Here is a 54590-nt window from a genome sequence, read left to right on the forward strand (position 1 = left end):
GACATTCTCGGCGGTGAATACAGGAACGAGCTTCGCAGGGATCTGCAAATCAGCTGTTGCTCCCATCAGGCGAAACTCCAACTAAACGAATGGTGGTCGGCTTTGTAGCCATTGAGCCGTCAGAAGAGATGTTGTCCGTTACCTTCGGAGCTTCCCAACCTTCCATCTCCCCTAGTTGCTTAATAGCGCCTCGAGCGTCGTGCAGCTTCAGCTTTATGCCGTCTTTGCCTGCGGTTAGTTCGGCAATAGCGTCTAGCAGTTCGGGTGACTGCTTAACGGAGTTCTTAAACTTCCAGGTGGCTTGAATGACGTCACGGCCGTCCTCATCCTCGCCGACTACATGCTCACCAAATTCAACGAGGTCGGTGATGCGAGCGCGGCCCATCGACGTCAATCGCTTGAGCGCTTCTTCGCGGGTCATGATGGCATCGCTCACTGCTGATACCTGGACGGATGCAAGGAACGCTAAAACGTCGCAATTTGTCGCAATTGCGTGAGCAGCCTTACGCAGGTTATCGCCCTTGGCTTTCCCTTTGGCGGCCTTGTATGCGTCGGTCTGGTTCTTACCCTTGATGATGGCCAGTGAGAACTTTTTCTGTAGCGGAGTCAGCGCATCGAAAAGTTGCTGCTGCTCTGCCGTGAGCTTTTTCGATGCCATGGGAACTCCGGTTATTCGTCGAATACTGGTGTTATAGCGATGCTTACAACATTTGCCCGGGTGATGCTCTTCTCGGTCATGCCGTCATCGCCCACATAGATTGTGTAATAGGGGTGATCGTGAGAAATCTGATGATGCGACTTCGCGGCTTCATATGTGCCGTCAAGGTGCTTTATGACGACCTTAAAATGATTTATGACCCTAACCATAACCAACTCCGGTGTTTGTTACGCCATTATCAAGCCCACCCGCAGATGAGCTTTGGAATGGCTTAATCTACAGGCTGGATATCGATGTAATACTCTTTGCCCTGCACAAACTGTTCGAACGCAGCCGGATTCGAGACAACCATCTGCAACTGGCCACCAGGTGTGTACTTTGACCACGTCTTGTTTTCTTCGGTGTCCGCAGTAACGGGGCTCATGTGGATTGTACGGTGTGAATCGTCTTCGGCTTTCTGGATGAAGTGACAACGAAATTTTGCGCGAACGGCCATTTTGATACCTCAATTAGCTAAAAGCCCCGCTATTGCGAGGCTACGGGATTGTTATTTGACTCTCTCACCGAGTCGTAAATGCGTTCACACGTCACTCCGGCGGCATAGCGTTCGTCAGCGATTCCAGCATATCGCTGAGCTTCTGCTGCAATATTTCCGAGCATGTTGGCGAGCATTCCGGCGGTGGTGTCGGTTGTTTTGCTTCTGACGGCAGCGGCAAGATCTGCGGTGTGCTTTGCGGCGTCCAGGCGGGTGGCGAGTTTTTTGGCTTGTTGCTGCAACTGACTAACAGTGACAGACAGACCAGCAGCAGTGGCAGCAGATTTAGCGGCTTTCGCTTGTGCATCTTTAACAGCCTCATCACGGGCAATAATGCGCCCTTGTTCAATTATGCGGGCTGCGGTCTGTGCGTTCGCTGTTTGCGATGATTCCACGCTATCGCGATCAGCCCATTTTGTTTCCCAGCTGCGGTTCGTCCACTCACTACCAGCAAGAAACGCGCAGACCACCATCAGCAACACAACAACAATCTGGTAATGGAATTTCATTTCTGACCCCACTCGCAGACTTCACGCTCAATCTGACGCCGGGTCATTAGCCCTTTCCATTGTTTGCCATCGGCATAGACCCAACGCTCCAGCTCAGCACATGCACCAAATGCGTCACCAGTGTTTAGCTTCTTCAATAGTGTGGATTTGCTGAATGCGCCGGCTCCGACGTTATAGGTGAACGAGTACAGCGCCGCCCTGGTTGGCTCAGGAATTTGGACTTTGATCAGTGGGTCGATGGCCGCTGCCACCTTGCGCAGGTCTGACTGCAGCAGAGCGTCACACTCTTTGTCGGTATAGCGGTGACCGCGGCGAATATCGCTGCCAGTGTGGCCGTCGCATACTGTCCAGACGCCGACAACATCCTGATAAGCGTAATAACGTCGCCCTTCCAGACCATCTGCATTCCCCAGCATTACAGCTGCAATCGTGATTGCGCCCGAACCACCAGCAATTGCAGCAACCAGTTTATTCCTCAGCGTCGAGTTCATTCTGGCTCCTGTTGCGGCGGTTATCTTCGCGGATTTTGAAATACAGATTTGTCAGGTACGTAAGAACAGCAACTACTATGCCCACCAGCACGCCGATGGCGTTCCACTGCTCAGGGCTGTATGCGTTAAGAATGCCGTTCAACACGCTCCCCGCAGAGGCGCCATAAGCCGCGCCGGTGGTTATTTTGTCCATTCGTGACATCTCTCACCTCGCTATGTGCGGGTGCTATGTGTTTTAAATGAGGGTCAGGCTTCACGGGCTGGATTTATCAACAAAGCACGTAGCGGATGATTCCCGTGAGCCTGAAATGAAAAAGCCCCGGCGTGTGCCAGGGCAAAATGAAGGGCCAGATCATGTGTCTGGCGGTATAACCTCGCGTTTGATATCGTTAAATCGCCAAAAGTAACAACTCAAACGAAGAGGTTTTTATGTCTGAACAAAAGCAGCCACAAAACGAAAATAAATCACAATCGACTGAAGCTCCCAAGCCCGCGCCTCAACCACAGCCAGCAAAAGAATTTGCCACGAGACGTGTATTTGTCGGCGATTCTGCTGACTTTGTCAGAGATAACAAAAAGCAATAGCTGATGCCAGTATAGACACAACCGGAGCAAGGATTGTCATGATCCTTGCTCTATCAAGATGCGTTCTAATCCTTTTGTTTAATACCAGCATCTCTTTTGACGTCTTACACAGATCAGCCAAGCGGTAACGTCTGATAATGGGAAGAGTCTTCTCAGTCCCGGTGTAGCCATTTCCTCGAAACCACTGGTGATCGTCGCTATCGATACTTTTAAAGCTCTTAGTGTAAAGACTATCTGGCGGTGCAGAAATCAACGCCCTGACATTAACCGACAACCCTGAGTGGACAAGATATATTGCGCACCATGTCCACAAGAAAGTAAATGCAGCGATACCAACAGCAAGGTAGTCCCAGTTCGTTTTTTGAGTAAGGAGTAAAAACGAAGAGCCAATACCGACGATCTGAATATTGAGCAGCTTATAGCCATTCTCAATATTGACAGTGTTCGAGTGGTAAGCCTCTTTGATGCATTCTTCACCCTGCTTTTCAAGGTAATCGACAAGCTCGTCGTCAGCATCCAAAAAGTATTCGCCAGTAATATTTTCCATAATGCTATTACCTTCTGCATCCTACTTATTGAATGAATACTACCTGATTACCACTCTTCTTGGCATATCAGTATCCAGAAACGCAAAAGCCCAAGGCGCTAACCTCGGGCTCGAAAACTCATTTACTGCCAGTGCATACAACAATGGCACAATATCAGATTTACACGAAATGTATGCTATTTAATTGACTTTTGCAATACCCTGCTGCGAATAAGTCGCCTTTTGTTGTGATCGTGTTCTCACAGTACAAAGCAGAGATTCGGTATCGAGCCCCTTAAAGATGCTGAACATAACTCGCCAGTAGTCCGCGTAATTGTGGCTCCAGTTGTCCGGTTTGACACCACACATAGCAGCTAAGTCCTGTTGCTGATAAACATCACGACCAGCCAGTTCCGCTTTCACATCCTGCGCCGCCAGCCATATCAACTGATGCAACCGGTCGATGGTCTTCTTCGCCACCCTCTTCCCGGCCAGTTGCTGGCTGAACTGTTGCCAACCCCACTGAGTGATTTCCACCTGATAGCACCAGCGCACGTTCTCGCTGTAGTTCCATAGCAGCCAGGCCTTTTGGTGTTCTTCGAGTGACATCAGCGCGCGGCGCCACGATGCCGTTGAATATTCGACCGGTTTCACCAAGGGAATATGCGAACCCTTGGCATGCGACTGCTTGCCGGGTATTGGTGGGTTATCCAGAGTTATCATTTTCTCGGTTACTTCATCAAACACACGGAGCTTCTTACGTTTAAACGTTCCCGTATCAAACTGTGCGTTCTCCAGCCAGGCCATTAACTGCCCTTTAGTCGCCCCACTCAAATCGGCGGTTGCCATAATCAGCTGCTGGCGGACATATTCCAAATATTGTGCTGTCATGCAGCCTCCTGCTTTTTCAGTACGCGTAAGTCGGCCAGGGCGGTGAGCCTGATTACCTTCAGTTCTTCGACCGTCCACCGATGCGGGGTGTTATTGTTCTCGAGCGACAGCACAACTTCTTCGCCATACAGAACCACCAGCGCGGCGCGGTATGCTTCGATGTTTCCAGATTTGTAGACGTTGCAGACGTCGCACTGGAGATGGATGTTGATGCGGGTGAAGCGCAGATGCCCAGCGGCTGCCGTGGTCCGGTAATGGCCAGCATGCCAGGCGAACGCCGTTTTCGTTCCGCAGGAAATGCAGCCCAGCCCTTCTGCCAGTTCGGTCTCGCGACAGATGTCGTTTACTGCGCGCTGCGTCAGGTCCACCCAGTGCTTCAGCGGCTTAACTGCAGCTTTACGCTGGCGCCAGGCGGCACGCTCTTTCTTCTCAGTAGCACGCTGTCTGGCGGACTCTTTGCGCTGTGCATCTTCACGGGCTTTTCTGGTCTGCTCTTTGCCAACAGCGCTGGCGCACTCATAACCGCAAACCGTCTGCGTATCGCGTACCGGGTGGAACCACTGGCGGCATTCTTTATTGGCGCACTTGCGGCGCGGTAGCTTAGCCATCCTCACCCCCACGCCCTGTTTTGCCAGACCTTACTCGGGCGCGGCGCTTTCTCGCTTTCCGGCAACTGCACACTGATAGTCCAGGTGATGTTGTCGCGATTCAGGCTGCGTTCTACCGTGGCGCCACGACGGCGGTAACTGGCCACCAGCTCGTCGGCCTGCTCGGTTGTGCATTCGTGATGATGAAACCATGAGTATTTCATCGCCATCACCCCGCGAAGCTCATGAGCTGCGAGGCGGCGTTTTCCGCTTCACGCTGGTCCTTGAATGCCCGGGACAATACCCAGCGCCACAGAACATCGAGCGCAGCTTTGTACAGCTGCTGGAACTCGGTTTCATCCATGTTGGCAAAGGCAATACTGCGAGGATGTTTGCGAAGGGTGCCGTCAGGAAGCTGGATAGCGTCGTAGTGGCCAGATTCGACAATTACCCAGGAACGGTACGCATCATAGGATTTGCAGAGACTGATGCTACCGGTGCGCTTATCAGCGATACGATCGAGATACTGCTCAGCCGCATCCAGCAGTGCGGTTTCACTACCACCAAATGAGGCAAGGAACTTCGCATAGCCGGTTACCAGCTTGCGCTCATTGGAAGAGATCGCCCCGCCGGTTGGTTCCCAGTATTCGAAACCGAGATTGAGTAACGCAAAGAATCGACGATGGAATGCCGGGTTACGTACCTGCCGGAACTCAGCCACCAGTACGGCGCCGAGCTTGATTTTTGATTGCAGAATATCACTGGTCTCGGGCGTAGCCGGGATCAGGATTCCTGAGGACTGCTTGATTAGTTGTAGCTGCGCCATGGTGTTCTCCGTGGCGCATCGTGGTCAGGTTATCGGGTGTTCAGTCCGATATAAACATTATGCTATTCAGGTACTAAAAAGGTCAAATACTGGCTGATAGCTCCTTGATCATCTCTATCAGTGTGTCGCGTGACGCGATGCGCTCATCCGTCTGAAGGCGCTTGTGCCCAATGTCAAAACCATCAACATTTAACAGCACTCGATCTCCTGACTTGAGCCTAAACGAGCCTGCTACCGATCCATCGGAACGCCTAACGAGATCGTAAATATCACCTCCATCAGAACAAACCTCGGCCACATCAACCCCCTTCTTTGCTATCAACAAATTTCACTCTTCCAGCTGGGAAAAATTCACTTCACAAGTCCACCATATCAAATGGCGCAAATTTCCTAATAGGTTGGCCGAAAGAAAAATAAAACTTTTTACTGCAACACCTTAACTATACCTTAAAACAACTGTATGTATAAACAGTATTTATCTGTTTAGACTAAGTCTGCACAAAAAATCACGGTTACGCAATAGTCTTTATCTCACTGATTTTAAATAAAGTTTATCGCTACCTTTATGCAAACAATGATGCTTGCGTTTAACAATAACTCATGGCAAAAATGACGCCGCTAAATGCCTGAGTGCATTGCTTCGACACTGCTCGTCATGGAGTGACGCCAGAATCCGTCAGATTTAAACGTGGTTTTGAATGAAGTGTATTGCCAGGTGGGTTATCTTTTTGTGCTGTGGTTGTTAACAGCAATCAATCAATTTATTGGATTAATGTTCGTGATATCGATCGATTTTTTCGATCAATACAAAACTAAAAAACCCGCCGAAGCGGGTCTGTATTATTTCTTCTCATCGCTGTAACGACGCGCGTTATCGTAAAGGTTCGTGCACATAGAAACACCCCAGTCTGTTTGGAGTACAACTAATATCATTTGAGTGAAGAATGTACAACCGCCTGTTTAGGGGCTTCCTTCTCAACTTTTGCGGTTATTTCTTCTCGTTCTGAGAAGCCATATCCAGATAACGTGGATCGGATGCTTTTGGCAGTGTCAGGCTCAGTTCACGATAATGGCGCACTCGTTCCATGAAGTATTCACGCAGATGCTCCGGCTGTTCTCTCGCTACCTGTTCGGCAACCACTGGCTGATTGAGTCGCTCTTTGTACGCAACGCCGGATGCAGCAAGGTCAACACTTACCTTGTCCTGCTCTTCTTTCGATTTTGCTGCGATGTTGAAATCAGACATTAGTCTGCAGTTCTCCCACGCCATCGTTTATTGCTGTCAGATATCCGATTGGTATCTATGGATTCGACAATCCCTTCCCCAAAACGAAGTGCGTTAGCTCTATCTAAAGCTTTTTTTGCGCCAACCTTACCACCTTTAAACCCCTTCCTCCCCTTATTCTTGCGCTTACTAATGCGTAACTTCGCAGCCAACTGCGCCTTAGCCTCTGTTCTCGATTCTGGTTTGGTATTTATTAATTCAACATCCAATTGATGCTGCTGCTTAGGAGAAAGCTTCACTTTTTTCATTGATACCATCCGAAAATTAGGTACGTTCTTATCATAGAATAAAAGGCCCCTAAGGGCCTTGATTTATATCTATGCTAAATCTCGTCCGCTTGACGCCCATCACTTCAGCACCTGCTGGGGTGCTGCTGCGAGCATGGCCTTCCATACGCTCTGGAATGATTCATTCTTCATGTTCTGCTTAGCCCCCTCCTTCAACATGTCCATGGTTGCATCAATCGGCACCATAACCCAACCATCCGGAGTTACCGGATAGTTGCCAGCCTGAAGCATGACGGCGCAGTGGTTCCACCAGGCAGCTCTAATGATGGCATCACCAATGCTCATGTCGGGATTCTGACGACACAGTTCCTCCCAGTGCTGTACTGGAAGCTGAAGCGGAGCTGGCTCAGTACCAAACGATGCAATAGCCCCATCAATCACCTTCACAGCATCAGCCATTGCGTAGCCGAGATTACCGCCGTCGCTTTGTGCGGATGCTTTGCTGAGTATTTCGCGTATCTGGTGCAGGCGATCGAGTGATACAGGACCGTGCGCCGGGTGGTTGTTAGTTGTCATGGGTTAGTCCTCAGCCAGCCGTGCTTTCTACTTGATTCGGGAAAGTCAGCACATCATCAAAAAGTGCACCTATGCGCCCAGCACTGGGAATAAACTCACCCCCGCGTGACTCTACTTCGTTGAAAATATCGTCATAAAGCGTCACATCAAACAGGCTCACATCACAATCGCCAGTAGTGGCAAATGCAATGCGGTCGCTCGGACATTGAGCCAACAGCTTATTGAGTTTCTTTACCCAGGCTTTTTCTGCTGGTGTCAGTTTTGCCTTTGCCATCTCACTCCCCCTTCACGCCAATGCCAGCGGCGGTGCGTTCAGCTTCACTTTGTTCCCAAAACCACTTGTGAAGCGCCATCAACTCTTCGTCAATCGGTGCATATTTGCGGTCAAAGTAGGCCTGAGCATCTTTCTCAGATTCGTCAGGCAATTCACCAGGCCCAAACAGCGTGTTATAAATCCATGACAGCCCGTTCTTAGCGTCACCAGTTGCCTGCCATTCGATAATCGCTGCCTGCATGACCAGAATGTTCTTCCCGATTAACAGGTCCAGTTCTTTGTGCCGGTTGCGGATGTATGCATTCTCCGCCGCCAGCTCCCTGCACTTGCTCTCGGCGTTAGCGAGCTGTACTGCAAGGTCTGCGTTTTGTGATTGCAGCTCTTCGATACCAGCTTTTGCAATATCACTGGCCTTTTCAACTACACCCATTAGCTCGTTAATCGCAGTCAGTTTTGATTGCTGCAATGCACATTTTTGCTCTAATTCTTCGTATGTTGGTTTCATGCTGATGCTCTCCCGTAAAACGCCAGTACTCGCTGCATCGCCGGACTTGTGCGGCAAACTGATGTGACCATGTTTTTGCTCATGTTCGATTTGATCTGCTTGATGTTCAGCTCCCCGCCGGGCTGAAGTGAATAGACCGGGCGATGCGGCTCGCCAGTGCGGATTACTACCGCTCTGCGTACCAGGTGAAGCAGCAGGTTGTGTGCCTTCTTGCAGTCACATCCCAGCAGGTTCTGAACCTGACGTGGCGTGATAGTCCGGTTAACCCGAAGGAAATCGACGATTGCCCAAAGTGATTTACTTGCCATAGTGATTTCCCCCATTAGACCAGACCGGCGTTTTTGCGTTGTTTGTACTGAGCCATCAGCATTTCTGCAGGCGTTGGGCCAGTAGCTGCTTTCGGCGCTGAAAGTGCGCGACGGATTGGCGGTACCGGCTTCCCGGACAGTGCTCGCTTTTCCCAGTCATGCAGGATGTCGCCAGCGGATCGGATAAGTTCCTTCTCACTGAACTGTCCCTCTGTTCCACGACGACGAAGCTCCAGGCAGACGTGGTAATACAGCGGGTTTTTATCCTTCCATGGGAACTGCTCACTAGTCGGATAGCGAAAAACAAGTTTCCGCCAGCGCCAGTATTCGCTCATGATGTCGTCCACACTGACACCCAGCGCACCACTCCCCTCACGGCACCATGAAATAAACTGACCCGGAGACGGCCAGAACGGTGACTGGCTGGATCGGGCTTTCTGCATCCCGGCGGAAAGTTGCTCACGAGAGGTGATGCCTGACTCAGCAAAAGCCGCGATCCATTGCTGCTTTGCAACGCGAATATCAGCGTCAGTACGTAGGTTCGTCTGAGTGGATGCCGGGAATACCTGCATGAGGTTTTCAAAAAGCATATCCACCAGCTTTTCAGCGTCAGCGTTAACAACCTTGCGTCCGTCGTAAGAATCTCCAGCCATGCGCGATAGCATTTCGCTGTCGCGATTCTGAATTGCACGATAAAGATCCGGGGTCATAAAAATTTCTCCCATGCTTCAGGACTGTTCCAGTGCGGGCCAGTTTCGGATTTGTTTGCGCTGACATCTGTGCGTGGCTTACGGGTAGTGTCTTCGCTGTGAAGGGTTAACGTGTCCCACTTGGCGCGGAGCTTTGCGGGGGAGAGAATGTTTTTGTACCAGAACGAGTCTTTGCAGGCCCATCGGAACAGCTCACAAATCTCTTTGTGGGTGCGTCCGTCCAGTTGGCGCATCAGGCGTATATCATTCGCCCAGCCAGCCATATTCGGTTTTTTCAGGGATGGTTTGGTGATGTCGCGCAGCGCCAGCATCCACTCTGCACAACGGAGATCGTCAGATGTCCCCCACTTGTCACCTTTCGGAGTCTGGACAGCTGCATCAGGAACAATTTTTGAAATTCTCTGACGTACATTAAATACGTTAGTATTTAATATTACTTCTTGTTCATGATTCTCGGGCTTAAGCGCGCCCTTATGCTCGGGGTTATGCTCGGCACCCACTCCCGAAGCCTCGCCATTGTTGGGTTCGTTATGCGCGGTGCTATGCTCGCTGTTATGCGCGGCGTTATGCGCGGGTAAATCGTCCGTTTTTTGAGCGTAATGCACGAAATTTGTGATGGTAATTACAGTGCCTTTTCTCTTCTCGCCAGCGGTTGAAATCATCCCTTCTTTCACGAAAAGAGACAGCATTCGATCCACTGCATGACGGCTTGTTGGCTCCCCATTTCGGTCGCATAATTTCATCCCGAGATCTGCCGACGTGGTCACCAGTTGTCCGGTTTGTAATGGCCACTGCCGGCCTTTAAAGTTTGCCGTGTAGGGCTGGCGGGCGGCGCCCAACAGAAGGTTCTCCCATAGCGTGCGCAGGAAGACATCTTTAGCCCAGGGCTTCTTCAGTACACCCCGGTACAACGGGATGAATCCGGTCTTCTGGTTCTCCATCCGGTTGCTCCTGACGGCGGTACGCGCCGCAAAATCGGCGTAGGCGACATTCGACATAGCTATGCCTCCCTTGCCTGGTATTTTGAAAAACTCTTTGTCATAATGACCTCGCAATGAGTACGCAACGAATTGCACCTGAAAGCCGTTGGTGTTCGCGCACCGCGGCTTTCGCCATTTTTGAACCCGTCATACAACCCCCAGCATCATCTGCACCATCTCCATCAATGGACCGGTTAAACCAGGGTCAACGCGGTACATCTCCACAATCCCTTCGCTCAGTTCTTTCAGCTTTTGATGGCGTGGCGCATCCATCGCGACAGCTATCTTTGCTTCGCTGGTTTCTTTCTCCATACGCGCCAGGCGAGCCATGATGTTGTCTTCTGGCAGCAGACGGTTGCGGTATTCAATCGGCAGAACGGCGAGTATTGCTGGAGTCAGCTGGCGAACGTTCTCGCGATACCGCTCGCTGTTGAAATGGTTGTCAAGGAAGCGGAAAAGCTTCTGGCGCTTTCGGCAGAGGTCGTCAGGGAAAGTGATCTCATCACCACCCTGCGCCTGGTACTCTTCGATGATCAGAGCAGTGACTACGTCCTGACCATCGGTGCCAGCCCAGGAGCGAACCGCATCACGAATATCTTCATGGCTTGGCCTCCTGCGCGCTTGAGCGCGATTTATCATTACCCCTTGAGTAATGTCGCTATCATTCTGATAAGTAAGTGTCTGCATGGTTAAGCCTCCTAACGTGGCAAACCATCTGTTGGGTTAGGGTAAATATCACTACGGACCTCATGCGGAGTGATTTTCCAATCGAGTAAACGGCAAATTGGAAGCACGCGGTGCGCAGGAACCTCGTGGTTTAACCAAAGGCTGACCGCTTGAGACGTAGTGCCAAGATTTTTCGCTATTTCTGTTTGCGTCATAACCGCACATACACGTTGTTTAATGGAATTTGTCATATGCAATCCTCGGATATTGAAATTCAAGATTACAACATGAAAAAAATATTTTCAATCCTGAATGAAAATAATCTTTGCAATGCGGAATGAAAGGCTACCTTGTAGAATGGAAGACATGAAAAAAGCACCCAACGAAGCGTTTGCCTACCGACTTCAGCTCGTCAGAGATGAGTTCGGTTGGAACATGTCAGATATAGCCCGGAGAGCGATGGTTACTCCCCAGGCAGTGCAGCAATGGGCCAAAGGAGAGTCAGCTCCAAGAGGTGAGCGCTTAAAGCGTCTCGCTGCAGCTGCTGGAAAGCCCGAACATTGGTTTTTCATGCCACCAAATACCGAAGGTGAAGATGCTGGGGTGCATGAGCCACCGCGGCAACTGGATGAAAAAGAAATCGCACTGCTTACGTTGTTCAATCAAATGCCAGAAGCTGAAAAGCTACGTTTGATAGTGCATGCCAAAGCTACCCTGAGAGAGCTTGATCTCCTCAAAGATGATGTATCTAGCATCATTCAAAGTATTCAGAAGTAAAATCCTACTCCCTTCTTTTTAATGCAATCAGTCAGTTGATTGCATTTTCACGCCATCAATTGAAATTATTATTTTCATTTCGCTTGCATATTGCAATTTTCATTTGTATTGTTACTGGCATCGACAACAAGCGCATCGTTGTCAGGTTCAAGAAACGTTCCGCCAGCCCGGCGACAAGGGCAAATAGGGGATTGAGATGAAAGGTAATACGAAGAAAACAGGCATGTACGGATTTGGGGCGTGCTGGGCACGCGGGATCGAATCACGCCAGAAACTGATGCAACTGCCAAGTTCACGGCAGGATGGTGGTAAGGGTATTAACGCCCCGGAATATAAGCACACACGTCGGGCGCAAGAGCGATTTAACAAAACAGGCGGAATTCCTCGCGGCAGAGCCTACGCGAAAATGTACCGCCTGGGATATCGAAGCGAGTGCCGAAAAGATTTTACTCGAGGGATTCAATAAGTTTCAGAGGCGTAACCGACTCCAAAGGCACGAGGTTTTCAGGGAAGTAATTATCGGAAACGGTCTTGTTCAATCTGGAAATGATATCTGGTGCTGGATTGTTAGTTACAAGCGCGTTTACAGACTCTGAAAGCTTATACCAGCCGTCCTTTTCGCAGGTGTAGATATAACACGGAACCGAAGTTCCGAGCGTAGGGGAAAGAGTCTGATGTTTAGAAACAATGGCATCACTCTCGCAAATGGGACACTTAATTTTTTTCCCGGTCATCGGTATTTCCTTGCTGGCTGTGTGAGAACTACCAGCATAACACCACCGAGCCTGAAGTGGATAAAAGACAGGCATAACAAGGAGATCAATATGATTGATTTTGCCAGAAGACCAACCCGGCAGCAGGCCGTAAAGCTGAACCGGGTAGAAGTGATTATTCGTCGTTTCTGTTATCTGCTTGCGCAGAAGGGAAATCCTGATGTGTAACTCAACCAAATGCGGTTACTGCGGAAAACCGATTAAACCGGAAGAATTAGTCAAAAGTACCCTTCTCTATCTCAACGGCTCACAGCTGGCGCGCAAAGAGAAAGTGTACTGTTCCAGACGTTGCGCTTCGCACGACCAGATGGCTCACGAAGGCTAACGTAAAACCCGCGCAAGGCGGGATCTACGTCCGGTGGTACCGACCAAAGTTACACCGGAATTTATACCAAACCAAAAACACACCCAATGGGCGCTATCAATGGTCCGGGGATTCTAACACCCAAAAAAGAGGATCTCACATGGAATTCTTTTATGTAGCCAAGGCTACTCAGAAATCCGGCAAGCAAGACGCAGTGGTCTGGTTCACTGCGAAAACCGAGGCTCGCGCCAACCTGATGCTGGATGTTGCACTGGAAGATGCTGGCATCGAAACGGGTCGCGGCAAGGACTATGCCAAACCGATTCGCACTGATTTCCCGGTTGTTGATGGCCTGCCGGAAGAAGGTAAAGTTGATTTCACATGGTGTGAGCGTTACGAACTTCAGGATGATGGTCGCACCTGGCTGCCAAAAGCCGCTGGTAAATCTACTGGCTCCGTTGAAGCCACTACCCCTGCCACTGTGGAAACCACCAATGAAGTAGCGACTGCTGACGAGATTGTATCGTTAGAAAACCGCACTCCAGCAGTCCGTTTTGCCTTCCACCTGATGAGCGGTAAATACCAGACTCACGTCACCAAAGAGCAACAGCTGGTTGCCAGCGAAATGTCACTGGACGAAGGCAATATCTATCTCCAGAACCTGCTGCTGGCTAAAAATGATGTACCTGAAGTTGGCGAACTCAGCCTGAATGCTGAGTGGAAAATGATTCAGGCGATTAAAGACATATTCGAACATGGTGAAGAGCACGAACTTGAAGTGATCGCTGCTTTCATGTCTGACTGGGTGAACGCAGAAGCAGGTGATCGCAATCAACTGGTTGAAGACTGGCGCAGTGGAAAGTTTCCTCTGCTCAAAACTGAAACCACCAGCGTTGGTGATGAAGTCGGTCCCGAAGAACAATCTCAGCAGCCAGATCAGCCGAACCTGATCGTCGTAGCCACCCTGCCATTCCGTCAGCGTGTACTGGCTCAGTTCATCGGTGATGGTGAATATCTCTATCACATCGACGCTGGGCAGAAAAACGAGATTGTCCGCCTTGAGATGGATACTGATGACACGTACATCCAGAACCTGTTGCTGGCTGCAGAGAATGTGGAAGCATTCAAAAAAGCCATTGAGCACGATATTCATAAGGTCGTGAATGCCGTTAAGAAAGTCTTCTCTGTCGACGGTAAAAAACCGGAGCTGGCAACAGTTATCCAGTTCCTGACGGTGTGGTTCAAAACTGAATACATCGATCGCGGCCTGCTGGTCAAGGAATGGCAGAAAGGCAACCGTGTTGCGCAGATTCAACGCACTGACGTCAAAACCAATGCTGGCGGTGGAAATAAGACCGATCGCAATACCGACTACGTCCACACACTGGACACTCTGGATGTTGAAATTGCGCTGGCCACCTTGCCAATGGATTTCAATATCTACGACATTCCTGGTGGGGTCTACCGTCGCGCTAAAGAGATTGTCAGCAAGAAAGAAAGTCCGTTTAGCGAATGGTCTGAGGCGCTGCGCAAAACCGCTGGCATCCTGGACTATTCACGCGCCGCCATCTTTGCACTCATCCGCGGCACATCATCCGAATTGGTTAACTTTCCTGGGCGGTTGCGGGCATATATCAATGCCAATCTAACCGAAAATGACCACTCAAACCCCTCAGAAGAAACGCTAGCTGATGCTGGTCATGCGCCGGACGTCAGTTGGGAAAATGAGGTTAATGAGCAGGTCGCTGCGGAGCAGAAAACAGCAGCGAAACAGCCACAAATCGCCAACATGGGCAACGGCGTATTCTCCATTGATGGCCTGATGGGTGATCAACAAACACATACAGATGACCGTTCACCAGTTAATGAGGACACCACCAGCAATGTGCAGATGGAAGAAGCTGTCAGTGATGAAGAACAGGCTGGTAATGAAGTGCAGTCAGGCGAAAGCAATCTGGAAACTGGTGAAGAGTCACATACCGGCCAGCAAGCCGATGTGAACCAGAATACGGATTCTGTCGCCCATAATAGCGATTCTGTAAACCAAACCGAACCGGTTTCGGCACAAACCGAGCCAGAAACGCAATCAGACGAACCGGCTGTTGTGTACCCTGCTTACTTCGAACCTGGCCGTTATGAAGGTCTGCCGAACGAGGTTTACCACGGCGCCAACGGCATCAGCTCCACGCAGGTGAAAGACGCGCGCGTGTCCCTGATGTACTTCAATGCCCGCCACGTAGAGAAGACCATCGTCAAAGAGCGCTCTCCGGTGCTGGACATGGGCAACCTGGTGCATGCGCTGGCGCTGCAACCAGAACAACTGGACGCCGAATTCAGCGTTGAACCTGTAATCCCGGAAGGTGCGTTCACCACGACGGCAACGATCCGCGCGTTTATCGATGAGCACAACGCTAGCCTGCCGGCGCTGCTGTCTGCCGACGACATCAAAGCGCTGCTGGAAGAATACAACGCCACCCTGCCGCCGCAGGTGCCGCTCGGCGCTTCGCTTGAAGAAACCGGACAGAGTTACATGGCGCTGCCCGCGGAGTTCCAGCGAATTGAAGATGGCCAGAAACAAACCGCAGCGGCGATGAAAGCCTGCATCAAAGAATACAACGCCACCCTGCCGCCGCAGGTGAAAACCAGCGGTAGCCGTGACGCGCTGCTCGAGCAACTGGCAATCATCAATCCTGACTTGGTTGCACAGGAGGCGCAGAAGCCCCAACCACTGAAAGTGTCCGGTACCAAATCAGACCTGATACAGGCCGTGAAGTCTGTTAATCCGGACGCGGTCTTCGCCGACGAATTGCTGGATGCTTGGCGCGAGAATCCGCAAGGAAAAGTGCTGGTCACCCGTCAGCAACTGAGCACCGCGCTGGCCATTCAGAAAGCCCTGTTCCAACACCCAACTGCAGGCATGTTGCTTCAGCATCCGAGCCGCGCTGTTGAGGTGAGCTACTTTGGCTTTGACGACGAAACCGGTCTGGAAGTCCGCGTTCGTCCTGATCTGGAGATCGACCTGGACGGCGTTCGCATCGGTGCCGACCTGAAAACCATCAGCATGTGGAACATTAAACAGGAAGGTTTGCGCGCCAAACTGCACCGGGAAATCATCGACCGTGACTACCACCTGAGCGCCGCCATGTATTGCGAGACCGCGGCACTGGACCAGTTCTTCTGGATTTTCGTCAACAAAGACGAGAACTACCACTGGATCGCCATCATCGAGGCATCCGCCGAACTGCTGGAGCTAGGCATGCTCGAATACCGCAAGGCGATGCGCGCTATCGCTACCGGCTTTGACACTGGCGAATGGCCAGCGCCGATCACCGCTGATTACACCGACGAACTGAACGACTTCGACCTGCGCCGCCTTGAAGCGCTGCGTCTGGCTTAAGGGAGGATTTGACCATGCAAAATACCAACATCATTACGACTGAGCAGGCTCCTAACACCATTTCCGCCAGCAACGCTGTATTCAACGTGCAGGCGCTCGGCCAGCTTACCTCTTTCGCTGAATTGATGGCGCAGTCTGCCGTCACCGTCCCCAAACACCTGGCGGGGAAGCCCGCCGACTGTATGGCGATCGTCATGCAGGCTATGCAGTGGGGAATGAACCCATACGCAGTTGCCCAGAAAACGCACCTGGTCAACGGCGTTCTGGGTTACGAAGCGCAACTGGTTAACGCAGTGATTTCCAGTTCCAGCGCCATTATTGGCCGCTTCCATTACGAGTACGGCGGTGACTGGGAGAAGATCGCCGGGAAAAAAGACGGTCGTGATGAATTAGGTCTGTTTATCCGGGTTGGCGCCGTATTGCGCGGAGAAGAAGAAATCACCTGGGGCGAGCCAATCTACCTGGCAGATATCACCACACGTAACTCGCCACTGTGGAAAACAGCGCCGAAGCAGCAGATCGCTTATCTGGCAGTGAAGTACTGGGCTCGCCTGTACTGCCCAGAAGTCATCCTCGGCGTCTACAGTCCAGATGAAGTTGAGCCACGCACTGAGAAAGAGATTAACCCAGCACCGAAGCACGTTAACCTGGCTGATATCTCAGGTGACACCGTCACAACCACGCAAAGCGCACAGGAATCGTCGGTAAATATCGACTCACTGGCTGATGATTTCCGCGAACGCATCGATGCTGCTCAGGATGTTGATAGTGCAAAAGCACTGCGCGCTGATATCGAAAGCGCGAAGGCCACGCTCGGGTCTGCCCTGTTCACCGAGCTGAAGAATAAGGCAGTGAAACGCTATTACCTGGTTGATTCACGTAACAAGGTTGAAGCCGCGATCAACTCTCTGCCGTCTCCGGACGAACCGGATGCAGCTGAACGGTTTGGGGAAGTTGAGCGAGTTCTTGCAACGGCGAAACGTCATCTTGGCGACGAGCTGCACGATCAGTTCAGCATCACCCTGGCGGATATGAAACCGGAATACGTTGGCTAACTGGGTTGGGAGGGTTCGCCCTCCCACTGAGGAGATGTAATGCGACTAATTAACCGTGCAAATCAGCAATCCCCGTTAGCGCGTCAGGCATGCGATATCGCACTGGCCACTCATCACGAACGCTACGGCGACTATGGCCGCAGCAAGATGAAGGAGACGTACACGGTGAGAGTTGAAGGTGTGAAGGTCTGGGTGGAAGTGGTGAACCGTAAGGCGAGCTACGTGGCCACGGCGATGACAGGTATGCGCCGGTTGCGCGCCCTGCCAGGTCAGGTGAGTTGATAACGATTTTTCATTAACAGTTTTCCGGCGGCTCTATAATAAGTTGCCGGAAGCCGGAGGTAGTATGGCCAAGCTTCTTAATCTGCAGGAATGGGCGAATTCAACTTATTCAACCCCACCGTCTCTTTCAACACTTCGCCGCTGGGCGCGGGAGGGACGTATTTACCCTGCTCCGGAACTTCATGGCAAAGAATATAAGGTTCAGCCAGATGCCATCTATGTGGATCCGAGCAAAAAGAACCTTCGTCACAAAGCAAAACGCATATCGCTGCCAACTGGCGGCACTCTACTGGAGAGACTGACTCATGGCGAAAAGGCCTGTTCGTTACGACGCTAACCTGCCCCGTAACCTGACCTATCGTAAAAGAGACAGGCTTTATAGCTGGCGAAACCCGATTACCGGTCAAGAGCTATCTCTTGGCCGGATCGACAGAAAGGACGCCATTTCTCAGGCCATCGAAGTCAATAACTACATCGAACAGAATTACCTTCCGTCAGCGCTGCTGGACCGCATAAAGGAAACACCAACATTTACGGTGAAAGCGTGGCTTGAGCGCTACGAAGTAATTCTTGAGCGAAGAGAATTGAAGCCAAACACGATGAAGGTCAGGCGCAACCAGATCGCCACTATCAGTGATGAATTCGGACGTATGCCGCTATCGGCGGTCAGCACTAAGGATATATCTACTTTCCTTGAGAGTTACATACTCTGCGACAAGAAGAGCATGGCTTCCGGACTACGTTCGGTGTTGTTGGATATTTTCAGGGAAGCAATTGTCGAGGGGCATATTGAAAGGAATCCGGCTGAGCCGACAAGAACACCGACACCAAAAGTTAAGCGCGAGCGTCTTCTACTTGAACAGTTCGAGATAATAAGGGATGCCGCAACCGCCCATTCCGAATGGGCTGCAAACGCATGTGATCTGGCACTTGTCACCGGGCAAAGAAGAGAGGACGTATCGTTGTTCAGATTCAGCGATATCAGGGATGGAAGGTTGTTTGTCACGCAGGAAAAGACAGGTCACAAATTGGCGTTGCCACTTGATTTGCGACTGGACTCTGCTGATTTGGTGCTGCAGGATGTTATCGACCGTTGTCGTAAAAACAACCCGTCAGACTTCATGCTGTATTCAGCGGTGAGGCGTGGAGGCAGGAAGCCTGGTCCGTTAACTCCGGACGGAATTACCCAGGCATTTTCTGACATCCGGGATTCTACAGAGTTAAAGTTTGGCCCCAACCCTCCTCCTTTCCATGAGATCAGGAGCTTGGCGAGCAGGCTGTATGAAAGGGAGCGCGGAGAGGATTTCGCACAGAGACTGCTGGGGCATAAAAATTTAACAATGACCAAAAAATACCTGGACGCACGCGGTGCAGAATATGTTATGGTTTAGACAGGATATGGAAATTTCGAGTAATTTTCGTGGGATTTCGTGATGGCACCGAAAAAACACAACGAAAACAAGCACATAAAAAGAGACCGAATACGATTCCTGTATTCGGTCCAGGGAAATGGCTCTTGGGAGAGAGCCGTGCGCTAAAAGTTGGCATTAATGCAGGCTAAGTTACCCTGCCATTTAAGAATAGATGACAGCGCCAGGTTTTCCAGTCCGCGACTAAAGTGGCCGGAAAAAAAGGACGTCTGTTACGCATCCAAACGCGAAAACCGCAAGTTCTCCTGCGAGATCCTTGCGGTTTTTTATTGGAAATCAGAGCGCTACATCTGGCAATTAGCAGAGCTTTTCTGCACGCTCTACAAACGGTGCCAGGCTCATTTTTTCGCCCGGTTTCGCAGGATCATCGATCTGGATAATCTCGATCGGCTTTGCCGTGACTTTTCCGCTCTCCACCTGCTGTCTGGCGACATCATTCAACGGGTATTGCACCAGCGTACTGGGATTGATGACATACAGCGCGTTACCTGGACGGCAGGTCAGCATCACCTCTTCCCGATTAAACGCCCACTTATCTTTGCCAACCTCAAAACGGCTGACGGTAATGACCTGCGGCGCAGCCAGCGCGGCTCCGGAGCTTGCCAGGAGTAATAAAGAGATAATGATTTTTTTCATGCGTTTCGCCAGTCCATTAATCAGAAAGGTTCAAGGGTTGCAAACAGGCTGACAATCGCCAGCACAACGGCTCCTATACCCCATTCCAGCTTGGTCATCCAAATAAAATAGAGAGTCATGCCGCGGTTATCCTGCCGCATGCGTGGTACCAGAACATACCGATTCACCAGCGCAATCGCCACCATTAACATGACCAGGGCACCTTTTAACAAAAGCAGTCGCCCGTAAGCCATGTGCCAGGGAACAGAAAAACCGACAATAAACAGCGCATTCATAATACCGGTTAGTAAAACACCGATAACGAAAAGATGCCCATAGCGTGAGAAGCGCATCATGGTACTGATGGCCTGTTCCCGCCAGCGACCTTGCGCCATTCGCATACAGTAAAGTACGGGCAGCAAACCGCCGAACCAGGCGGCAGCGCATACCAAATGTAAGGCGTGGTTAACCTGCTGGATTGCGCCAGGGATACCGCTGTGCAGCGTCGCATGTCCGACGCCAGCCAGCAAAATAAACTGCGCAATTGTCAGCATTAACAGCAGTCGCGGCATACTGCGCGGCACCATGATGGTCACCACCAGCGTGACCAACGCGAGGATAATCTGCCATAACCAGACGCCGCCAAATTGCGTTTGCAACACGGCGAGCCAAACATCTGGAGAGACAACATCCCTCCAGCCTGAGCCCATTAACCCACCCTGAATCGCCAGCATCAGCGTCGCGCTGATAAAGCTCCACGTTGCAGCATGCCGTTGCAGACGTAAAAAACGACGCATCATTAAACGACGAACCGAAACGGGGGCCAGCCATGCGCCGTAAAGCGCACAGCCAAACACCAGCATCAAAGCGGTAAAATGGATAAACCGTAGTGCAACCCAGGTAAATGCCAGCATTGGTTATTTCACGCTAAAGGTATATTGCCCCTTCGTCTTGTGACCATCCACGGAGACAACGTGCCAGTCGACCGTATATTTTCCTGCTTCAAGCGTTTGATCAAGCGGAACAATCAGCTGCGTTTTGTCCTGCTCACTGCGCGATGCCTTGCCCGTTTTGATCTGTTCTTTGTTAGGACCGGTCAGCGTTGCACCGCTGAATCCCGGCTCTACGCCTTCAGAAAAATTCAGCGTCAACGCCTGAGGAGATGCCGCCACTTCAGCGTTAGCCGCCGGACTTTGTTTTGTGAGGTGGGCATGCGCCAATGCCGCAGGTGTTGCCAGAACGCTGGCGAGTACGATGAGCGCGTTGCGAAGCATAGATGCAGATGAAGCCATTTCAACTATTCCTTTTTGTTATGTCTAACCTGTAGAGAATAACCTTCTACAATGGTCGAGTCGAGAATCATCATTTCTGTCTTGCCATTAACGCACACTCTTAGTAACTTTGCGCGCCGAAAGACAGAGAAAAGGAGAAGCCCATGAACATCAATCTGGCCAAACTTGAGCAAGCGGAAATGGATAAGGTCAATGTCGATCTGGCTGCGGCTGGAGTGGCATTTAAGGAGCGATACAATATGCCCGTTGTTGCAGAAGTTGTTGAACGCGAACAGCCAGAGCATTTACGCGACTGGTTCCGCGAAAGACTCATCGCGCACCGCCTGGCATCCGTTTCGCTTTCACGTTTACCTTACGAGCCTAAAGTTAAATAAAACTTATATTACGTTACGATTCCTTACATGACGCCAGCTACAGTATAAGCATATTCTTAATCCACACATTAAGGATGGTTGTAGACACTATGAAAAGGAAATCATTATGTCATACTGGAAAATCGCAGCAGCACAATACGAACCTCTTCACACCTCAGTTACCGAACATGTCGCGCATCACCTGCAATTCATTCATGCGGCAGCTCAATGCCAATGTGAATTGCTGGTCTTCCCTTCCCTCTCATTGCTGGGTTGTGTTGATGAGAATGACGCGCTTCCTGCCCCACCCGATGAAGCGCTGTTAGAACCTCTCGCACATGCCGCCGCGACTTATCGCATGACGATAATTGCGGGACTACCGGTAGAACATAACAACCGGTTCGTGAAAGGCATTGCGCTTTTCTCTCCCTGGATGACTTCGCCATTAACCTTCCATCAGAGCCACGGGGCCTGTATTGCCAGACAGCGAAATGCCATCAGCGTTGTAGATAGCCAACCGGAAGGCATTGATATCGACCCGGCTTATTCGCTGTTCACCAGCTGCCAGTCAGTCAGTGAACCGGAACTGCTCTCCTCTACATCTCGCCTACAAAGTTTCTCACATAAATTCGCCATCGCGGTATTAATGGCCAATGCGCGGGGTAGCAGTGCGTTATGGGATGAACGAGGTCGATTGATTGTTCGCGCAGACAGCGGTTCGTTGCTGTTAACCGGCCAACGCACGCCACGGGGTTGGCAAGGTGATATCATTCCATTACGCTAGTCGTTTTGGGTCAGGAGCATGGCATGTTGCGCATAATAGATACAGAAACCTGTGGTCTACAGGGAGGCATTGTTGAAATTGCTTCTGTCGACGTGGTTGACGGAAAAATAGTCAACCCCATGAGCCACCTGGTACGCCCTGACCGCCCCATCAGCCCACAGGCGATGGCTATACATCGCATTACTGAAGCAATGGTGGCCGATAAGCCATGGATTGAAGACGTCATCCCACAGTATTACGGCAGCGAATGGTACGTGGCGCACAATGCCAGCTTTGACCGCCGCGTATTGCCCGATATGCCCGGGGAATGGATTTGCACCATGAAGCTCTCCCGTCGGTTGTGGCCGGGGATCAAATACAGCAACATGGCGCTGTATAAATCGCGCAAGCTGAGCGTCCAGACGCCAGCGGGTCTCCACCATCACCGCGCCCTGTACGATTGCTACATTACTGCGGCATTGCTGATCGACATCATGCAGACGTCAGGCTGGACAGCCGATCAAATGGTCGATATTACCGGCCGTCCCGCGTTACTCACTACTTTCACTTTTGGTAAGTACCGCGGAAAACCGGTATCAGAAGTAGCTGAACGCGATCCGGGCTATCTGCGCTGGTTATTTAATAACCTTGACAATATGAGCCCGGAACTGCGATTAACGCTAAAACACTATTTGGATCACGCCTGAGTAGGCAGCGTTCCCTGCGCCAGTCCAATCAAAAAAGCGTACTCAAGGGCCACGCCTTCGTAAGATTTAAAACGCCCGGATTTACCGCCGTGTCCGGAATCCATATCCGTGCAAAGTAGCAGCAAACGATCGTCCGTTTTCAGCTCACGCAGTTTTGCCACCCATTTTGCTGGCTCCCAGTATTGCACCTGGGAATCGTGTAATCCCGTCGTGACCAGCAGATGTGGGTATGCCTGCGCGGTTACATTGTCATACGGGCTGTAGCTTTTCATATAGGTGTAATACTCTTCGTCCTGCGGATTACCCCACTCTTCAAACTCACCGGTCGTCAGGGGAATTGATTCATCGAGCATTGTGGTTACCACATCGACAAACGGCACCTGAGCAATAACACCATGGAAGCGTTCCGGGCGTTCATTAATGGCGACGCCCATTAACATGCCTCCGGCGCTTCCGCCCATGCCATAACATAACTCAGGCGCGCCATAGCCCATTTTTAGCAACGCATCACAGACGTCGAGGTAATCATTAAAAGTATTTTTCTTGTGCAGAAACTTACCGTCCTCGTACCACTGTTGTCCTAATTCACCACCACCACGCACATGGGCAATAGCATAAACAAAGCCACGATCCAGTAAACTCAAACGGCTACTGCTGAAATCGGCGTCCATGCTGGCGCCATATGAGCCATAGCCATAAACGAGTAACGGATTTTTTCCTTTCAGGAAATACTTTTGATGATAAACCAGCGAAACCGGAACCTCGGTGCCATCACGCGCGGTTATCCATAGGTGTTCGCTACGGTAATTCGCTGCATCAAATCCGGGGACCTCCGTCTGCTTAAGCACACGACGTTCCCCGGTGTCCATATCCAGTTCAAACAACGTGTCCGGGGTGGTCATGGAGGAATAGCCATAGCGCAGGCGCGATGTCTCCGGCTCTGGATTATAGGCAAGCCAGGTCACATAAGCCGGATCGTCAAAGGCGATCCCGACCACTTCGCGCGTTTTACGATTAATCTGTCGTAGGCTGGTTAAGCCGCGCTGACGCTCTTCTACCACCAGCCAGTCAGTGAATAGCGTAAAGCCCTCCAGCATCACGTTGTCGCGCGCAGGGATCAGCGTCTCCCAGGCTTGCTCATCACGAACGCGGGTACGATACAGGCCGAAATTTTTCCCCTGACGGTTGGAGCGCAGATAAAAATTGTGTTGATAGTGATCGAGACTGTATTCATGGTCTTTGCGTCGCGCTAAAAAGACCAACGGTTCGGCATCCGCCAGTTCTGCGTCAAGCAGTAAAACCTCACTGGTGGTCGCGCTGGCGATATGAATAACCACATAGTGTAGCGAGGTGGTTTTATGCAGGCTGACATAAAACATATCATCGGCTTCTTCATACACCAGCTCATCCAGTGACGATGGCGAGCCGACCGTATGTCGCCACACCTGATACGGCAATAACGTTGTTTCGTGCTTACGCACGTAATAGAATGTCTGAGAATCATTCGCCCAGACCAGATCCGCTTCGACGTTTTCCAGCACTTCCGGATACCAGTTGCCGCTTTGCAGGTTGCGAAAACGCACGCCATATTGCCGGCGAGAGAGATAATCTTCCGCCAGCGCCATGATGGTGTTATCCGGAGATATCGCTAGTCCTCCCAGCGTATAAAACTCACTGTGTGCCGCGCGCTGGTTCCCATCCAACAGAGTATCCCAATCATCCCACTCTTCACTGAGGGCAGACTGACGCTGATAAATAGCATATTCGCACCCCGGTTCATAAATATGCCGGTAGCGATAACCATTCTTCACATAGGGGGCGGAAGCATCCTGAGGCGGGATACGGTCGATAATCTCTTTCAGGACGCGATCCTGCAAAGCCTGCTGCGAGGCCATAACCTGGCGGCCATACGCATTTTCTTGTTGCAGATAATCCAGCACTTCTGGCTGCGATCGGGTGTCATCTCGCAGCCAGTAATAATTATCAACACGAGTATCGCCATGCTGCGTCATGGCGTGGGGAATACGAGAAGCTTTTGGTAGCATGTCATTGTTCTTTTGCTTAAACATCCTATAAGGGTGGCAAAAGACAGCAATGATGCAAGCGAAACATGCACCTTAGCGGTAAGTAATTAACCCGGTAAAGCCTGTTTTTGTTCTTTGAGATCCTGTTCAATACCTTCACGAACATCCTGCGGGATCTTCAACGCATCGCCCAGCGCATTGAGATAGCTACGCTCCATAAAGTGGTCGATATCAATCGCCGCACAGCTCAGGAAGTAAATTTCTAGCGCTTCTTCTTCGTTGCGGATCCCTTGCGCCAGGCGCTGGGGATCTAACGGTTGTTCAATGGCTCGTTCAATCAGAACGCGGCCCTGCTCTTCCACGCCCGCTTCACGAAGCTGCTGCTCAATGGCCGCTCGTTCTTTAGCATCAATATGACCGTCGCTTTTCGCCGCAAAAACCAGCGCCAGGATCAGACGTTCAGTTCGCTCATCCAGCGGTGAGCTTTGTGCGCCAAACTGCGGCTCATCCTGATGCGCAGCGCGAACTTTATCTTTGTATTTGTTCCATAACACGGTACCGGCAACCGCGCCGCCGCCCACCAGAAGCGCGCTGGTGCCGTATTTACTCAGTAATTTACGTGAAGATTTGTTGGCAACCAGTAATCCTGCCAGACCGCCTAACGCGCCTGGAACCAGAAGTTTACTCAGCCCTTGCTCGCCAGAAGATGACGTGGAGGATCCTTTTTGCCCAAGAAGAGATTGTAGTTGATTCAGCCAATTAGCCATTTTGCCCCTCAAGTACAGACGAATAATCATCAAAGCGTACCCGAGGGGATGTCAGGAAGTGTTCAGGTCATCAAAAGATGTGCAAATACCTGCGTTACTGCGGCTGATACTCCGCTGTTCCGGCTTTGCAGTCGACTTTTACCTGATAGTGAATATCCGCGCTTTTACCGCGAACCGTCAGGGGAACTGACCATTTCCCGTCTTTGCCCGTAATATCGGGCGTGTTGACCCAGGCGACAGGGTCGGCTTGCCCGACGAGTTTTTGATCGTCAGCCCAGCGCGCGATGCGATTTTGCTGATAGTCACGTTTCACGCTTGCCGCAATACCGTCAGCATCCAGTCCTTCGCACTTGGGGAACTGAACATTCTTGCTTTCCATATTTGCCGCAAATACCGATACGCTGGCAGACAATAACAGCAGGCTCAATAACGCTCTTTTTTTATACATTCTTTTCTCCTTAATCTCCCCTTCGTCCTTCAGGTTGCCTGCGGCAACGTGAAATAAAGTCAGGGATTGCACAATGATTCAGGGAAAAGCATGGTACAAAACGTCAGGAGCGCAAGTCGTTTCAGGCAGCCTGAGTATCATCCTCAGTGTGTGCATCGTTTTCGACAGCCTGTGGCGAAGGCAGCTTGCCGTTTTTCAGAATGGCGCTCAGCACATCTTTTTGCTCAGCCAGCCACAGGGAAAGAGCTTCACGCTGCTCGTCTTCGAGCGCTACCGGCGATTGCTCCAGCCATGTGTCGAGCAGATCTGCTGTATCCAGCATTTTGTCATACGCATCGGCTTCCTTTTTGCTGGTAAACGACATTTTTTCCTCACCTTCCCGAATGACTACGTATTTAACTTCAACCGCCATTTTTGCAGCCTCTTAAATTACCTGTATTTATGTACAGTATATTCTTTTTAAGCCCTGAAATCAACCTGGTAATAAAGACAGACGCAAACGTTTTCGTATATACTGCGCCCAGATAAAACAGGGGATTAATTTATGACGTTATTAGGCACAGCGCTGCGTCCCGCAGCAACGCGAGTGATGTTATTAGGTTCAGGTGAACTGGGTAAAGAAGTGGCGATTGAATGCCAACGCCTGGGTGTGGAAGTCATTGCCGTGGATCGTTACCCCGACGCGCCAGCCATGCACGTTGCCCATCGCTCCTACGTAATTAACATGCTGGATGGCGAGGCATTACGCCAGCTTGTCGAACGTGAAAAACCACATTACATTGTGCCGGAAATAGAGGCGATTGCCACGGATATGCTGATCAAACTGGAACAGGAAGGTCAACACGTTGTGCCTTGCGCACGAGCGACCCAACTGACCATGAACCGGGAAGGAATCCGTCGCCTCGCAGCCGAAGAATTGTCTTTACCCACATCATCTTTCCGTTTTGCAGACACCGAAACACGATTTCGTGAGGCCGTTGCCGAAATCGGCTATCCCTGCATTGTGAAGCCGGTAATGAGTTCTTCCGGCAAGGGGCAGAGCTTTATCCGTTCAGCCGATCAGCTCACCGAGGCGTGGAACTATGCTCAACAGGGAGGCCGGGCAGGCGCCGGACGCGTTATCGTCGAAGGCGTAGTGAATTTTGATTTTGAAATCACCCTGCTAACCGTCAGCGCCGTTGATGGTGTGCATTTCTGCGCGCCGGTAGGTCATCGCCAGGAAGATGGCGATTATCGCGAGTCCTGGCAGCCGCAGCAGATGAGTGACCTGGCGCTGGCGCGCGCGCAGGAGATTGCCCGCAAGGTGGTACTGGCGCTGGGCGGTCACGGACTGTTTGGCGTGGAGCTGTTTGTCTGCGGTGATGAGGTGATTTTCAGCGAAGTCTCCCCTCGCCCTCACGACACGGGTATGGTGACCTTAATTTCGCAGGATCTGTCTGAGTTTGCCCTGCACGTACGTGCATTTCTCGGTCTGCCCGTTGGCGAAATCCGCCAGTATGGACCTTCTGCTTCCGCCGTTATTCTGCCGCAACTTACCAGCCAGAATATCACGTTTGAGAACGTGCAAGCCGCTGTAGGTGCGGGTATGCAAGTGCGTTTCTTTGGCAAGCCGGAAATCGACGGGAGCCGTCGTCTGGGCGTTGTGCTGGCCACAGCGCAGAGCATTGAAGATGCGGTGATACGCGCGAAAGACGCAGCCGCACAGGTGAAAGTCGCAGGATAAAAACCAGACCCGTAGGCCGGATAAAGCATTGATGCCGTATCCGACCTACGGTTTACGCATTAACGGCTTACTGCTTCGCGCCTTCTACTGCTTCACGAGCCAGCTTGGTAATACGATCGTAATCACCCGCTTCCAGCGCATCCGCCGGAACCAGCCAGGAACCACCGATGCACAGCACGCTTTTCAGTGCCAGGTAGTCACGGTAGTTCGCCGGAGAGATACCGCCGGTTGGGCAGAAACGCACCTGAGAGAACGGACCCGCAATTGCCTGCAGCGCTTTGGTACCACCATTTGCTTCAGCAGGGAAGAATTTGAACTCTTTCAAACCGTAGTCCATACCCAGCATCAGTTCAGACACGGTGCTGATACCAGGGATCAGCGGAATAGTGCCTTCCGTTGCGGCTTTCAGCAGCGGCTCGGTCAGGCCCGGGCTGATAGCAAACTGCGCACCGGCTTCGGTCACTTCAGCCAGCTGTTGCGGATTCAGTACAGTACCTGCGCCAACGATAGCGTCCGGAACTTCTTTTGCGATCGCGCGAATGGCATCCATCGCACATGCGGTACGTAAGGTCACTTCCAGAACGCGCACGCCGCCTGCAACCAGCGCTTTTGCCATCGGCACTGCGTGTTCCAGTTTATTAACCACGATAACCGGTACAACCGGGCCAGTGGTCAGGATTGCTTCTGCACTTGTCTTCCAGTTTTTCATCAGAGTTTTCTCTCGCCTGATTACAAAATAAGTCTTAAAAAGTGATACAGGTTGCGCCCTGTTCCGCACCGGACAGCTTTTCACGCAACGCGCTGAACATTTCACGGCCTGTGCCCACGCGCGATGCGCTGAGGTCAGGAATGTGAGGCTGACGAGAAGCAAGTTCCTCTTCATCAACCAGCAGCGTCAATTCACCTGTCTGTCCATTCACACGAATGATGTCGCCATCGCGTACTTTTGCCAGCAGCCCGCCATCGTAGGCTTCTGGGGTTACATGGATTGCTGAAGGCACTTTACCTGAAGCACCTGAAAGTCGTCCATCGGTAACTAACGCAATTTTGAAACAACGGTCCAATAATACACCAAGTGGCGGCATGAGTTTATGTAATTCTGGCATTCCGTTTGCTTTTGGTCCCTGATGGCGCACAACGACTACGCAATCACGGTCGAGCAGTCCCGCATCGAAGGCCGGCAATACATCATGCTGACTTTCAAAAACAACCGCGGGCGCTTCAATTATCTGATTTTCTACCGGAACCGCCGACGTTTTCATCACAGCACGTCCGAGGTTACCGCTCAGCACTTTGGTACCGCCGTGGTGGGAGAATGGCTGATCGATGGTAGCAATCACATTACTGTCCAGAGACTTCGCTGCCCCTTCGCGCCAGTCCAGCTCACCATCGTTAAGCCAGGGTTCCATGGTGTAACGCGACAAACCAAACCCGGCAACGGTGTTCACATCTTCATGCAGCAGACCCGCGTTCAGCAGTTCCCGCATTAACACCGGCACGCCACCCGCTGCCTGGAAGTGGTTAATATCTGCCGGACCATTCGGATACAGACGCGCCATCAACGGCACGATATCGGACAGATCGGAGAAGTCGTCCCAGTTAATCAGAATCCCGGCTGCGCGCGCCATCGCAACCAGGTGCATTGTATGGTTGGTTGACCCCCCGGTCGCCAGCAGCGCGACAATACCGTTCACCACTACTTTTTCATCGATCATTTTACCGATCGGCATCCATTCATTGCCGTTGCCGGTCAGACGCGTTACCTGACGAGCAGCCGCGGCGGTCAACGCCTCGCGCAGCGGGGCATCCGGGTGTACGAATGAGGACCCTGGCAGTTGCATCCCCATAAACTCCACCACCATCTGGTTGGTGTTTGCCGTGCCATAGAACGTACAGGTCCCCGGTGCGTGATAAGACGCCGCTTCGGATTCAAGCAGCGCCATGCGATCGACTTTGCCTTCAGCATACAGCTGACGGATACGCACTTTTTCTTTGTTCGCCAGACCACTCGCCATCGGGCCGGAGGGAATAAAGATCGAAGGCAGATGACCAAATGACAGTGCCGCCATCACCAACCCCGGGACAATTTTGTCGCACACGCCAAGGAATAACGCGCCGTCGAACATATTGTGTGAGAGGCCGACAGCAGCCGACATCGCAATCACTTCGCGACTCAGCAACGAAAGCTCCATCCCATCCTGTCCCTGGGTCACACCGTCGCACATCGCAGGAACACCGCCAGCGACCTGGCCTACCGCATTGGCTTCATGCAGCGCTTTACGAATGATGTCCGGATAATGTTCGTACGGCTGATGCGCGGAAAGCATGTCGTTATAGGAGGTAATGATCGCGATATTGTTACGCAGCATGCTTTTCAGCGAGGCCTTGTCATCCGGCTGGCAGGCAGCAAAACCATGCGCCAGGTTACCGCACGCCAGTTGTGAACGATGAACGGTAGTCGATTTCGCTTGTTCAATACGGGCAAGGTAGGCGGAACGCGTGTCGCGAGAACGTTCGACAATACGTTTTGTTACGCGTAACAAATTCGGATTCATAGAGGCTCCTAAAATTTATCTGTCAGAGCGTTGGATCAACAATGTGTTTCAGTTGGGTTAAAAACAGCTGAATCGCTTGTTAGCCGTAGCTCAGGGGCAAAATCGTTTCAGGCAGTGTAATAAAAAAAGCCCCGCGGGTGAATCCACGCGGAGCTTAAAAGTGCAAAAATTATTCTACAATCTGTGTTAGATCATGTTACCGGTAAAATAACACCTATGAGCTAGATGATATTTTACTCGAATTCGTTCCAGGAACGACCATCACGGGTAATCATGGCCACAGAGGCAACTGGTCCCCAGGTCCCGGCCTGATACGGCTTCGGTGCATCGTTGTCCATTGCCCAGGCTTCGGTAATAGAATCGACCCACTTCCAGGCTTCTTCAACTTCATCTCGACGCACAAACAGCGCCTGAATGCCGCGCATCGTTTCAAGCAGCAGGCGCTCATAAGCGTCGGCCAGATGCGTTTGGTTGAAGGTTTCGGAGTAGCTCAGGTCAAGTTTGGTAATTTGCAGGTTATGCTTGTGATCCAGCCCCGGCACTTTGTTCAGTACCTGGATATCGACACCTTCATCAGGCTGCAAACGGATAGTCAGCTTGTTCTGCGGCAGGTCCTGCCAGGATTCTCTGAACAGGTTCAGCTCAGGCGTTTTGAAGTAAACCACCACTTCAGAGCACTTGGTCGGTAAACGTTTACCGGTACGCAGATAGAACGGTACGCCCGCCCAGCGCCAGTTATCGATATCCACACGGATCGCCACAAACGTTTCCGTGTTGCTGCTCTTGTTTGCGCCTTCTTCTTCCAGGTATCCCGGAACTTTTTTGCCCTGGGCAAAACCGGCGGTGTACTGACCACGAACTGTCTTTTCACGTACGTTCGAACGATCGATGCGACGCAGTGATTTCAGTACTTTCACTTTTTCATCACGGATGCTGTCGGCGCTCAGATCGGACGGCGGAGACATCGCGATCATGCACAGGATCTGCAGCAGGTGGTTCTGGATCATGTCGCGCATTTGACCGGCCTGGTCAAAGTAGCCCCAGCGCCCTTCAATGCCCACTTCTTCCGCCACGGTAATTTCTACGTGGTCGATAGTGCGGTTATCCCAGTTATTCACAAACAGGGAGTTGGCAAAACGCAGTGCCAACAGGTTCAGTACCGTCTCTTTGCCGAGATAGTGGTCGATGCGGTAAACCTGGCACTCTTCGAAATACTCGCCAACCTGATCGTTGATTTCACGGGATGTTGCCAGTGATGTACCCAGCGGTTTTTCCATCACCACGCGGGCAGGCTTAGCATTCAGCTTTGCTTCACCCAGACCTTTGCAGATCGCGCCAAAGGTGCTCGGCGGCATTGCGAAATAGTTGATGGTGGTACGCGATTTTTGATCCAGCATTTTGCCCAGACGCTTAAACGCGGCGGTGTCGTTGACATCCAGGTTACAAAACTCAAGACGACCGCTGAGGGTTTCCCACAAACTTTCATCAATTTTTTCTTTCATGAAGGTTTCGAGCGCTTCGCGCACAACCTTGGTATAGGCTGCTTTGTCCCAGTCGGCACGCCCAACCCCAATAATGCGGGTATCCGGGTTAATCTGGCCGGCCTTTTCCAGTTGATACAGGGAAGGCAGCAATTTCCGTCGCGCCAGGTCGCCCTTCGCGCCGAAAATGACCAGATCACATGCCTGGGCTGTTTGCGTTACCGCCATGTCATTCTCCTCAATTAAGTGCCTGGTGCTTTTGCCAGACACTGGTTGTAATTTTATTACAGTGCACTGTACTGCTTTTACGTGAATCCGGAAACCGTAAACGCTTATCCAGCCGTGCTGTTACCGCGAACAGCCGCTTTATTGGCGTATAACCCATCAAAATGGATAAAAAAGTCGTCTTTTTCGTACCCATGAAGAAGTATGAAAATCCGACTCCGATCATGTAATGAAAAAAAACAACAACTATTTTGTCCATTTTGCCCCGTTGCTGCACTAGCAGGGGTACTATCTACCAGAGTTACCGCTCGATTTCTCCTTATCGTTGAAATCGTTTTTGCCCATGACCCATGAGTCTACCTACATCATGAATATGCTGGAAAAAATCCAGTTAAAACTGGAACATTTGAGCAAGTCAGAGCGTAAAGTCGCCGACATTATTCTTGCCTCTCCCGAGCGGGCAATTCACTCAAGCATCGCTGCGCTTGCTGTAGAAGCCAACGTCAGCGAACCGACGGTGAACCGTTTCTGTCGTAGCATGGATACGCGCGGCTTCCCTGATTTTAAACTGCATCTGGCACAAAGTCTGGCAAATGGTACTCCTTATGTTAATCGCAATGTGGATGAGGATGACAGCGTAGAATCTTATACGGGGAAAATCTTCGAATCGGCGATGGCAAGCCTTGACCACGTTCGTCAGTCGCTGGATAACGCGGCGGTAAACCGGGCGGTAGATTTGTTAACCCAGGCGAAGAAAATCGCCTTCTTTGGTTTAGGTTCTTCCGCCGCGGTCGCACACGACGCGATGAACAAATTTTTCCGCTTTAACGTACCGGTAATCTATTCCGACGACATTGTCCTGCAACGGATGAGTTGTATGAATTGTAGCGACGACGACGTCATTGTGCTTATTTCTCATACCGGAAGAACCAAAAGTCTGGTTGAACTGGCGCAGTTAGCAAGGGAAAACGACGCTATGGTTATCGCCCTCACCTCTCCCGGGACGCCACTGGCGCGTGAAGCCACGCTGGCTATTACCCTCGATGTGCCGGAAGATACTGACATTTATATGCCCATGGTCTCTCGACTTGCTCAACTGACCGTGATAGATGTGCTGGCTACAGGATTTACTTTGCGCCGAGGGGCAAAATTTAGAGATAACTTGAAGCGTGTCAAGGAAGCGCTCAAGGAATCGCGTTTTGATAAAGAATTACTCATCAAGAGTGATGACCGCTAAAAGCAATAACAATGTTCTACCCTTTTATCATCCGGGTCGTTCATTTTACCGTTAATGTTTGAGAACGGCCGGATTAATGTTCACGCAACACCTAGTTGTTTCAGTCAACGGAGTATTACATGTCCAGAAGGCTTCGCAGAACCAAAATCGTTACCACGTTAGGCCCGGCAACTGACCGCGATAACAACCTTGAGAAGATTATCGCCGCGGGTGCGAACGTCGTACGTATGAACTTTTCCCACGGCTCTCCAGAAGATCACAAACTGCGGGCGGATAAGGTCCGTGAAATTGCCGCAAAACTGGGACGTCATGTAGCTATTTTGGGTGACCTGCAGGGACCTAAAATCCGCGTATCTACCTTTAAAGAAGGTAAAGTTTTTCTTAATGTTGGCGACAAGTTCCTGTTAGACGCCAACCTCGGTAAAGGCGAAGGCGACAAAGAAAAAGTCGGTATTGATTATAAGGGACTGCCTGCAGACGTCGTGCCTGGCGATATCCTGCTGCTCGACGACGGTCGCGTACAGCTTAAAGTGCTGGAAGTTCAGGGCATGAAAGTTTTCACCGAAGTCACTGTCGGTGGCCCGCTGTCCAATAACAAGGGCATCAACAAACTGGGCGGCGGTCTCTCTGCTGAAGCCCTGACCGAAAAAGACAAAGCCGACATCATTACCGCTGCGCAAATCAGCGTTGACTATTTGGCTGTCTCCTTCCCGCGCTGCGGCGAAGATCTAAACTATGCCCGCCGTCTGGCGCGCGACGCCGGTTGCGATGCGAAAATTGTCGCCAAGGTAGAACGTGCAGAAGCCGTCTGCGACCAGAATGCGATGGATGACATCATCCTGGCTTCTGACGTAGTGATGGTAGCCCGTGGCGACCTGGGTGTTGAAATCGGTGACCCTGAGCTGGTAGGTATTCAGAAAGCGTTGATTCGCCGTGCGCGTCAGCTGAACCGTGCGGTCATCACCGCCACACAGATGATGGAGTCGATGATCACCAACCCAATGCCGACTCGTGCGGAAGTGATGGACGTGGCTAACGCCGTCCTCGACGGCACCGATGCCGTAATGCTCTCTGCCGAAACAGCAGCAGGTCAGTACCCGGCGGAAACCGTCGCGGCAATGGCGCGCGTTTGCCTGGGTGCAGAGAAGATCCCAAGCATCAACGTCTCTAAACACCGCCTTGACGTGCAGTTTGATAACGTTGAAGAAGCAATTGCGATGTCAGCGATGTACGCTGCTAACCACCTGAAAGGGGTCACCGCTATCATCGCTATGACGGAGTCCGGTCGTACTGCGCTGATGACTTCTCGTATCAGTTCCGGTCTGCCAATTTTCGCGATGTCTCGTCATGAACGTACGCTGAATCTGACCTCTCTGTATCGCGGTGTCACCCCGGTTCACTTTGACAGCGAAACAGATGGCGTCGTTGCCGCCAATGAAGCAGTGAACCTGCTGCGCGATAAAGGCTATCTGGTTTCCGGCGATCTGGTGATCGTGACACAGGGCGATGTGATGAGCACTATTGGCTCAACTAACACCACGCGTATCCTGACCGTCGAGTAACACCAGAGTTTGATGTAAAAAAGCCTCTCGTTTGAGAGGCTTTTTTTTATTTCTTCGGATAGAGATCTTTGCGCTTATAGGGCTCAATCTCGCCGGGTTTACGCGTCTTAAGCAGTTTCAGTATCCAGGTGTATTGTTCGACATGAGGCGTGACAAAAATCTCCACCTCTTCGTTCATTCGTCTGGCAATGGTGTGGTCATCCGCTGTCAGGATGTCATCCATCGGAGGACGGACCTTAATCGTCAGGCGGTGAGTTTTACCGTCATACACCGGAAACAGCGGCACTACACGCGCGTGGCAGACCTTCATCAAGCGACCAATTGCCGGTAACGTTGCTTTATAGGTAGCAAAAAAATCGACAAACTCGCTGTGCTCAGGCCCGTGGTCCTGATCCGGGAGGTAGTATCCCCAATATCCCTGACGTACAGACTGAATAAACGGTTTGATGCCATCATTACGCGCATGTAATCGACCTCCGAAACGACGGCGTACCGTGTTCCAGACGTAATCAAATACCGGGTTTCCCTGATTGTGGAACATTGCTGCCATTTTCTGTCCCTGGGAAGCCATCAGCATCGCCGGGATATCTACACCCCAGCCATGAGGAACGAGAAAAATCACTTTTTCATCGTTGCGGCGCATCTCTTCGATGATTTCAAGGCCCTGCCAGTCAACCCGATTCTGAATTTTCTCCGGCCCGCGCAGGGCGAGTTCCGCCATCATGACCATCGCCTGAGGGGCGGTCGCGAACATCTCATCGACAATGGCTTCGCGCTCAGCTTCGCTGCGTTCAGGAAAACAAAGGGATAAATTGATCAGCGCTCTGCGACGTGAGCTTTTTCCCAAGCGTCCAACCATCCGTCCGAGCTTTGCCAGAATAGGATCGCGAAATGACGCTGGCGTTAACGCAACCCCAGCTATCGCCGCTACACCCAGCCAGGCGCCCCAGTAGCGCGGATGGCGAAATGATTTATGAAACTCAGGGATATACTCAATATTCTTTTTTTTCGTTTCCATGCTCTTCCAGTGTCTGGTGCCGCGAAAAGTAAATCTGCTGATAGTGTAGCGGCGCACCGTGCGCCGTACAAAATAAAAAAGCCGGCACGCATCGCGTACCGGCTTTATCAGTGTGCTAATTAATCAAAACGTAGCTGAGGCATAACTTCTTTCACCTGCGCCAGATAATCGGTGCGATCCGAGCCGGTCAGACCTTCTGTACGCGGCAGTTTCGCCGTCAGAGGGTTCACGGCCTGCTGGTTAATCCACACTTCGTAGTGCAGATGCGGACCTGTTGAACGCCCGGTGTTACCTGACAGCGCGATACGATCGCCACGTTTCACTTTTTGACCTGGTTTCACCAATAGCTTACGCAGGTGCATATAACGGGTGGTGTAGGTGCGACCATGACGAACCGCAACATAGTATCCGGCAGCGCCGCTACGCTTCGCTACAACCACTTCACCATCGCCTACCGACAGTACCGGCGTCCCCTGCGGCATCGCAAAGTCGACACCTTTGTGCGGCGCTACGCGTCCAGTCACCGGATTCAGGCGACGCGGGTTAAAGTTCGAGGAGATGCGGAACTGTTTCGCCGTCGGGAAACGCATGAAGCCTTTCGCCAGCCCGGTACCGTTACGGTCATAGAACTTACCGTCTTCAGCACGGATGGCGTAATAGTCTTTGCCTTCAGAACGTAAACGCACGCCCAGCAGTTGGCTTTGCTCGCGCTTACCGTCCAGCATTTCGCGAGACATCAGCACTGAGAACTCATCGCCTTTTTTCAGTTTGCGGAAATCCATCTGCCACTGCATGGCCTTAATCACCGCGCTGATTTCAGAGCTGGTCAGTCCGGCCTCTTTGGCGCTGGCGACGAAGCTTCCGCCCACCGTGCCTTTGATACGGCTGTTAACCCAATCGCCCTGCTGCATTTCGCTGCTCATTTTGAAACCTGTCGCAGTGCGATCGTAAGTGCGGGTTTCACGGCGGGACACTTCCCAGGTCAGACGCTGCAGGTCACCTTCCGCGCTTAAGGTCCAGGATAACTGCTGACCAATTTTCAGATTGCGTAGTTCTTTATCGGAAGCAGCGAGCTGACTGATGTCGCCCATATCGATGCCGTACTGATTCAGAATACTGCTCAGCGTATCGCCTGTGGAGACGACATACTCATGCACGCCGGCTTCACCAGACGTTTTGTCATCCAGTTCATCCTGCGGAATGGCTTCGTCTTCCTGCGCGGCCTGATCGATAGGTTCACTGGCCTCAGGCAACAGTGAACGAATCTCGCTTTTTTCCAGCTCGATAGTTTTAACGATGGGTGCAGAATCGGGATGGTAAACATAAGGCCGCCAGACGGCGACGGCCAATGTCAGTACGGTAAGCGACCCCAGCATAACGCGATGGGGTCGCGGCAGATTATTAAATGCCAGAGCGACAGAGCGGGCTATCTGTTGCACGTATTCACTTCCTCATTAATCTCCTTTCAGGCAGCTCGCATACTGGTTGGCTAATTGGTTCAAAAACGCTGAATAGCTTGTTTTACCCAGTTTGATATTCGTTCCGAGCGGATCCAACGTTCCCATTCGAACGGATGTCCCTCTCGCGACGGCTTCAACGACCGCTGGCCTGAACTGTGGCTCAGCAAAAACGCAGGTTGCTTTTTGCTCAACCAACTGTGTTCTTATTTCATGTAAACGCTGCGCACCAGGTTGAATCTCAGGGTTCACGGTAAAGTGACCAAGCGGTGTTAGTCCGTAGTGTTTTTCGTAGTAGCCATAGGCGTCATGAAAAACGAAATAACCTTTTCCCTTGAGCGGTGCGAGCTCGTTACCTACCTGCTTATCGGTTGCGGCTAATTGTGCCTCAAAATCCTTCAGGTTGGCGTCAAGTTTGGCTCGACTTTGCGGCATAAGTTCCACTAATTTTTCATGGATTGCAACCGCTGAGGCCCGCGCTATCTCTGGGGAAAGCCAAAGATGCATGTTGTAATCGCCATGATGGTGATGCTCGTCACTTTTTTCACTGCCAGCATCATTGTGTCCATGATCGTCATCGTCGTCATCAGCACCTTTCATGAGTAACGGTTTCACGTCATTGAGCTGCGCAATCGTTACCAGTTTCGCGTTAGGAATATTCTTGACTGACTTTTCCATAAACGCTTCCATCTCAGGTCCAATCCAAACAACTAAGTCCGCGCCCTGTAAGCGTTTTACGTCTGATGGACGCAGTGAATAGTCATGTTCGGAAGCCCCGTCAGGCAGGAGAACCTCAGTGTCTGTTACCCCGTCTGCAATGGCTGAAGCAATAAACCCCAGCGGCTTGAGTGAGGCCACCACAGCGGCATTTGCTGCCTGTGTTGCACTACCCCAAAGAGCAGCGGATAATGCTGCGAAAAGAAGCGTATTTTTATGTAACATAATGCGACCAATCATCGTAATGAATGTAAGAAATGTGATATTATAACATTCTATAACTTCTGCAAGACTAAAATTGATATGACGACTTTGGTTTCACTGGAAAATGTCTCGGTCTCTTATGGTCAACGCCGCGTCCTGTCTGACGTATCGCTTGAACTTCGACCCGGTAAAATTTTAACGCTTCTCGGCCCAAATGGTGCCGGGAAGTCTACGCTGGTGCGCGTTGTATTAGGGCTGGTAGCGGCTGATGAGGGAGTAATCAAGCGTAATGGTCAATTGCGGATTGGCTATGTACCGCAAAAACTGTACCTCGATACTACGCTGCCACTGACGGTAAGTCGGTTTATGCGCTTACGTCCCGGCACCAAAAAAGAGGATATCCTTCCGGCACTGAAGCGCGTTCAGGCCGGGCATCTGATGGATGCGCCGATGCAAAAGCTCTCTGGCGGGGAAACGCAACGCGTCCTGTTGGCCCGTGCTTTATTGAATAAACCTCAGCTACTGGTGCTCGATGAACCAACCCAGGGCGTGGATGTCAATGGGCAGGTCGCACTGTACGACCTTATCGACCAGTTGCGACGTGAACTGGATTGCGCCGTACTGATGGTTTCCCATGACCTGCATCTGGTGATGGCCAAAACCGATGAGGTACTGTGCCTGAACCATCATATTTGCTGTTCCGGTGCGCCGGAAGTGGTTTCTATGCACCCGGAATTCATCTCAATGTTCGGGCAACGCGGCGCCGAACAACTCGGAATTTACCGTCATAATCACAATCACCGCCACGATTTACAGGGTCGTATCGTCTTACGCCGGGGAAATGGTCACTCATGATTGAATTGTTATTACCCGGTTGGTTAGCCGGGATCATGCTGGCCTGTGCCGCTGGCCCACTCGGCTCGTTTGTAGTCTGGCGTCGAATGTCTTATTTCGGTGATACGCTGGCCCACGCTTCGCTGCTGGGAGTCGCCTTTGGCCTGCTGCTGGATGTAAACCCTTTCTATGCGGTTATCGCCGTCACCCTGTTGCTGGCTGGCGGTCTGGTATGGCTGGAGAAGCGCCCTCACCTTGCGATCGATACCTTGCTGGGTATTATGGCGCACAGCGCGTTGTCATTGGGGCTGGTTGTTGTCAGCCTGATGTCCAACATCCGTGTGGATCTGATGGCTTACCTGTTTGGTGATTTGCTCGCCGTGACGCCAGAAGATCTTATCTCCATCGCCATCGGCGTGGTTATTGTTCTGGCGATTCTGTTCTGGCAGTGGCGTAACCTGCTGTCGATGACCATCAGTCCGGATCTGGCATTTGTCGATGGCGTGAAGCTGCAACGCGTGAAGCTGCTGCTGATGCTGGTTACGGCGTTAACGATTGGCGTGGCGATGAAGTTTGTCGGGGCGCTGATTATCACCTCACTGCTTATCATCCCTGCGGCGACCGCCCGTCGCTTTGCCCGTACGCCGGAGCAGATGGCAGGGGTTGCCGTTGGTGTGGGTATGATAGCGGTTACAGGGGGACTGACCTTCTCAGCCTTTTATGATACCCCGGCAGGTCCTTCCGTGGTGCTGTGCGCCGCGCTGCTGTTTATTTTCAGCATGATGAAAAAGCAAGCGAGCTAAGCATGCGTTGCCCGGTGGCGCTGCGCTTACCGGGCCTACAAAATCGCCCAGGCCTGATGAGCGTCGCGACATCAGGCATTAAGGCATCTGTGGCGGTGTAATGCCAAAATGGTTCCAGGCGCGCACGGTTGCCATACGTCCACGCGGCGTACGTTGTAGAAAACCTTGCTGAATCAGATACGGCTCCAGCACGTCCTCAATGGTTTCACGCTCTTCCCCAATCGCCGCTGCCAGGTTATCCAGTCCTACCGGCCCGCCAAAGAATTTATCGATAACCGCCAGCAGCAGCTTACGGTCCATATAATCGAATCCTTCCGCATCCACATTGAGCATATCCAGTGCCTGGGCGGCAATATCAGCCGAAATCGTGCCGTCATGCTTCACTTCAGCGAAATCGCGTACCCGGCGTAATAAACGGTTGGCGATACGCGGCGTACCGCGGGCGCGGCGTGCCACTTCCAGCGCGCCTTCATCGCTCATTTCCAGGCCCATAAAGCGTGCGCTACGCCCAACAATGTGCTGCAGGTCTGCCACCTGATAGAACTCCAGGCGCTGCACAATACCAAAACGGTCACGCAGCGGAGACGTTAACGACCCGGCGCGCGTCGTCGCCCCGATTAGCGTAAACGGCGGCAGATCGATCTTAATCGAACGGGCAGCCGGCCCTTCACCAATCATGATATCCAGCTGATAATCTTCCATCGCCGGATACAGCACCTCTTCCACCACCGGTGACAGACGATGAATTTCATCGATAAACAGCACATCGTGGGGTTCAAGGTTGGTAAGCATTGCCGCCAGGTCACCCGCTTTTTCCAGTACCGGACCGGACGTGGTGCGCAGATTAACGCCCATTTCATTGGCGACAATATTGGCAAGCGTAGTTTTACCAAGACCAGGAGGACCGAAAATCAGCAGGTGATCGAGAGCATCACCGCGCAGCTTCGCCGCCTGGATAAAAATCTCCATTTGCGAACGAACCTGAGGCTGGCCAATATACTCTTCCAGCAATTTTGGGCGAATCGCACGATCCACCAGATCGTCAGGGGTAGTGCTGACAGCCGAAATCAGGCGATCTGCTTCAATCATCCGTTACCTCACAATGCCGCGCGAAGCGCTTCACGAATCAGGGTTTCACTGCTGGCATCAGGGCGGGCAATTTTGCTCACCATGCGGCTGGCTTCCTGTGGTTTATAGCCCAACGCCACCAGCGCAGCAACCGCTTCCTGCTCGGCGTCGTCCGTTGTCGGGCTTGCCGGAGACGTCAGGACCAGATCCGCTGCTGGTGTAAAGAGATCACCATGCAAACCTTTAAAGCGGTCTTTCATTTCTACAATCAGGCGTTCTGCGGTTTTCTTACCAATACCCGGTAATTTCACCAGCGCGCCCAGCTCTTCGCGCTCTACGGCATTAACGAACTGCTGAGCAGACATACCGGAGAGGATCGCCAGCGCCAGCTTCGGCCCCACGCCATTGGTTTTGATTAACTCTTTAAACAGCGTGCGCTCTTGCTTGTTGTTAAAGCCATACAATAGCTGAGCATCTTCTCGCACCACAAAATGGGTGAAAATAATCGCTTCTTGCCCGGCTTCCGGCAACTCGTAGAAACAGGTCATCGGCATATGCACTTCATAGCCTACCCCGCCCGTTTCCAGAAGGATCAACGGGGGTTGTTTTTCAATAATGATGCCTCTGAGTCTGCCTATCACGTGACGCTCCTGCGTTAAGGGCTAAAAGGTAATGCGCTATCATAAAAAAAGGCTGGATAGATATCCAGCCTCATTTGTCACTAACGTAACCGACCTCGCGCCAAATTCAGCCTCGACTCGCTCATTTGCATGGCGTTCTGACTGACATGGCAGTGGGTAATGGCAATCGCTAGTGCATCCGCGGCATCTGCTTGCGGATTCGCCGGGAGTTTTAGCAGCGTGCGTACCATATGCTGGACCTGGCTTTTTTCCGCGCTACCGATCCCCACCACGGTCTGTTTTACCTGGCGGGCCGCGTATTCAAAGACCGGTAGATCCTGATTGGTCGCCGCAACGATTGCCACGCCGCGAGCCTGTCCCAGCTTTAGCGCCGAGTCGGCGTTCTTCGCCATAAAAACCTGCTCAATGGCAAAATAGTCCGGCTGAAACTGGGTGATGATTTCCGTCACGCCCGCGTAAATCAACTTCAGACGTGACGGGAGATCGTCGACTTTGGTGCGAATGCAGCCGCTGCCGAGGTAGGTCAGCTGCCTGCCGACCTGACGAATAACGCCATAACCGGTGATGCGAGACCCCGGGTCAATGCCGAGAATAATAGACATCACGCATCTCCTGTTATTTTATGGCTAAACCACATCATTCTAAGGTGGCAGCAACCTCATCGGAGATTTCACCGTTGTGGTAAACTTCCTGCACGTCGTCGCAGTCTTCCAGCATATCGATCAGACGCATCAGCTTCGGCGCTGTTTCTGCATCCATATCCGCTTTGGTGGATGGGATCATAGACACTTCAGCTGCGTCCGCTTTCAGACCAGCCGCTTCCAGCGCGTCACGCACTTTGCCCATCTCTTCCCACGCGGTGTAAACGTCAATTGCGCCGTCGTCGAAGGTCACAACGTCTTCAGCACCTGCTTCCAGCGCCGCTTCCATGATGGCGTCTTCGTCGCCCTGTTCAAAGGAGATCACGCCTTTTTTGCTGAACAGGTAAGCCACGGAACCGTCGGTACCGAGGTTACCACCCGTTTTCGTGAACGCGTGACGCACTTCCGCAACGGTACGGTTACGGTTGTCAGACAGACATTCAATCATAACGGCTGTACCGCCAGGACCGTAACCTTCATAGATGATGGTTTCCATGTTGGAATCTTCATCACCACCCACACCGCGCGCGATTGCACGGTTCAGGGTGTCACGGGTCATGTTGTTAGCCAGCGCTTTATCAACCGCTGCACGCAGACGCGGGTTAGCATCCGGATCGCCGCCGCCCAGTTTAGCCGCCGTCACCAGCTCACGAATTATTTTGGTGAAAATTTTACCGCGTTTAGCATCCTGCGCTGCTTTACGGTGTCTGGTGTTGGCCCATTTACTATGACCTGCCATAAATAATATCTCCAAAAAGCGCGCCTTTTCAGGCGACGTTAATTACAAACTCTTCAATCGCCTGCCGGTTACTCCACGACTTGGTTAATTGGGCGGCTTCAACCGCATTAACCCAACGATAGGTCAGATGTTCGGTGAACACGATCTCTCGTTCTGAGGGAAGTGCCAGGCAAAACCAGGATTCAGTATTACGTTCAATTCCCGGTGCATAGCGATGACGTAAATGGCTAAAAATCTCAAACTCCACCGTGCGCTGACAGTCAATTAAGGTCAGTTGCTCAGATGCAACATCAATGGCGACCTCTTCCTTTACTTCGCGCATAGCGGCTTGCGACGCGGTTTCACCTTCTTCAAGGCTGCCGGTGACCGACTGCCAGAAATCAGGATCGTCGCGTCGCTGTAACATCAGCACTCTCCCGGTGTCCTTTGCATAAATCACGACTAACACCGAGACAGGCTGTTTATATGTCATATCAGTTATTCTCGGCCTTCTTAACAACCTGAATGCTCAGTTCCGCCAGCGCAGCTGCGTTGGCAAAGCTTGGCGCTTCAGTCATCAGACACGCTGCAGCCGTGGTTTTCGGGAAAGCAATAACGTCACGAATGTTGTCAGTACCGGTCAACAGCATAGTCAGACGGTCCAGACCAAACGCCAGGCCCGCATGCGGCGGTGTACCATATTTTAGCGCATCCAGCAGGAAGCCGAATTTCTCACGCTGTTCTTGCTCATTAATGCCCAGAATACCGAATACGGTTTGCTGCATGTCGCCGTTGTGAATACGCACGGAACCGCCGCCTACTTCGTAGCCGTTGATGACCATATCGTACGCGTTGGCAACCGCGTCTTCCGGCGCAGCTTTCAGCTCAGCGGCCGTCATATCTTTCGGCGCGGTGAACGGGTGGTGCATTGCGGTCAGCCCGCCTTCACCATCGTCTTCAAACATTGGGAAGTCGATAACCCACAGCGGCGCCCATTTGGCTTCGTCGGTAATGCTCAGATCTTTACCCAGTTTCAGACGCAGCGCGCCCATCGCGTCGGCAACCACTTTCTTGTTGTCGGCACCGAAGAAAATCATGTCGCCGTCTTGTGCACCGGTACGTGCCAGAATCGCTTCCACAATTTCTGCGTTCAGGAACTTAGCAACTGGGCTGGTAATACCTTCCAGACCTTTCGCACGTTCGGTGACTTTGATGTAAGCCAGGCCTTTCGCGCCGTAAATCTTGATAAAGTTACCGTAATCGTCGATCTGCTTACGGCTCAGTGCAGCACCGCCCGGTACACGCAGAGCAGCTACGCGGCCTTTCGCATCGTTTGCCGGGCCAGAGAACACTGCGAACTCAACGTCTTTCACCAGATCGGCAACGTCAACCAGCTCCATCGGGTTACGCAGGTCTGGTTTATCGGAACCGTAACGACGCTCAGCTTCGGCAAAGGTCATGATCGGGAAATCACCCAGATCCACACCTTTCACTTCCAGCCACAGGTTACGCACCAGCGCTTCCATCACTTCACGCACCTGCGGTGCGGTCATGAAGGAAGTCTCAACGTCGATCTGGGTAAATTCAGGCTGACGGTCAGCACGTAAGTCTTCATCACGGAAGCATTTTACGATCTGATAGTAGCGGTCAAAGCCAGACATCATCAGCAGCTGTTTAAACAACTGAGGTGATTGCGGCAGCGCGTAGAATTTACCTTTATGTACGCGAGAAGGTACCAGGTAATCGCGCGCGCCTTCCGGCGTCGCTTTGGTCAGCATCGGTGTTTCGATGTCGAGGAAGCCGTGGTCGTCCATAAAACGACGCACCAGACTGGTGATTTTGGCACGCGTTTTCAGGCGCTGCGCCATTTCAGGGCGACGCAGATCTAAATAGCGATACTTCAGTCGCGCTTCTTCGGTGTTGACGTGGTTAGAGTCCAACGGCAGCGAGTCTGAACGGTTGATGATGGTCAGATCGGAGGCCAGCACTTCAATTTCGCCCGTCGCCATATCGGCGTTGACGTTTTTCGCGTCACGCGCACGCACGGTGCCCGTAACCTGGATGCAGAACTCATTACGCAGTTCGGAGGCCAGCTTTAACGCGTCCGCACGGTCCGGATCGAAAAATACCTGCACGATACCTTCGCGGTCGCGCATATCGATAAAGATCAGGCTACCAAGATCACGACGACGGTTGACCCAACCACACAGAGTCACCTGCTGCCCCTCGTGGGACAGACGTAGCTGTCCGCAATATTCTGTACGCATGAGATATCCCTTAACTTTGCCGCAGGCGGATTGTCACCTGTCTCGCAGATGACGAAGTCGCAGCTTTAGCTGAATGTCACAACTGAATGAAAAAAGGCGGCTATTATACTGGAAATTCTGCCGCACGATAAGAGCCTACTGGGATAGACTCTCAGTCCGGTACTGACTGTACGCCTGTTTCCTGGACGGGCATTGCGTAATCTCACAAAAAATAACAAAAATTGTCGCCCCTTTCACACTGATTCGCGATTAAGGTGTAACGGAATTCTTTTATTACTGGAGTGACCATGCTGGAATTGAACGCTAAAACAACCGCCCTTGTCGTAATTGATTTACAGGAAGGGATCCTGCCTTTCGCTGGCGGCCCTCATACGGCACATGATGTGGTTACCCGCGCCGCGCAATTGGCGGAAAAATTCCGTGCCCACGGTTCCCCGGTGGTAATGGTGCGCGTCGGCTGGTCTGACGATTACGCCGAAGCGCTGAAACAACCCGTAGATGCTCAGACTCCGGCAAAAGCGTTACCTGAAAATTGGTGGCATTACCCGGCTGCTTTGGGGAAATGCGCCAGCGATATCGAAGTGGCTAAACGCCAGTGGGGAGCCTTCTATGGTACCGATCTGGAATTGCAGCTGCGTCGCCGGGGTATTGATACCATCGTCCTGTGCGGGATCTCGACGAACATTGGCGTTGAGTCGACGGCGCGAAATGCGTGGGAGCTGGGTTTCAGTCTTATCATTGCAGAGGATGCCTGTAGCGCCGCCAGTGCTGAGCAACACCAGGGCAGCATGACCCACATTTTCCCGCGCATTGCGCGCGTTCGCAGCGTGGAGGAGATTCTGCAAGCGCTATGATTTATATCGGATTACCTCAGTGGTCGCATCCAAAATGGGTGCGTCTGGGGATCACCAGCCTTGAAGAGTATGCCCGCCATTTTAACTGCGTGGAGGGCAATACCACGCTGTATGCGCTGCCTAAAGCTGATATTGTTGCCCGCTGGCAGGCACAGACCACCGATGCGTTTCGATTTTGTTTTAAGTTTCCGGCGACCATTTCGCATCAGGCTGCGCTGCGTAATTGTGATGACCTCGTACAGGAATTTTTTACGCGCATGTTGCCGCTGGAATCGCGCATTGGACAATACTGGCTTCAATTACCTGCGACTTTTGGCCCACGCGATCTGCCTGCCCTGTGGCAGTTTCTCGATGTGCTCCCGAATTCCTTTACCTACGGTGTGGAAGTTCGCCATCCAGACTTCTTTGCCAAAGGCGAAGCCGAGCAGCTATTTAATCGCGGTTTACACGAGCGCGGAGTAAACCGGGTGATTCTGGACAGCCGCCCGGTGCATGCCGCAATCCCGCATACTGAAGCAATACGTGACGCCCAGCGCAAGAAACCGAAGGCTCCGGTGCATGCGGTGGTGACGGCAAACCATCCGATGGTACGCTTTATCGGTAGCGATAATATGGCACAAAACAGCGAGCTTTTTGCCGTCTGGCTGACCAAGCTATCGCTATGGCAACGCACCACGACGCCGTATCTGTTTTTGCATACGCCGGACATCGCGCAGGCCCCGGAGCTTGTTGATACGCTATGGGCAGATTTACGCAGCGCCCTGCCAGAGATCGGATCAGCACCCTCTATTCCACAGCAATCTTCTCTTTTCTGAAATTGCCACCTATCATAGTCAGTGCCAGCAGCCATTTTAAAAGGGAGTTTGTATGGTAAGCGCGCTTTATGCCGTATTGGGTGCGTTATTGTTAATAAAGTTCTCCTTTGACGTCGTTCGCCTGCGCATGCAATATCGCGTTGCCTATGGCGATGGAGGTTTTAGCGAACTGCAAAGCGCTATCCGCATTCACGGTAATGCGGTGGAATATATTCCCGTCGCGTTAGTGCTGCTGTTATTTATGGAAATGAACGGCGCAGAGACGTGGATGGTGCATATTTGCGGGCTGATGTTGATTGCCGGACGACTGATGCATTATTACGGATTCCACCACCGGCTTTTCCGCTGGCGCCGTTCAGGCATGAGCGCAACCTGGTGTTCGCTGTTGCTAATGGTGCTGGCGAATCTTTGGTATATGCCCTGGGAGTTGGTTTTCTCCCTGCATTAGCGCACAATACGCCACTTTATTTTTCCCGGATTTTTACGTTATGTCTCACCGCGACACGCTTTTTTCTGCGCCTATCGCCAGTCTGGGTGACTGGACCTTTGATGAACGGGTAGCTGAAGTCTTCCCGGATATGATCCAGCGTTCCGTTCCTGGCTATTCCAATATCATTTCTATGATTGGCATGCTGGCCGAACGTTTCGTACAACCCAACACGCAGGTCTACGATCTGGGCTGTTCTCTGGGCGCGGCGACGCTCTCGGTGCGTCGCAATATTCATCACGAGAATTGCAAAATTATTGCCGTCGATAACTCCCCGGCGATGGTTGAGCGCTGCCGTCGTCATATTGACGCCTATAAGGCACCGACCCCGGTTGAGGTTGTCGAAGGCGATATTCGCAACATTACTATCGAAAACGCCTCGATGGTGGTGCTGAATTTTACCCTGCAATTCCTTGAGCCACCTGAGCGCCAGGCATTGTTGGATAAGATTTATCAAGGGTTGAATCCCGGCGGCGCGCTGGTGCTGTCTGAAAAATTCAGTTTCGAAGACGCTAACGTTGGCGAGCTGCTGTTCAACATGCACCACGACTTCAAACGGGCCAATGGCTACAGCGAACTGGAAATTAGTCAGAAACGCAGCATGCTGGAAAACGTGATGCTGACCGACTCGGTAGAAACGCACAAAGCGCGACTGCATCAGGCCGGCTTTGAGCACAGCGAATTGTGGTTCCAGTGCTTCAACTTTGGCTCTCTGGTGGCGTTGAAAGCTGAGGTTAGCGCATGATCGATTTTGGTAACTTTTATCAGTTGATTGCCAAAAATCATCTGTCCCATTGGCTGGAAACGCTTCCGGCGCAAATCGCTGCCTGGCAGCGCGATCAGCATGGTTTATTTAAACAATGGTCAAACGCCGTCGAGTTTCTGCCCGAGCTGACGCCGCATCGTCTGGACTTACTGCACAGCGTTACCGCAGAAAGTAAAGAACCGCTCAGCGAAGGCCAGCTTAAACGTATCGACACCCTGATGCGTAACCTGATGCCATGGCGTAAAGGACCGTACTCGCTGTACGACGTCAACATCGATACCGAATGGCGTTCCGACTGGAAGTGGGATCGCGTTCTGCCGCACTTGTCTGATCTCACCGGCCGTACCATTCTTGATGTTGGCTGTGGCAGTGGTTATCACATGTGGCGCATGATTGGCGCTGGAGCGCATCTGGCGGTTGGGATCGATCCTACGCAACTGTTTCTGTGCCAGTTTGAGGCGGTACGTAAACTGCTGGGCAATGACCAGCGTGCTCACCTGCTGCCGCTGGGTATTGAGCAACTTCCAGCGCTAAACGCCTTTGACACTGTGTTCTCCATGGGCGTGCTTTATCACCGCCGATCGCCGCTGGAACATCTGTGGCAATTAAAGGATCAGTTGGTTAAAGATGGCGAACTGGTGCTGGAAACGCTGGTCGTCGAAGGTGATGAAAATACCGTACTGGTGCCGGGCGATCGTTACGCGCAGATGCGTAACGTCTACTTTATTCCATCTGCGTTGGCGCTAAAAAACTGGCTGGAAAAATGCGGTTTTGTTGATGTGCGCATCGCCGATGTCTGCGTCACCACCACCGAAGAGCAACGCCGCACCGAGTGGATGGTAACCGAGTCGCTGGCCGACTTCCTCGACCCTAACGACCACAGCAAAACGGTGGAAGGCTACCCCGCCCCATTACGTGCGGTATTGATTGCGCGTAAGCCGTAATAGATTGCCGAATGACCGTTACGTATAGCGCCGTTTCTCCAAAATAGTTCAAGTTGCAGCAAGGCGGCAACGCAGCAAATCCCCGGGAGCGTAGATAACTACGTGACCGGGGTGCGCGAGGCGGCCAACGCTGCTGCGGCTTGAAATATGAAGGAGAAAAAAAGGCCCCTGTTGAAATTGCAGGGGCCTGGTACGAGCAAGCATCATATTGGGCGACATGATGCAACGGTAAAAATCAGCTGGCCTGATGGTGTGCAATGATTGCTTTCATTTGAGCAACCGCCGTCCCGTCTACCGCATAGCGCGAATACTCATCCGCCTGCGCATCCGAAGACATCGACAACCCCGAATTGCGATAACGCATTGGTGAAGCCAGCCATACTCCGGCAGAACTGTGGACTTCCTGCACTCCAGCATCAAGGAACAGGGACAAATTCGAGGCGCGAACCCCCGCTCCGGCCATAATGATTGGAGCACCGGGCTGCGCAATAAGTTCCATTATTTTTGTTAAACCTTGCGCCGCATCTGATTTTTGCCCTGAAGTGAGTACTCTGGCAATGCCCAAATCAGCTAATTTTTTAAGCGCATTGAGTGGGTTAGCACACATATCAAAGGCCCGATGAAAAGTGACTTGCAGCGAACCGGCGGCAATCATTATTTTCTCCATGCGCGGCATATCGACATTGCCATCCACATCTAAAATGCCGGTCACCAGCCCTGAGAATCCCAGTTCCCTGACCATCACAATATCATCCAGCATTGCAGCAAATTCACCTTCGGTGTAGCAAAAGTCGCCTCCACGTGGGCGAATAATGGGATTGACGGGAATCGAAATGTGCTGGCGAACTGAACGCAAGACGCCCAGTGACGGCGTTAAGCCCCCTTCTTTGGGTGCCGAGCATAGTTCAATACGATCCGCGCCGTTTTGCTGCGCCGTGCGCGCGCACTCCATGCTGTAACAGCAGATTTCCAGTATAGCCATGCTCACTCCTGACGTTCACTTGCCACAATGGTTTCAATCGACCACGGATGGAATTTTATCGTCACGCTACCATCGCTAACCGCCAGCGTCGGATTCGGTAAACGCTCACGCTCTCCTTTTGGCGAGCTGGTTTTCACAAAAATGCCCGGTTGACTCAGACCGTGATCGGAAAGCAGCGCCAGCGCTCGCGCATTCAGCGTTTCCGCCTCTCCCGGCAGAACAATTTCAATATGTTCCCAGCCTTCATGAGGGTAGCGTTTTTCGCCCGGCCACGGCAGTTCGACGATGGAAAATTGCCAATGTTGCACACAAACCGGCTCATGCAGTTTAAAAAGACAAATAGGTCTGCCGTTAATGATGTTTTCTGACAACAATTCACCGCACTGTTCAAACCCACGACGCCAGCGTTCTGCGGTGGTATTTTGATGGCAACGCAAGGAAATGTGATCGGCTTCCAGGCCTGTGATATCCAGCCCAAGACGGGTAGAAAGTTCCGTTAATGCCTGCGTGAAATGCGGTAAATCTGCAGAAATATCCTGTAGTTCTGCAACGGTTTGCCAGTTCGCCATATTAAAAGCTCATATCCATGTTCAAAGTCGCTAATTTACTCTGTTGCGCTGCGCCATCCAACCGCTGTTTTCTTCGAACACATCATGAATAAATTTACGCCATTGCATTGTTTATATTTCAGGCTACTGGCGGTACACACAATGCTGACGGCAACGGGCATTTGCAGTATACTCCCGCCCTTAATTCTTAAACTGGTGCGGTGAATTTTAGGCCGCTTCATAAATGTAAGGTATTCCGGTGAATATTCAGGCTCTTCTCTCAGAAAAAGTCAGTCAGGCCATGATTGCTGCAGGCGCGCCTGCAGATTGCGAACCGCAGGTTCGTCAGTCAGCAAAAGTACAGTTCGGCGACTATCAGGCTAATGGCATGATGGCTGTCGCTAAAAAACTGGGTATGGCGCCGCGACAACTGGCTGAGCAGGTGCTGACTCATCTGGATCTCAACGGGATCGCCAGCAAAGTTGAAATTGCCGGCCCGGGCTTTATCAATATTTTTCTCGATCCGGCATTTCTGGCGCAGCACGTTCAGCAGGCGCTGGCTTCCGATCGTCTGGGCGTCACTCAACCGGCTAAACAAACCGTCGTGGTTGACTACTCCGCGCCTAACGTAGCGAAAGAGATGCACGTTGGTCACCTGCGTTCCACCATCATCGGTGACGCGGCGGTGCGTACGCTGGAGTTCCTCGGTCACAACGTTATTCGCGCTAACCACGTCGGCGACTGGGGTACTCAGTTCGGTATGCTCATCGCATGGCTGGAAAAACAGCAGCAGGAAAATGCCGGAGAGATGGCGCTGGCTGACCTGGAAGGTTTCTACCGTGATGCGAAAAAACATTACGACGAAGATGAAGCCTTCGCTGAACGCGCCCGTAGTTATGTCGTGAAACTGCAAGGCGGTGACGAATACTTCCGCGAGATGTGGCGCAAACTGGTCGACATTACCATGTCGCAGAACCAGTTAACCTACGATCGCCTCAACGTTACCCTGACCCGTGACGACGTCATGGGCGAAAGCCTGTACAACCCGATGCTACCTGGCATCGTCGCCGATCTGAAGGCGAAAGGCCTGGCTGTTGAAAGCGAAGGCGCTACCGTCGTATTCCTTGATGAGTATAAGAACAAGGAAGGCGAACCGATGGGCGTTATCATTCAGAAGAAAGATGGCGGCTATCTCTACACCACAACCGACATCGCCTGCGCCAAGTATCGTTACGAAACCCTGCATGCCGATCGCGTTCTTTATTACATCGACTCTCGCCAGCATCAGCACTTAATGCAGGCCTGGACCATCGTACGTAAAGCCGGTTATGTGCCGGATTCAGTGCCGCTGGAACACCACATGTTCGGTATGATGCTGGGCAAAGACGGTAAACCCTTCAAAACCCGCGCGGGCGGCACGGTTAAACTGGCCGATCTGCTGGATGAAGCGCTGGAGCGCGCACGTCGTCTGGTCGCGGAGAAGAACCCGGACATGCCTGCCGACGAACTGGAAAAACTGGCAAATGCGGTCGGTATCGGCGCAGTGAAATATGCGGATCTGTCCAAAAACCGTACCACCGACTACATCTTCGACTGGGACAACATGCTGGCGTTCGAAGGTAACACCGCGCCATATATGCAGTACGCTTATACCCGCGTACTGTCCGTGTTCCGTAAAGCAGATATCGACGAAAGCGCACTGGCAAATGCTCAGGTCGTCATCAGCGAAGATCGCGAGGCTCAACTGGCAGCACGTCTGCTGCAGTTTGAAGAAACGCTGACCGTCGTTGCGCGTGAAGGTACGCCACACGTGATGTGTGCTTACCTGTACGACGTTGCTGGTCTGTTCTCCGGCTTCTACGAGCACTGCCCTATTCTCAGCGCTGAAAACGAAGAGATTCGTAACAGCCGACTGAAACTGGCACAGCTGACGGCGAAAACCCTGAAGCTGGGTCTGGATACTCTGGGTATCGAAACCGTAGAACGTATGTAATCACTTCAAGTAATGTGAAAGCCCGCGCTATGTCGCGGGCTTTTTTATTTCCCCGAATGACCGCCCTCGTAGGCCTGATCAGCAAAGCACCATCAGGCGCTACGTTCACTGTAATTTGTAACAACCCACAAGGAATGACACATTTCCCTAGAGATATGGAACATCTTTTGCCTGTCATCCCGTCTAAGCCTCCGTATCATTAGGCGGCGAATTAATCGGGTACGGGTCAATGACATTCAGAGATTTTGAAGCGGAAGAAAAGCTCTTCCAGCGGCGTGTATTGGTGGCCTTTGGCCTGGTAGTCATCTGTTTTGGCATCCTGATTTACAATCTGTATAACTTACAAATCTGTCAGCACCAGTATTACACCACCCGGTCGAATGCAAACGACATCAAAATGCTGCCCGTCGCCCCAACGCGTGGCATGATTTACGATCGCAACGGCATCCCGCTGGTGCGCAACGTTACCTGGTACGATATTTCCGTTACGCCGTATAAAATCAGCGATATGAATGCGTTACTCCAGCAGCTCACGCCGATCGTTGACCTCACACCTGATGACATAAACCAGTTTCGCCATGAGCTGAAAGCCAGCAGCCGCTATCGTCCTGTGGTGCTAAAAAATGCGCTAACCGATGTCGAAATCGCCCGTTTTTCGGTAAACCAGTTTCATTTTAGCGGCGTCAACATCAATAGTTACGAAGACCGCCAGTATCCCTATGGCGCGGCGCTGGCGCATGTCCTGGGTTATGTTTCAAAAATCAATGACAACGACCTGAAAGCACTGGATCAAAAGGGCCTGGCGGAGAACTACGCCGCCGATCACAACATCGGTAAGCAAGGTATTGAGCGCTATTACGAAAACGAACTGCATGGAAAAACCGGTTATCAGGAGGTGGAAGTAGATAACCACGGACGCATCGTACGCCTGATCAAAGATGTGCCGCCCGTTGCCGGAAAAGATATCCATCTGACGCTGGATTTACATTTACAGCAATACATTGAGAGCTTGTTGGCTGGCCAGCGTGCCGCCGTTTTGGTTGAAGATCCACACGACGGTTCCGTACTGGCGATGGTCTCAAACCCCAGCTATGACCCTAATCCGTTTGTCAAAGGCATCAGCTATCAGGACTATAACAAGCTACTCCAGGATAAAGACCTGCCATTAATCAACCGCGTCACGCAGGGGTTGTACCCTCCCGCTTCAACGGTCAAACCGTATATGGCGATGTCGGCATTACTGAACGGTGTGATCACGCCGCAGACCAGTTTCTTCGGCGCCCCTACCTGGACGCTACCCGGCACCGAGCGACATTACCGTGACTGGAAAAAAACGGGCCACGGTATGCTGGATGTCACCAAAGCGATAGAAGAGTCTGCCGATACGTTCTTCTATCAGGTGGCGTATATGATGGGGATCGACCGGATTAACAGCATGCTCAGCCAGTTTGGTTATGGTAAACCGACCGGCATCGATCTTGATGAGGAGTATAACGGCCTGCTTCCGAGCCGCGAATGGAAGCAAAAAGTGCACAAAAAAGCCTGGTATCAGGGGGACACTATTTCAGTTGGCATCGGTCAGGGCTACTGGATTGCCACACCTATTCAGATGGTAAAAGCCATGGTCGCACTGATTAACAACGGCAAGGTTATCGTCCCTCACCTGCTGCTCGATGAAGAGAGCGGCAAAACCATCACGCCGTATCAGGCTCCAGAAGCACCATCACAAATCGCCTCGGCCTCATCGCCCTACTGGGGACTGGTGCGTCAGGCGATGTTCGGCATGGCGAATGAACCAAATGGTACAGGTTATAAGTTCTTTCACACCGCGCCATACGGCATTGCGGCAAAAAGCGGCACCTCGCAGGTCTTTAGCCTGAAAGAAAATCAGACCTACAATGCGAAGATGATCCCTGTCCGCTTG

General features: G+C 51.9%; 66 protein-coding genes and 1 pseudogene (2 of these 67 cut by a window edge). 25 read left to right on the plus strand and 42 right to left on the minus strand.

Features of this window, described 5'->3' with window-relative positions; translation table 11 throughout:
- From OGY13_RS16725 to OGY13_RS16750, 6 genes are all read right to left on the minus strand, one after another.
- Nucleotides 1-66: the 5' portion of a PBSX family phage terminase large subunit gene (locus tag OGY13_RS16725; RefSeq protein ID WP_286637738.1), read on the minus strand. It extends 1227 nt beyond the left edge of the window; the window shows 66 of its 1293 coding nt (coding positions 1-66); its start codon is at nucleotides 64-66; its stop codon lies beyond the left edge, outside the window.
- Entirely contained in the window at nucleotides 50-658 is a 609-nt protein-coding gene (locus tag OGY13_RS16730) for a terminase small subunit (protein WP_286637740.1), read from the minus strand. The genes OGY13_RS16725 and OGY13_RS16730 overlap by 17 nt, the downstream gene beginning before the upstream one ends.
- Nucleotides 659-929: 271 nt before the next feature.
- Nucleotides 930-1154 carry a hypothetical protein gene (locus tag OGY13_RS16735; protein WP_286637742.1) on the minus strand — a complete coding sequence of 75 codons (225 nt, stop codon included), beginning with the start codon at nucleotides 1152-1154 and terminating at the stop codon, nucleotides 930-932.
- Between the two features lie 29 nt (nucleotides 1155-1183).
- Nucleotides 1184-1702, minus strand: a complete 519-nt coding sequence (locus OGY13_RS16740; protein WP_286637744.1) for a DUF2514 domain-containing protein — start codon at nucleotides 1700-1702, stop codon at nucleotides 1184-1186.
- Entirely contained in the window at nucleotides 1699-2193 is a 495-nt protein-coding gene (locus OGY13_RS16745; RefSeq protein ID WP_286637746.1) for a lysozyme, read from the minus strand. Before OGY13_RS16745 ends, OGY13_RS16740 begins: the two co-directional genes overlap by 4 nt.
- Nucleotides 2171-2395, minus strand: coding sequence for a class II holin family protein (locus OGY13_RS16750; protein WP_267449379.1), 225 nt, complete (start codon nucleotides 2393-2395; stop codon nucleotides 2171-2173). Before OGY13_RS16750 ends, OGY13_RS16745 begins: the two co-directional genes overlap by 23 nt.
- Before the next feature lie 227 nt (nucleotides 2396-2622).
- On the opposite strand from OGY13_RS16750, the gene OGY13_RS16755 reads away from it, so the two are divergent.
- Nucleotides 2623-2778, plus strand: coding sequence for a hypothetical protein (locus OGY13_RS16755; protein ID WP_165755478.1), 156 nt, complete (start codon nucleotides 2623-2625; stop codon nucleotides 2776-2778).
- Here OGY13_RS16755 and OGY13_RS16760 read toward each other — a convergent pair.
- The 15 genes from OGY13_RS16760 to OGY13_RS16830 form a co-directional block, all read right to left on the minus strand.
- Nucleotides 2756-3325: a hypothetical protein gene (locus OGY13_RS16760; protein WP_181635551.1), complete on the minus strand. Its 570-nt coding sequence runs from the start codon at nucleotides 3323-3325 to the stop codon at nucleotides 2756-2758. The genes OGY13_RS16755 and OGY13_RS16760 overlap by 23 nt on opposite strands.
- A 180-nt stretch (nucleotides 3326-3505) precedes the next feature.
- Nucleotides 3506-4195, minus strand: coding sequence for a bacteriophage antitermination protein Q (locus tag OGY13_RS16765; protein WP_286637754.1), 690 nt, complete (start codon nucleotides 4193-4195; stop codon nucleotides 3506-3508).
- Nucleotides 4192-4803, minus strand: coding sequence for a recombination protein NinG (locus OGY13_RS16770; protein ID WP_286637757.1), 612 nt, complete (start codon nucleotides 4801-4803; stop codon nucleotides 4192-4194). Before OGY13_RS16770 ends, OGY13_RS16765 begins: the two co-directional genes overlap by 4 nt.
- Before the next feature lie 2 nt (nucleotides 4804-4805).
- Nucleotides 4806-5012: a hypothetical protein gene (locus OGY13_RS16775; protein ID WP_040233565.1), complete on the minus strand. Its 207-nt coding sequence runs from the start codon at nucleotides 5010-5012 to the stop codon at nucleotides 4806-4808.
- Entirely contained in the window at nucleotides 5012-5608 is a 597-nt protein-coding gene (locus tag OGY13_RS16780) for a DUF1367 family protein (RefSeq protein WP_286637761.1), read from the minus strand. Before OGY13_RS16780 ends, OGY13_RS16775 begins: the two co-directional genes overlap by 1 nt.
- A 988-nt stretch (nucleotides 5609-6596) precedes the next feature.
- Nucleotides 6597-6854, minus strand: coding sequence for a DNA polymerase III subunit theta (locus OGY13_RS16785; RefSeq protein ID WP_286637764.1), 258 nt, complete (start codon nucleotides 6852-6854; stop codon nucleotides 6597-6599).
- Entirely contained in the window at nucleotides 6854-7141 is a 288-nt protein-coding gene (locus OGY13_RS16790; protein WP_286637766.1) for a hypothetical protein, read from the minus strand. Before OGY13_RS16790 ends, OGY13_RS16785 begins: the two co-directional genes overlap by 1 nt.
- A gap of 99 nt (nucleotides 7142-7240) precedes the next feature.
- Entirely contained in the window at nucleotides 7241-7696 is a 456-nt protein-coding gene (locus OGY13_RS16795) for a DUF550 domain-containing protein (RefSeq protein WP_286637769.1), read from the minus strand.
- A gap of 10 nt (nucleotides 7697-7706) precedes the next feature.
- Nucleotides 7707-7970, minus strand: coding sequence for a hypothetical protein (locus OGY13_RS16800; protein ID WP_286637773.1), 264 nt, complete (start codon nucleotides 7968-7970; stop codon nucleotides 7707-7709).
- 1 nt (nucleotide 7971) lies between these two features.
- The gene (locus OGY13_RS16805; protein WP_286637776.1) at nucleotides 7972-8475 is read right to left on the minus strand and encodes an ead/Ea22-like family protein; all 504 of its coding nucleotides are present in this window, start codon (nucleotides 8473-8475) and stop codon (nucleotides 7972-7974) included.
- Nucleotides 8472-8783: a hypothetical protein gene (locus tag OGY13_RS16810; RefSeq protein WP_286637777.1), complete on the minus strand. Its 312-nt coding sequence runs from the start codon at nucleotides 8781-8783 to the stop codon at nucleotides 8472-8474. Before OGY13_RS16810 ends, OGY13_RS16805 begins: the two co-directional genes overlap by 4 nt.
- A 14-nt stretch (nucleotides 8784-8797) precedes the next feature.
- Nucleotides 8798-9493: a replication protein P gene (locus OGY13_RS16815; protein WP_286637779.1), complete on the minus strand. Its 696-nt coding sequence runs from the start codon at nucleotides 9491-9493 to the stop codon at nucleotides 8798-8800.
- Nucleotides 9490-10434, minus strand: coding sequence for a phage replication protein O (locus OGY13_RS16820; RefSeq protein WP_502873538.1), 945 nt, complete (start codon nucleotides 10432-10434; stop codon nucleotides 9490-9492). Before OGY13_RS16820 ends, OGY13_RS16815 begins: the two co-directional genes overlap by 4 nt.
- A gap of 186 nt (nucleotides 10435-10620) precedes the next feature.
- Nucleotides 10621-11160, minus strand: a complete 540-nt coding sequence (locus tag OGY13_RS16825; RefSeq protein ID WP_286637784.1) for a toxin YdaT domain-containing protein — start codon at nucleotides 11158-11160, stop codon at nucleotides 10621-10623.
- 11 nt (nucleotides 11161-11171) lie between these two features.
- On the minus strand, nucleotides 11172-11390 hold the full coding sequence (locus OGY13_RS16830) for a transcriptional regulator (protein ID WP_286637786.1): 219 nt from the start codon (nucleotides 11388-11390) through the stop codon (nucleotides 11172-11174).
- A 115-nt stretch (nucleotides 11391-11505) separates the two neighbouring features.
- Between OGY13_RS16830 and OGY13_RS16835 the strand changes: the two genes are divergently transcribed.
- The 9 genes and pseudogenes from OGY13_RS16835 (at nucleotide 11506) to OGY13_RS16875 (ending at nucleotide 19118) form a co-directional block, all read left to right on the plus strand.
- Nucleotides 11506-11916 (plus strand): helix-turn-helix domain-containing protein, encoded by a 411-nt coding sequence (locus tag OGY13_RS16835; protein ID WP_286637828.1) that lies wholly within the window; start codon nucleotides 11506-11508, stop codon nucleotides 11914-11916.
- A gap of 196 nt (nucleotides 11917-12112) precedes the next feature.
- On the plus strand, nucleotides 12113-12382 hold the full coding sequence (locus OGY13_RS16840) for a hypothetical protein (protein WP_286637788.1): 270 nt from the start codon (nucleotides 12113-12115) through the stop codon (nucleotides 12380-12382).
- A 355-nt stretch (nucleotides 12383-12737) separates the two neighbouring features.
- A pseudogene (locus OGY13_RS16845) lies at nucleotides 12738-12857 on the plus strand (hypothetical protein); the annotation flags it as partial.
- Complete coding sequence (locus tag OGY13_RS16850) at nucleotides 12850-13014, plus strand: YdaE family protein (RefSeq protein WP_286637791.1); 165 nt, start codon at nucleotides 12850-12852, stop codon at nucleotides 13012-13014. The pseudogene OGY13_RS16845 and the gene OGY13_RS16850, both read left to right, overlap by 8 nt.
- Before the next feature lie 139 nt (nucleotides 13015-13153).
- Nucleotides 13154-16390 carry a RecE family exodeoxyribonuclease gene (locus OGY13_RS16855; protein ID WP_286637793.1) on the plus strand — a complete coding sequence of 1079 codons (3237 nt, stop codon included), beginning with the start codon at nucleotides 13154-13156 and terminating at the stop codon, nucleotides 16388-16390.
- 14 nt (nucleotides 16391-16404) lie between these two features.
- Complete coding sequence (locus OGY13_RS16860) at nucleotides 16405-17445, plus strand: RecT family recombinase (RefSeq protein ID WP_213752275.1); 1041 nt, start codon at nucleotides 16405-16407, stop codon at nucleotides 17443-17445.
- A gap of 39 nt (nucleotides 17446-17484) precedes the next feature.
- Nucleotides 17485-17727: a DUF4060 family protein gene (locus tag OGY13_RS16865; RefSeq protein ID WP_019076930.1), complete on the plus strand. Its 243-nt coding sequence runs from the start codon at nucleotides 17485-17487 to the stop codon at nucleotides 17725-17727.
- Between the two features lie 64 nt (nucleotides 17728-17791).
- Nucleotides 17792-18064 carry an excisionase gene (locus OGY13_RS16870; RefSeq protein ID WP_213752276.1) on the plus strand — a complete coding sequence of 91 codons (273 nt, stop codon included), beginning with the start codon at nucleotides 17792-17794 and terminating at the stop codon, nucleotides 18062-18064.
- A complete protein-coding gene (locus OGY13_RS16875) occupies nucleotides 18033-19118 on the plus strand; it encodes a tyrosine-type recombinase/integrase (RefSeq protein ID WP_213752277.1) in 1086 nt (361 codons plus the stop codon). Before OGY13_RS16870 ends, OGY13_RS16875 begins: the two co-directional genes overlap by 32 nt.
- Nucleotides 19119-19454: 336 nt before the next feature.
- Here OGY13_RS16875 and OGY13_RS16880 read toward each other — a convergent pair whose 3' ends face one another.
- Genes OGY13_RS16880 through yobA form a run of 3 tightly spaced genes read right to left on the minus strand, consistent with a single transcriptional unit; the run spans nucleotide 19455 to nucleotide 21064 of the window.
- On the minus strand, nucleotides 19455-19793 hold the full coding sequence (locus OGY13_RS16880) for a YebY family protein (protein ID WP_032943770.1): 339 nt from the start codon (nucleotides 19791-19793) through the stop codon (nucleotides 19455-19457).
- Nucleotides 19794-19813: 20 nt separating this feature from the next.
- The gene (gene copD / locus OGY13_RS16885; RefSeq protein WP_032943772.1) at nucleotides 19814-20686 is read right to left on the minus strand and encodes a copper homeostasis membrane protein CopD; all 873 of its coding nucleotides are present in this window, start codon (nucleotides 20684-20686) and stop codon (nucleotides 19814-19816) included.
- 3 nt (nucleotides 20687-20689) lie between these two features.
- Entirely contained in the window at nucleotides 20690-21064 is a 375-nt protein-coding gene (gene yobA, locus OGY13_RS16890) for a CopC domain-containing protein YobA (RefSeq protein WP_003833799.1), read from the minus strand.
- Nucleotides 21065-21207: 143 nt separating this feature from the next.
- Between yobA and OGY13_RS16895 the strand changes: the two genes are divergently transcribed.
- The 3 genes from OGY13_RS16895 (at nucleotide 21208) to exoX (ending at nucleotide 22887) form a co-directional block, all read left to right on the plus strand.
- Entirely contained in the window at nucleotides 21208-21438 is a 231-nt protein-coding gene (locus tag OGY13_RS16895) for a DNA polymerase III subunit theta (RefSeq protein ID WP_003034925.1), read from the plus strand.
- A gap of 106 nt (nucleotides 21439-21544) precedes the next feature.
- A complete protein-coding gene (locus tag OGY13_RS16900) occupies nucleotides 21545-22201 on the plus strand; it encodes a carbon-nitrogen hydrolase family protein (protein WP_008785043.1) in 657 nt (218 codons plus the stop codon).
- Between the two features lie 23 nt (nucleotides 22202-22224).
- Nucleotides 22225-22887: an exodeoxyribonuclease X gene (exoX, locus tag OGY13_RS16905; protein ID WP_003833802.1), complete on the plus strand. Its 663-nt coding sequence runs from the start codon at nucleotides 22225-22227 to the stop codon at nucleotides 22885-22887.
- On the opposite strand, the gene ptrB is transcribed toward exoX, so the two are convergent.
- The 4 genes from ptrB to yebG all read right to left on the minus strand — a co-directional run bounded on the left by ptrB (nucleotide 22878) and on the right by yebG (nucleotide 26538).
- The gene (gene ptrB / locus OGY13_RS16910) at nucleotides 22878-24932 is read right to left on the minus strand and encodes an oligopeptidase B (RefSeq protein ID WP_213752278.1); all 2055 of its coding nucleotides are present in this window, start codon (nucleotides 24930-24932) and stop codon (nucleotides 22878-22880) included. The genes exoX and ptrB overlap by 10 nt on opposite strands.
- A gap of 86 nt (nucleotides 24933-25018) precedes the next feature.
- Nucleotides 25019-25678, minus strand: coding sequence for a tellurite resistance TerB family protein (locus OGY13_RS16915; protein WP_032943779.1), 660 nt, complete (start codon nucleotides 25676-25678; stop codon nucleotides 25019-25021).
- Between the two features lie 94 nt (nucleotides 25679-25772).
- Entirely contained in the window at nucleotides 25773-26126 is a 354-nt protein-coding gene (gene yebF, locus OGY13_RS16920; protein WP_020996626.1) for a protein YebF, read from the minus strand.
- A 121-nt stretch (nucleotides 26127-26247) separates the two neighbouring features.
- Nucleotides 26248-26538: a DNA damage-inducible protein YebG gene (gene yebG / locus OGY13_RS16925; protein WP_032943780.1), complete on the minus strand. Its 291-nt coding sequence runs from the start codon at nucleotides 26536-26538 to the stop codon at nucleotides 26248-26250.
- Between the two features lie 132 nt (nucleotides 26539-26670).
- Here yebG and purT point away from each other — a divergent pair, with 132 nt between their 5' ends.
- A complete protein-coding gene (purT, locus tag OGY13_RS16930; protein ID WP_213752279.1) occupies nucleotides 26671-27849 on the plus strand; it encodes a formate-dependent phosphoribosylglycinamide formyltransferase in 1179 nt (392 codons plus the stop codon).
- Nucleotides 27850-27916: 67 nt separating this feature from the next.
- Here the strand turns inward: purT and kdgA are convergent, their stop codons facing one another.
- From kdgA to zwf, 3 genes are all read right to left on the minus strand, one after another.
- Entirely contained in the window at nucleotides 27917-28558 is a 642-nt protein-coding gene (kdgA, locus tag OGY13_RS16935; protein WP_003034901.1) for a bifunctional 4-hydroxy-2-oxoglutarate aldolase/2-dehydro-3-deoxy-phosphogluconate aldolase, read from the minus strand.
- Between the two features lie 34 nt (nucleotides 28559-28592).
- Nucleotides 28593-30404 (minus strand): phosphogluconate dehydratase, encoded by a 1812-nt coding sequence (gene edd, locus OGY13_RS16940; protein ID WP_213752280.1) that lies wholly within the window; start codon nucleotides 30402-30404, stop codon nucleotides 28593-28595.
- Nucleotides 30405-30637: 233 nt separating this feature from the next.
- Nucleotides 30638-32113: a glucose-6-phosphate dehydrogenase gene (zwf, locus tag OGY13_RS16945; protein WP_003833817.1), complete on the minus strand. Its 1476-nt coding sequence runs from the start codon at nucleotides 32111-32113 to the stop codon at nucleotides 30638-30640.
- A gap of 364 nt (nucleotides 32114-32477) precedes the next feature.
- Here zwf and OGY13_RS16950 point away from each other — a divergent pair, with 364 nt between their 5' ends.
- Nucleotides 32478-33347 carry a MurR/RpiR family transcriptional regulator gene (locus tag OGY13_RS16950; RefSeq protein WP_003034893.1) on the plus strand — a complete coding sequence of 290 codons (870 nt, stop codon included), beginning with the start codon at nucleotides 32478-32480 and terminating at the stop codon, nucleotides 33345-33347.
- Nucleotides 33348-33466: 119 nt separating this feature from the next.
- Nucleotides 33467-34909 (plus strand): pyruvate kinase, encoded by a 1443-nt coding sequence (gene pyk / locus OGY13_RS16955; RefSeq protein ID WP_003034890.1) that lies wholly within the window; start codon nucleotides 33467-33469, stop codon nucleotides 34907-34909.
- Between the two features lie 46 nt (nucleotides 34910-34955).
- Here pyk and lpxM read toward each other — a convergent pair whose 3' ends face one another.
- The 3 genes from lpxM to znuA all read right to left on the minus strand — a co-directional run bounded on the left by lpxM (nucleotide 34956) and on the right by znuA (nucleotide 38326).
- On the minus strand, nucleotides 34956-35927 hold the full coding sequence (gene lpxM, locus OGY13_RS16960) for a lauroyl-Kdo(2)-lipid IV(A) myristoyltransferase (RefSeq protein WP_060683691.1): 972 nt from the start codon (nucleotides 35925-35927) through the stop codon (nucleotides 34956-34958).
- Between the two features lie 119 nt (nucleotides 35928-36046).
- Nucleotides 36047-37366, minus strand: a complete 1320-nt coding sequence (mepM, locus tag OGY13_RS16965; protein ID WP_003833825.1) for a murein DD-endopeptidase MepM — start codon at nucleotides 37364-37366, stop codon at nucleotides 36047-36049.
- A gap of 15 nt (nucleotides 37367-37381) precedes the next feature.
- Nucleotides 37382-38326: a zinc ABC transporter substrate-binding protein ZnuA gene (gene znuA, locus OGY13_RS16970; protein WP_003841677.1), complete on the minus strand. Its 945-nt coding sequence runs from the start codon at nucleotides 38324-38326 to the stop codon at nucleotides 37382-37384.
- 78 nt (nucleotides 38327-38404) lie between these two features.
- Between znuA and znuC the strand changes: the two genes are divergently transcribed.
- Entirely contained in the window at nucleotides 38405-39160 is a 756-nt protein-coding gene (gene znuC / locus OGY13_RS16975; RefSeq protein WP_003833829.1) for a zinc ABC transporter ATP-binding protein ZnuC, read from the plus strand.
- The gene (gene znuB, locus OGY13_RS16980; RefSeq protein WP_003034874.1) at nucleotides 39157-39942 is read left to right on the plus strand and encodes a zinc ABC transporter permease subunit ZnuB; all 786 of its coding nucleotides are present in this window, start codon (nucleotides 39157-39159) and stop codon (nucleotides 39940-39942) included. Before znuC ends, znuB begins: the two co-directional genes overlap by 4 nt.
- A 78-nt stretch (nucleotides 39943-40020) precedes the next feature.
- On the opposite strand, the gene ruvB is transcribed toward znuB, so the two are convergent.
- From ruvB to aspS, 6 genes are all read right to left on the minus strand, one after another.
- On the minus strand, nucleotides 40021-41031 hold the full coding sequence (gene ruvB / locus OGY13_RS16985; protein ID WP_213752281.1) for a Holliday junction branch migration DNA helicase RuvB: 1011 nt from the start codon (nucleotides 41029-41031) through the stop codon (nucleotides 40021-40023).
- Nucleotides 41032-41039: 8 nt separating this feature from the next.
- Nucleotides 41040-41651: a Holliday junction branch migration protein RuvA gene (gene ruvA / locus OGY13_RS16990; protein WP_204192055.1), complete on the minus strand. Its 612-nt coding sequence runs from the start codon at nucleotides 41649-41651 to the stop codon at nucleotides 41040-41042.
- Between the two features lie 80 nt (nucleotides 41652-41731).
- Complete coding sequence (ruvC, locus tag OGY13_RS16995; protein WP_003034867.1) at nucleotides 41732-42253, minus strand: crossover junction endodeoxyribonuclease RuvC; 522 nt, start codon at nucleotides 42251-42253, stop codon at nucleotides 41732-41734.
- A 34-nt stretch (nucleotides 42254-42287) separates the two neighbouring features.
- Nucleotides 42288-43031: a YebC/PmpR family DNA-binding transcriptional regulator gene (locus tag OGY13_RS17000; protein ID WP_003833836.1), complete on the minus strand. Its 744-nt coding sequence runs from the start codon at nucleotides 43029-43031 to the stop codon at nucleotides 42288-42290.
- Between the two features lie 28 nt (nucleotides 43032-43059).
- Nucleotides 43060-43503 (minus strand): dihydroneopterin triphosphate diphosphatase, encoded by a 444-nt coding sequence (nudB, locus tag OGY13_RS17005; protein ID WP_003034863.1) that lies wholly within the window; start codon nucleotides 43501-43503, stop codon nucleotides 43060-43062.
- Nucleotide 43504: 1 nt separating this feature from the next.
- Nucleotides 43505-45277: an aspartate--tRNA ligase gene (gene aspS, locus OGY13_RS17010; RefSeq protein WP_048224199.1), complete on the minus strand. Its 1773-nt coding sequence runs from the start codon at nucleotides 45275-45277 to the stop codon at nucleotides 43505-43507.
- A 287-nt stretch (nucleotides 45278-45564) separates the two neighbouring features.
- Between aspS and OGY13_RS17015 the strand changes: the two genes are divergently transcribed.
- From OGY13_RS17015 to cmoB, 5 genes are read left to right on the plus strand one after another with little or no spacing between them, the layout of a single operon-like run.
- Nucleotides 45565-46131 carry a hydrolase gene (locus OGY13_RS17015; RefSeq protein WP_213752282.1) on the plus strand — a complete coding sequence of 189 codons (567 nt, stop codon included), beginning with the start codon at nucleotides 45565-45567 and terminating at the stop codon, nucleotides 46129-46131.
- Nucleotides 46128-46946, plus strand: a complete 819-nt coding sequence (locus OGY13_RS17020; protein ID WP_213752283.1) for a DUF72 domain-containing protein — start codon at nucleotides 46128-46130, stop codon at nucleotides 46944-46946. The genes OGY13_RS17015 and OGY13_RS17020 overlap by 4 nt, the downstream gene beginning before the upstream one ends.
- A 52-nt stretch (nucleotides 46947-46998) precedes the next feature.
- Nucleotides 46999-47394 carry an MAPEG family protein gene (locus OGY13_RS17025; RefSeq protein ID WP_003833847.1) on the plus strand — a complete coding sequence of 132 codons (396 nt, stop codon included), beginning with the start codon at nucleotides 46999-47001 and terminating at the stop codon, nucleotides 47392-47394.
- 40 nt (nucleotides 47395-47434) lie between these two features.
- Complete coding sequence (cmoA, locus tag OGY13_RS17030; RefSeq protein ID WP_003034686.1) at nucleotides 47435-48178, plus strand: carboxy-S-adenosyl-L-methionine synthase CmoA; 744 nt, start codon at nucleotides 47435-47437, stop codon at nucleotides 48176-48178.
- Entirely contained in the window at nucleotides 48175-49143 is a 969-nt protein-coding gene (gene cmoB / locus OGY13_RS17035) for a tRNA 5-methoxyuridine(34)/uridine 5-oxyacetic acid(34) synthase CmoB (RefSeq protein ID WP_213752284.1), read from the plus strand. The genes cmoA and cmoB overlap by 4 nt, the downstream gene beginning before the upstream one ends.
- A 235-nt stretch (nucleotides 49144-49378) precedes the next feature.
- Here cmoB and cutC read toward each other — a convergent pair whose 3' ends face one another.
- Together cutC and OGY13_RS17045 are read right to left on the minus strand one after the other, a co-directional pair.
- A complete protein-coding gene (cutC, locus tag OGY13_RS17040) occupies nucleotides 49379-50125 on the minus strand; it encodes a copper homeostasis protein CutC (protein ID WP_213752285.1) in 747 nt (248 codons plus the stop codon).
- A 2-nt stretch (nucleotides 50126-50127) separates the two neighbouring features.
- Nucleotides 50128-50694, minus strand: a complete 567-nt coding sequence (locus tag OGY13_RS17045; RefSeq protein ID WP_003833855.1) for a VOC family protein — start codon at nucleotides 50692-50694, stop codon at nucleotides 50128-50130.
- Nucleotides 50695-50932: 238 nt separating this feature from the next.
- On the opposite strand from OGY13_RS17045, the gene argS reads away from it, so the two are divergent.
- Together argS and mrdA2 are read left to right on the plus strand one after the other, a co-directional pair.
- The gene (gene argS / locus OGY13_RS17050) at nucleotides 50933-52666 is read left to right on the plus strand and encodes an arginine--tRNA ligase (RefSeq protein ID WP_003833857.1); all 1734 of its coding nucleotides are present in this window, start codon (nucleotides 50933-50935) and stop codon (nucleotides 52664-52666) included.
- A 229-nt stretch (nucleotides 52667-52895) separates the two neighbouring features.
- Nucleotides 52896-54590 carry the 5' portion of a peptidoglycan DD-transpeptidase MrdA2 gene (mrdA2, locus tag OGY13_RS17055; RefSeq protein ID WP_208744178.1) on the plus strand. The gene runs 243 nt beyond the window's last position, so only the first 1695 of its 1938 coding nucleotides appear in the window; it begins with the start codon at nucleotides 52896-52898; its stop codon lies off the right edge, out of view.

It is taken from the genome of Citrobacter sp. Cpo045 (assembly GCF_030332875.1).
GTDB lineage: Bacteria > Pseudomonadota > Gammaproteobacteria > Enterobacterales > Enterobacteriaceae > Citrobacter > Citrobacter portucalensis.

Excerpts from the sequence above, each read along its gene's own strand:
- aspS (WP_048224199.1), bottom strand. The coding sequence starts at position 45,277 with ATGCGTACAGAATATTGCGGACAGCTACGTCTGTCCCACGAGGGGCAG.
- OGY13_RS16850 (WP_286637791.1), top strand. The coding sequence starts at position 12,850 with ATGTGTAACTCAACCAAATGCGGTTACTGCGGAAAACCGATTAAACCG.
- kdgA (WP_003034901.1), bottom strand. The coding sequence starts at position 28,558 with ATGAAAAACTGGAAGACAAGTGCAGAAGCAATCCTGACCACTGGCCCG.
- OGY13_RS16840 (WP_286637788.1), top strand. The coding sequence starts at position 12,113 with ATGAAAGGTAATACGAAGAAAACAGGCATGTACGGATTTGGGGCGTGC.
- ptrB (WP_213752278.1), bottom strand. The coding sequence starts at position 24,932 with ATGCTACCAAAAGCTTCTCGTATTCCCCACGCCATGACGCAGCATGGC.
- OGY13_RS16730 (WP_286637740.1), bottom strand. The coding sequence starts at position 658 with ATGGCATCGAAAAAGCTCACGGCAGAGCAGCAGCAACTTTTCGATGCG.
- OGY13_RS16855 (WP_286637793.1), top strand. The coding sequence starts at position 13,154 with ATGGAATTCTTTTATGTAGCCAAGGCTACTCAGAAATCCGGCAAGCAA.
- OGY13_RS16900 (WP_008785043.1), top strand. The coding sequence starts at position 21,545 with ATGTCATACTGGAAAATCGCAGCAGCACAATACGAACCTCTTCACACC.
- OGY13_RS17015 (WP_213752282.1), top strand. The coding sequence starts at position 45,565 with ATGCTGGAATTGAACGCTAAAACAACCGCCCTTGTCGTAATTGATTTA.
- OGY13_RS16835 (WP_286637828.1), top strand. The coding sequence starts at position 11,506 with ATGAAAAAAGCACCCAACGAAGCGTTTGCCTACCGACTTCAGCTCGTC.
- OGY13_RS17020 (WP_213752283.1), top strand. The coding sequence starts at position 46,128 with ATGATTTATATCGGATTACCTCAGTGGTCGCATCCAAAATGGGTGCGT.
- cutC (WP_213752285.1), bottom strand. The coding sequence starts at position 50,125 with ATGGCTATACTGGAAATCTGCTGTTACAGCATGGAGTGCGCGCGCACG.
- OGY13_RS16760 (WP_181635551.1), bottom strand. The coding sequence starts at position 3,325 with ATGGAAAATATTACTGGCGAATACTTTTTGGATGCTGACGACGAGCTT.
- cmoA (WP_003034686.1), top strand. The coding sequence starts at position 47,435 with ATGTCTCACCGCGACACGCTTTTTTCTGCGCCTATCGCCAGTCTGGGT.
- cmoB (WP_213752284.1), top strand. The coding sequence starts at position 48,175 with ATGATCGATTTTGGTAACTTTTATCAGTTGATTGCCAAAAATCATCTG.
- OGY13_RS16795 (WP_286637769.1), bottom strand. The coding sequence starts at position 7,696 with ATGACAACTAACAACCACCCGGCGCACGGTCCTGTATCACTCGATCGC.
- znuC (WP_003833829.1), top strand. The coding sequence starts at position 38,405 with ATGACGACTTTGGTTTCACTGGAAAATGTCTCGGTCTCTTATGGTCAA.
- yobA (WP_003833799.1), bottom strand. The coding sequence starts at position 21,064 with ATGGCTTCATCTGCATCTATGCTTCGCAACGCGCTCATCGTACTCGCC.
- OGY13_RS16775 (WP_040233565.1), bottom strand. The coding sequence starts at position 5,012 with ATGGCGATGAAATACTCATGGTTTCATCATCACGAATGCACAACCGAG.
- purT (WP_213752279.1), top strand. The coding sequence starts at position 26,671 with ATGACGTTATTAGGCACAGCGCTGCGTCCCGCAGCAACGCGAGTGATG.
- zwf (WP_003833817.1), bottom strand. The coding sequence starts at position 32,113 with ATGGCGGTAACGCAAACAGCCCAGGCATGTGATCTGGTCATTTTCGGC.
- OGY13_RS16950 (WP_003034893.1), top strand. The coding sequence starts at position 32,478 with ATGAATATGCTGGAAAAAATCCAGTTAAAACTGGAACATTTGAGCAAG.
- copD (WP_032943772.1), bottom strand. The coding sequence starts at position 20,686 with ATGCTGGCATTTACCTGGGTTGCACTACGGTTTATCCATTTTACCGCT.
- OGY13_RS16830 (WP_286637786.1), bottom strand. The coding sequence starts at position 11,390 with ATGACAAATTCCATTAAACAACGTGTATGTGCGGTTATGACGCAAACA.
- OGY13_RS16735 (WP_286637742.1), bottom strand. The coding sequence starts at position 1,154 with ATGGCCGTTCGCGCAAAATTTCGTTGTCACTTCATCCAGAAAGCCGAA.
- OGY13_RS16805 (WP_286637776.1), bottom strand. The coding sequence starts at position 8,475 with ATGAAACCAACATACGAAGAATTAGAGCAAAAATGTGCATTGCAGCAA.
- OGY13_RS16800 (WP_286637773.1), bottom strand. The coding sequence starts at position 7,970 with ATGGCAAAGGCAAAACTGACACCAGCAGAAAAAGCCTGGGTAAAGAAA.
- OGY13_RS16770 (WP_286637757.1), bottom strand. The coding sequence starts at position 4,803 with ATGGCTAAGCTACCGCGCCGCAAGTGCGCCAATAAAGAATGCCGCCAG.
- OGY13_RS17025 (WP_003833847.1), top strand. The coding sequence starts at position 46,999 with ATGGTAAGCGCGCTTTATGCCGTATTGGGTGCGTTATTGTTAATAAAG.
- OGY13_RS16755 (WP_165755478.1), top strand. The coding sequence starts at position 2,623 with ATGTCTGAACAAAAGCAGCCACAAAACGAAAATAAATCACAATCGACT.
- lpxM (WP_060683691.1), bottom strand. The coding sequence starts at position 35,927 with ATGGAAACGAAAAAAAAGAATATTGAGTATATCCCTGAGTTTCATAAA.
- OGY13_RS16880 (WP_032943770.1), bottom strand. The coding sequence starts at position 19,793 with ATGAAAAAAATCATTATCTCTTTATTACTCCTGGCAAGCTCCGGAGCC.
- znuB (WP_003034874.1), top strand. The coding sequence starts at position 39,157 with ATGATTGAATTGTTATTACCCGGTTGGTTAGCCGGGATCATGCTGGCC.
- OGY13_RS16865 (WP_019076930.1), top strand. The coding sequence starts at position 17,485 with ATGCGACTAATTAACCGTGCAAATCAGCAATCCCCGTTAGCGCGTCAG.
- OGY13_RS16785 (WP_286637764.1), bottom strand. The coding sequence starts at position 6,854 with ATGTCTGATTTCAACATCGCAGCAAAATCGAAAGAAGAGCAGGACAAG.
- znuA (WP_003841677.1), bottom strand. The coding sequence starts at position 38,326 with ATGTTACATAAAAATACGCTTCTTTTCGCAGCATTATCCGCTGCTCTT.
- OGY13_RS16790 (WP_286637766.1), bottom strand. The coding sequence starts at position 7,141 with ATGAAAAAAGTGAAGCTTTCTCCTAAGCAGCAGCATCAATTGGATGTT.
- OGY13_RS16815 (WP_286637779.1), bottom strand. The coding sequence starts at position 9,493 with ATGACCCCGGATCTTTATCGTGCAATTCAGAATCGCGACAGCGAAATG.
- OGY13_RS16875 (WP_213752277.1), top strand. The coding sequence starts at position 18,033 with ATGGCGAAAAGGCCTGTTCGTTACGACGCTAACCTGCCCCGTAACCTG.
- ruvC (WP_003034867.1), bottom strand. The coding sequence starts at position 42,253 with ATGTCTATTATTCTCGGCATTGACCCGGGGTCTCGCATCACCGGTTAT.
- exoX (WP_003833802.1), top strand. The coding sequence starts at position 22,225 with ATGTTGCGCATAATAGATACAGAAACCTGTGGTCTACAGGGAGGCATT.
- OGY13_RS16765 (WP_286637754.1), bottom strand. The coding sequence starts at position 4,195 with ATGACAGCACAATATTTGGAATATGTCCGCCAGCAGCTGATTATGGCA.
- OGY13_RS16745 (WP_286637746.1), bottom strand. The coding sequence starts at position 2,193 with ATGAACTCGACGCTGAGGAATAAACTGGTTGCTGCAATTGCTGGTGGT.
- OGY13_RS16750 (WP_267449379.1), bottom strand. The coding sequence starts at position 2,395 with ATGTCACGAATGGACAAAATAACCACCGGCGCGGCTTATGGCGCCTCT.
- OGY13_RS17000 (WP_003833836.1), bottom strand. The coding sequence starts at position 43,031 with ATGGCAGGTCATAGTAAATGGGCCAACACCAGACACCGTAAAGCAGCG.
- OGY13_RS16860 (WP_213752275.1), top strand. The coding sequence starts at position 16,405 with ATGCAAAATACCAACATCATTACGACTGAGCAGGCTCCTAACACCATT.
- yebF (WP_020996626.1), bottom strand. The coding sequence starts at position 26,126 with ATGTATAAAAAAAGAGCGTTATTGAGCCTGCTGTTATTGTCTGCCAGC.
- OGY13_RS16895 (WP_003034925.1), top strand. The coding sequence starts at position 21,208 with ATGAACATCAATCTGGCCAAACTTGAGCAAGCGGAAATGGATAAGGTC.
- edd (WP_213752280.1), bottom strand. The coding sequence starts at position 30,404 with ATGAATCCGAATTTGTTACGCGTAACAAAACGTATTGTCGAACGTTCT.
- OGY13_RS16820 (WP_502873538.1), bottom strand. The coding sequence starts at position 10,434 with ATGGAGAACCAGAAGACCGGATTCATCCCGTTGTACCGGGGTGTACTG.
- OGY13_RS16870 (WP_213752276.1), top strand. The coding sequence starts at position 17,792 with ATGGCCAAGCTTCTTAATCTGCAGGAATGGGCGAATTCAACTTATTCA.
- OGY13_RS16810 (WP_286637777.1), bottom strand. The coding sequence starts at position 8,783 with ATGGCAAGTAAATCACTTTGGGCAATCGTCGATTTCCTTCGGGTTAAC.
- OGY13_RS16915 (WP_032943779.1), bottom strand. The coding sequence starts at position 25,678 with ATGGCTAATTGGCTGAATCAACTACAATCTCTTCTTGGGCAAAAAGGA.
- OGY13_RS16780 (WP_286637761.1), bottom strand. The coding sequence starts at position 5,608 with ATGGCGCAGCTACAACTAATCAAGCAGTCCTCAGGAATCCTGATCCCG.
- OGY13_RS16825 (WP_286637784.1), bottom strand. The coding sequence starts at position 11,160 with ATGCAGACACTTACTTATCAGAATGATAGCGACATTACTCAAGGGGTA.
- nudB (WP_003034863.1), bottom strand. The coding sequence starts at position 43,503 with ATGACATATAAACAGCCTGTCTCGGTGTTAGTCGTGATTTATGCAAAG.
- ruvB (WP_213752281.1), bottom strand. The coding sequence starts at position 41,031 with ATGATTGAAGCAGATCGCCTGATTTCGGCTGTCAGCACTACCCCTGAC.
- yebG (WP_032943780.1), bottom strand. The coding sequence starts at position 26,538 with ATGGCGGTTGAAGTTAAATACGTAGTCATTCGGGAAGGTGAGGAAAAA.
- OGY13_RS16740 (WP_286637744.1), bottom strand. The coding sequence starts at position 1,702 with ATGAAATTCCATTACCAGATTGTTGTTGTGTTGCTGATGGTGGTCTGC.
- pyk (WP_003034890.1), top strand. The coding sequence starts at position 33,467 with ATGTCCAGAAGGCTTCGCAGAACCAAAATCGTTACCACGTTAGGCCCG.
- OGY13_RS17045 (WP_003833855.1), bottom strand. The coding sequence starts at position 50,694 with ATGGCGAACTGGCAAACCGTTGCAGAACTACAGGATATTTCTGCAGAT.